The sequence below is a fragment of the Streptococcus oralis subsp. dentisani genome (genome assembly GCF_007475365.1).
Taxonomy (GTDB): domain Bacteria; phylum Bacillota; class Bacilli; order Lactobacillales; family Streptococcaceae; genus Streptococcus; species Streptococcus mitis_AX.
The window spans coordinates 1,552,325-1,602,500 of record NZ_CP034442.1 but is presented as its reverse complement, the minus strand read 5'-3'; the positions used below and the strand labels follow the sequence as shown (position 1 = coordinate 1,602,500).

Below are 50,176 nucleotides of genomic sequence, written 5' to 3'. Positions count from 1 at the left end.
TCGTGCGGGTCGGAACTTACCCGACAAGGAATTTCGCTACCTTAGGACCGTTATAGTTACGGCCGCCGTTTACTGGGGCTTCAATTCATACCTTCGGATTACTCCTAAGCACTCCTCTTAACCTTCCAGCACCGGGCAGGCGTCACCCCCTATACATCATCTTACGATTTAGCAGAGAGCTGTGTTTTTGATAAACAGTTGCTTGGGCCTATTCACTGCGGCTGACTTAAAGTCAGCACCCCTTCTCCCGAAGTTACGGGGTCATTTTGCCGAGTTCCTTAACGAGAGTTCTCTCGCTCACCTGAGGCTACTCGCCTCGACTACCTGTGTCGGTTTGCGGTACGGGTAGAGTATGTTTAAACGCTAGAAGCTTTTCTTGGCAGTGTGACATCACTAACTTCGCTACTAAACTTCGCTCCCCATCACAGCTCAATGTTATAGATATAAGCATTTGACTCATATCACACCTCACTGCTTAGACAGACACTTCCAATCGTCTGCTTTAGTTAGCCTACTGCGTCCCTCCATCACTACATACTCTAGTACAGGAATATCAACCTGTTGTCCATCGGATACACCTTTCGGTCTCTCCTTAGGTCCCGACTAACCCAGGGCGGACGAGCCTTCCCCTGGAAACCTTAGTCTTACGGTGGACAGGATTCTCACCTGTCTTTCGCTACTCATACCGGCATTCTCACTTCTATGCGTTCCAGCACTCCTCACGGTATACCTTCATCACACATAGAACGCTCTCCTACCATACCTATAAAGGTATCCACAGCTTCGGTAAATTGTTTTAGCCCCGGTACATTTTCGGCGCAGGGTCACTCGACTAGTGAGCTATTACGCACTCTTTGAATGAATAGCTGCTTCTAAGCTAACATCCTAGTTGTCTGTGCAACCCCACATCCTTTTCCACTTAACAATTATTTTGGGACCTTAGCTGGTGGTCTGGGCTGTTTCCCTTTCGACTACGGATCTTAGCACTCGCAGTCTGACTGCCGACCATAATTCTTTGGCATTCGGAGTTTATCTGAGATTGGTAATCCGGGATGGACCCCTCACCCAAACAGTGCTCTACCTCCAAGAATCTCTAATGTCGACGCTAGCCCTAAAGCTATTTCGGAGAGAACCAGCTATCTCCAAGTTCGTTTGGAATTTCTCCGCTACCCACAAGTCATCCAAGCACTTTTCAACGTGCCCTGGTTCGGTCCTCCAGTGCGTCTTACCGCACCTTCAACCTGCTCATGGGTAGGTCACATGGTTTCGGGTCTACGACATGATACTAATGCGCCCTATTCAGACTCGGTTTCCCTGCGGCTCCGTCTCTTCAACTTAACCTCGCATCATATCGTAACTCGCCGGTTCATTCTACAAAAGGCACGCTCTCACCCATTAACGGGCTCGAACTTGTTGTAGGCACACGGTTTCAGGTTCTATTTCACTCCCCTCCCGGGGTGCTTTTCACCTTTCCCTCACGGTACTGGTTCACTATCGGTCACTAGGGAGTATTTAGGGTTGGGAGATGGTCCTCCCAGATTCCGACGGGATTTCGCGTGTCCCGCCGTACTCAGGATACTGCTAGGTACAAAGACTATTTTAAATACGAGGCTATTACTCTCTTTGGCTGATCTTCCCAAATCATTCTTCTATAATCTTTGAGTCCACATTGCAGTCCTACAACCCCGAAGAGTAAACTCTTCGGTTTGCCCTCCTGCCGTTTCGCTCGCCGCTACTAAGGCAATCGCTTTTGCTTTCTCTTCCTGCAGCTACTTAGATGTTTCAGTTCACTGCGTCTTCCTCCTCACATCCTTAACAGATGTGGGTAACAGGTAGTACCTGTTGGGTTCCCCCATTCGGAAATCCCTGGATCATCGCTTACTTACAGCTACCCAAGGCATATCGTCGTTTGTCACGTCCTTCTTCGGCTCCTAGTGCCAAGGCATCCACCGTGCGCCCTTATTAACTTAACCTTATTAACCTAATTTTTTCAAAAATTAGAAAACTCATTAAATACTTACAGCGTTTCGGTTTATTTTCTTGTTACTATTTGATATAGATATTCAATTTTCAATGTGCATTACTTGGTGATCTCTCACCAATGGAGCCTAGCGGGATCGAACCGCTGACCTCCTGCGTGCAAAGCAGGCGCTCTCCCAGCTGAGCTAAGGCCCCACAAGACCTCTCAAGACTAAACAAGACCAATGTGCAGTTCCTTATCCTTAGAAAGGAGGTGATCCAGCCGCACCTTCCGATACGGCTACCTTGTTACGACTTCACCCCAATCATCTATCCCACCTTAGGCGGCTGGCTCCTAAAAGGTTACCTCACCGACTTCGGGTGTTACAAACTCTCGTGGTGTGACGGGCGGTGTGTACAAGGCCCGGGAACGTATTCACCGCGGCGTGCTGATCCGCGATTACTAGCGATTCCGACTTCATGTAGGCGAGTTGCAGCCTACAATCCGAACTGAGACTGGCTTTAAGAGATTAGCTTGCCGTCACCGGCTTGCGACTCGTTGTACCAGCCATTGTAGCACGTGTGTAGCCCAGGTCATAAGGGGCATGATGATTTGACGTCATCCCCACCTTCCTCCGGTTTATTACCGGCAGTCTCGCTAGAGTGCCCAACTGAATGATGGCAACTAACAATAGGGGTTGCGCTCGTTGCGGGACTTAACCCAACATCTCACGACACGAGCTGACGACAACCATGCACCACCTGTCACCTCTGTCCCGAAGGAAAGCTCTATCTCTAGAGCGGTCAGAGGGATGTCAAGACCTGGTAAGGTTCTTCGCGTTGCTTCGAATTAAACCACATGCTCCACCGCTTGTGCGGGCCCCCGTCAATTCCTTTGAGTTTCAACCTTGCGGTCGTACTCCCCAGGCGGAGTGCTTAATGCGTTAGCTGCGGCACTAAACCCCGGAAAGGGTCTAACACCTAGCACTCATCGTTTACGGCGTGGACTACCAGGGTATCTAATCCTGTTTGCTCCCCACGCTTTCGAGCCTCAGCGTCAGTTACAAGCCAGAGAGCCGCTTTCGCCACCGGTGTTCCTCCATATATCTACGCATTTCACCGCTACACATGGAATTCCACTCTCCCCTCTTGCACTCAAGTTAAACAGTTTCCAAAGCGTACTATGGTTAAGCCACAGCCTTTAACTTCAGACTTATCTAACCGCCTGCGCTCGCTTTACGCCCAATAAATCCGGACAACGCTCGGGACCTACGTATTACCGCGGCTGCTGGCACGTAGTTAGCCGTCCCTTTCTGGTAAGATACCGTCACAGTGTGAACTTTCCACTCTCACACTCGTTCTTCTCTTACAACAGAGCTTTACGATCCGAAAACCTTCTTCACTCACGCGGCGTTGCTCGGTCAGACTTCCGTCCATTGCCGAAGATTCCCTACTGCTGCCTCCCGTAGGAGTCTGGGCCGTGTCTCAGTCCCAGTGTGGCCGATCACCCTCTCAGGTCGGCTATGTATCGTCGCCTTGGTGAGCCGTTACCCCACCAACTAGCTAATACAACGCAGGTCCATCTGGTAGTGGTGCAATTGCACCTTTCAAACAGTTATCATGCAATAACTGCTATTATGCGGTATTAGCTATCGTTTCCAATAGTTATCCCCCGCTACCAGGCAGGTTACCTACGCGTTACTCACCCGTTCGCAACTCATCCAGAGAAGCAAGCTCCTCCTTCAGCGTTCTACTTGCATGTATTAGGCACGCCGCCAGCGTTCGTCCTGAGCCAGGATCAAACTCTCATTAAAAGTTTGAGTTCTCACTCATTTCTGTCACTGACAGATTTATTGTTTTTTCATTGTTCAGTACTATAACCTTAGTTATAGTGCCCTGCACATTGGTTCGTCTTGTTCAGTTTTCAAAGGTCTTTGTCACTCAATCTCTCTCAAGCGACAACTATATTAGTATATCACAGCTGTTGACCTATGTCAACAGTTTTTTGAAACTTTTTTTACTTTTTTCGTCCCTGCGATACACACATAGTCCGTACGGGATTCGAACCCGTGTTACCGCCGTGAAAAGGCGGTGTCTTAACCCCTTGACCAACGGACCTTGAGTTTTTCAACTCTTTCTATTATACCTACTTTTCAAACTTTGTCAAGATCTTTTTTTCATCCTATACAACAAATGCTTCGCAGATAATAGAAAAGAGCCAGTTTAACTGACTCTCTATTTGACTTGCCAATTAGTCGCACGTTCCTCTCCCCACCAATATGGGATCAACTCGGCAACTTTGATTGTTTTTCTTGTTTCGTAATCCATCATGAACTCCGCATCTTTATTTTCAGCATTCAGTTCTAAGAGGAATTCTCTGCATGCGCCACAGGGCATACCTGATCCTTCGCCATAGGGTGGCTTATCTCGAAAGGCGAGGATTTTCTTAACCTTAGTTTGTCCTGAAAATTGGTACATATTGAAGAGAGCTGTTCGTTCTGCACAGAGATGAAAAACGCCACAAGTGCCCTCTATACAAAATCCTGTGAATATTTGACCATCTTCTGCTTCTACCGCAGCAACGACATGGTTAGCATAGACAAAGTCAGAAACTTCGTGGGGATTGTATAAGGTTCGTGCTTCTTCATACATCTTTTCCCAGATATCCATTGGCAGTCCTTCTTATTTAGAAATCTCTTTGAGCATGTTTTCGATATGCTGAATTGACTTTTCACGTCCGAGCAAGAAAATAGTGTCTGGCAATTCTGGTCCATGCATTTCACCTGATACAGCAATTCGAATAGGCATGAAGAGATTTTTCCCTTTAATACCTGTTTCTTTTTGGACTGCTTTGATTTGTGGGAAGATGTTTTCTGTCACAAACTCCTCATCTGTCATAGCTTCTAGTTTCGCTTTGAAAGCTTCTAGAACAACTGGAACAGTTTCTCCTGTCATGACCTCGCGCTCAGCGTCTGTCAACTCTGGGAAATCTGAGAAGAAAAGATCTGTCAATGGAACGATTTCGTCCACTGACTTCATTTGTGGTTTGTAGAGTTCCACCATTTTTTCAGACTTGTCAGTCAAACGTCCTGCTTCTTCTAGGAATGGTTTGGCCATCTCAAAGATGGTAGCAAGTTCTGCTCTCTTGATGTAGTCGTTGCTCATCCAGTCTAGTTTCTTCTGGTCGAAGGCTGCTGGAGACTTGCTGAGGCGGTTTTCATCAAAGAGTTTAATCAATTCCTCACGAGAGAAAATTTCATCTTCGCCACCTGGGTTCCAACCAAGAAGAGCAATGAAGTTAAAGACTGCTTCTGGTAAATAACCTTTCTTACGGTAATCTTCGATAAATTGAAGGGTGTTGGTGTCACGTTTAGACAATTTTTTACCCGTTTCAGAGTTGATAATCAAAGTCATGTGACCGAACTCTGGGGCTTCCCAACCAAGGGCTTCATAAACCATGAGCTGTTTTGGGGTGTTGGCAATGTGGTCATCTCCACGGATAACATGAGAAATCTGCATATCGTGATCATCGATCACAACAGCAAAGTTGTAAGTTGGGTAACCGTCTTTCTTTTGAATTACCCAGTCGCCACCGATGTTACCACCTTCAAACTCGATATCACCTTTGACCATATCATGCCATTTGTAGATACCTGACTCATTAACCGCCAAGCGAACAGTTGGGATGATCCCTACTGCTTCACGCTCTGCGATGTAAGCTGCTTTTTCTTCTTGGCTCATGCCGAGATATTCATTGATGTAGCGTGGTGTTTCACCAGCTGCTTCCTGACGTTCGCGTTCAGCTGCCAACTCTTCTTCTGTAACATATGATTTGTAAGCTTTTCCTTCAGCTAGCAATTGGTCGATGTATTTTTGATAGAGTTCCAAACGTTCAGACTGGCGGTAGCTTTCATGAGTTTCTGGGCTTTCATCCCAATCCATGCCCAACCAACGAAGGTTTTCAAGCTGTGAACGTTCACCATCCTCAACATGGCGTTTACGGTCAGTATCTTCGATACGAATGATAAAAGTCCCACCATGATGGCGTGCGTAAAGGTAGTTAAACAATGCTGTACGGGCATTTCCGATGTGTAGTAGTCCTGTTGGACTTGGTGCGTAGCGTACGCGGATATCTTTTGACATAGTTTCTCCTATAAAGTCTCTAGGCGTCTGCCTTTTTGCTTTCTATATTATATCACAAGTCTCGCCTGAGTCCAATTTCTACGGATAAAGAGAGTAAAAAGAGTGGGCAAGCCACTCTTTTCTTCTATTATAGACGTGCGTTAAGCTCTTTGCTCAATTCTTCAAATCCTGGTTTTCCAAGAAGGGCAAACATATTACGTTTGTAGGCTTCAACACCTGGTTGGTCAAATGGGTTGATGGCATTCAAGTAACCTGAAAGGGCAATTGCCAATTCGAAGAAGTAGATAGTGTAACCAAGAGTGAAGGCATCTTGCTCAGGAAGAGTTACGTACATATTTGGCACGTCACCATCAGTGTGGGCGAGAAGAACACCGTCAGTAGCTTTTTTGTTTACAAAGTCAACATCTTTTCCTTGAAGGTAACCAAGTCCGTCAAGGTCTTCTTCCAAAGTAGGAATGATCACGTTCTTGCGCGGTTTGTCAACACGGACAACTGTTTCAAACATGATACGAGTTCCTTCTTGGATAAATTGACCAAGTGAGTGCAAGTCAGTTGAGAAGTTTGCTGAAGTTGGGTAAATACCTTTTTGGTCTTTCCCTTCTGATTCACCAGCCAATTGTTTCCACCATTCTGAGAAGTATTGAAGTGATGGCTCGTAGTTTGCCAAGATTTCAGTAGCATAGCCTTTACGGTAGAGGATGTTACGAACTGCTGCGTATTGGTAGGCTTCATTTTCAGCAATCTTGTCTGAAGTATAGTCTTTACGAGCTGCATTCGCACCTTCCATAAGAGCTTTGATGTCTGCACCTGATGCTGCGATTGGAAGCAATCCAACTGCTGTCAAGACTGAGAAGCGTCCACCGATGTCATCTGGAACAACAAATGTTTCCCAACCGTTAGCATCTGCTTCAACCTTAACAGCACCTTTTTGGCGGTCAGTTGTTGCATAGATACGTTTGTTTGCTTCTTCTTGACCGTATTTCTTAACCAAGAGTTCTTTAAAGACACGGAAAGCAATGGCTGGTTCAGTTGTTGTACCTGATTTAGAAATCACGTTTACTGAGAAGTCTTTGTCAGCTACGTACTCTACCAAGTCAGCAAGGTAAGTAGATGAGATTGAGTTTCCAGCGTAAAGGATTTGTGGCGCTTTGCGTTCTTCTTTTGTTTGCAAGTTTGCAAAGTGATGGTTCAAGAAGTCGATGGCTGCTTTGGCACCAAGGTAAGATCCACCGATACCGATTACAACCAAGACATCGCTATCTGACTTGATTTGCTCAGCAGCTTTCAAGATGCGGTCGAATTCTTCACGGTCGTAGTTTTCAGGAAGGTCCAACCAACCCAAAAAGTCGCTGCCAGCACCAGTTCCTTTACGAATCAATTCGTCTGCAGCCGTTACTTGTGCTTGCATGTATTCCACTTCATGTGGGGCAACAAATTTGTCTAAAACTTTTGAATAATCAAATTTAATATGTGACATGATATTCCTCCAAAATTTCTTCTTTTCTATCATAACGCTTACCTTCGATTTTTTCAAGCTTTTTTATTGAATTTGCCCAATTTTTATCAGAATTCAAACGTTTGCGTAAATTTGCTAAAATATAAAAAATCTGAAAGGACGAATAAAAACGGCTAGAGTCTCTAACCGTTACAATTCATTTAATAAATACTCAAATAGTTCTAAATTGCCGTCTTCTTCATTGACCAGAAACTCTGGATGCCACTGCAAACCGATGATACGGTGCTCGTCGATAGACTCAATCGCTTCAATAGTCTGGTCTCGAGGATCCACCGCAGTCACACGGAAATTAGGTGCCAGATCTTTGATACTTTGACGATGGACTGAGTTGACCTGACTTTCTTTGCCAAACAACTTGGCCACCACGCTTCCTTCCACTGTCTCAATAGAATGAGAGGTTCCAAAAGGCAAACCTTGCCAGTGACCTTCAATTTCTTGGTGAAGAGTGCCGCCAAAAGCAACATTGACCAGCTGAACCCCACGGCAGATTGCCAAAATGGGCTTATTCTGATGAAGTGCTTCTCTCAAGAGTGCCAATTCAAATTCATCACGGACTAGATTGTAATCGTCGCTCTCAATGGTCTTTTTCTCTCCATAAAACTGAGGATGAACATTTTGCCCACCTGTCAAGATGAGTTTGTCGATCATTTCCACATAATCGCGCACAATGGACTCATCTCCTACAGGAATCACTAAAGGGAGACCACCGACTTGACGAATGCTCTCTGCAAATTTACAGGATACAGATGAGTGGATGTTTTTCCCTTCTGCATCTACAGGACATAGATTTGCAGCAACTCCTACAACCGTTCTAGCCATGATGTGTCTCCTTTCGATTTTCTTGCGACAGTCTTATCTTATCACTCCAACCCTTTCCTGTCTAATATGTTTTTTTAAAGACCGTGATAAGTATTTTTTATGGACAAGAAAAAGCTGCCCACGAGGACAACTTTTTTATTCGAAGACAAATTGATTGTGATACAGTTCTGAGTAGAAGCCACCGAGTTTGAGCAACTCGTGATGATTTCCACGTTCAATGACCTCTCCATCTTTGAGGACAATAATCTGATCGGCATTGAGGATGGTCTTGAGACGATGGGCAATGACAAAGCTGGTTCGACCTGCTACTACTGCCTCCATGGCATGCTGAATCTTGCTTTCTGTTACAGTATCGACATTGGAAGTCGCTTCATCTAAGATTAGGACTTGAGGATCTGTCATCAAGGTTCGAGCGATGGAAATCAATTGTTTCTGCCCAGTTGAGAAGATATTTTGCTCATCATCAATAAGGGTATCATACTTATCAGGCAAGCTTTCGATGTAGTCATGAATATGAGTTGCCTTGGCAGCTGCTTCGACCATTTCCTGACTGGCATCTGGCACACCGAAGCGGATATTGTCTCGGATTGTTCCACTAAACAAGACCGAATCCTGCAGGACAATCCCGACCTTGCTCCGCAGACTGTCCAAGTCGTAGTCACGGATGTCTTTTCCATCAAAGCAAATGCTGCCTGCATCCACATCGTAGAAACGATTAATGAGGTTCATGATGGTTGTTTTCCCCGAACCAGTCGGACCGACAACTGCTATCATCTGCCCCTTAGGAGCTGAAATGCTAACATCTTTTAAAATCGGCTTATCTGGCACATAAGAGAAATCAATGTGACTGATTTCAACACCTTCTCGTAATTCCGTAAAGGCTGGTGCATTTTGCGGGCGAATCTCTTCTTCTGCATCGAACATTTCTTGGATACGATCCGCTCCAGTAAAGGCCAACTGGAGGCTCCCCCAACTCGCAGCCACCTGGATAATCGGCTGGTAGTACTGCTGAGAAAATTGGGTAAACATGACAATCAAACCTAGGGCTGTCGTTGTTTCGATACTTGGATCGTTCAGCAAGACCGCAGAACCTGCAAAAATAACGATGGCCGTATTGACCAAACTCATCCCATTCATAACTGGAAAGAGGATACCTGAGAACATTCTTCCTTTAAAGGTTGCCTTGCGCACGCGCTCATTTCGCTCCACAAAGCCTGCTACGATGTCGTTTTGAATTCCTTGTACAATAACAGCTTTCTGTCCTGAAATACTTTCGTCCATGTAGGCGTTGAGTTTCCCAACCTCTTTTTGCTGGAGATTGGTGTACTTGCGGGCCATTTTCACAATGAAGACCAACATGAGAAAGGCCACTGGGGTGCTGGCTACTGTTATCAGGGCTAGCGTCACATTTCTTGAAAACATGACAAAAATCAAACCGATGTAAAGAGCAATATTGCTCATAACCTGAACTAGACTTTCATTGAAGGCTTGAAGAATGTTATCCAAGTCACTAGTAAAGCGAGAAAGGATGTCACCATCCTGATGGCGATCAAAGAAAGAAACCGTCAAACGGGAAAGTTTGCCAAAGAGGCCTTTACGCATCTCATTTGTTGACTCAGCAATCACACGGGTCATAAAGGTCATGTAAATCAAACTGGATACTACTAAGGTGAGGACAACCAGAGCTAGATTCAGCATCAGAGCTGACAAACTTTGCCAGGCTAGTTCTGAAGTACCATTTTGATAAGCTAGAACCAGATTAGCGAGCTCCGTCACTGCTTGACCTGAAAAAACTGGAAAGAGGGCTTGGGCAATCGTCGCAATCGCAACCATCAGAACCACAATGACAAAGGAGAGCTTGTAGACTTTAAAATAATTCCAGAAAAATCGAACGGTTTTCATTTTATTCCTCCTTTCCCTTTTGTGTTTCGTAGATTTCACGGTAGACGGCATTGCTAACTACCAAGTCTGCATGCCTTCCTTCTCCAATCAATCGCCCTTGGTCCAAGACCAAAATCTTGTCTGCATGGACGACTGAACTGATTTTTTGAGCAATGATAATGGTTGTTGTCCCTTTCAGGTCTTTATTCAAAGCCTCCTGCACGAGTCTCTCTGACTTGGCATCCAAGGCCGAAGTCGAATCGTCAAAAATCAGGATACGTGGATTGCTGACAATCCCACGGGCAATGGACATCCGTTGTTTTTGTCCACCAGAAAAGTTGGTGCCACGTTCTTCGACCTGACTCTCAAATTTGTTTTCCATGCGCCCGATGAATTCACTGGCTTGGGCAATCCGCGCCGCACGTTCAAGTTCGGACACGCTGGCATTGCCTTTTCCTTGACGGAGATTATCTGCAATGGTCCCACTAAAGAGAATGGCTCTTTGCAGGACGATGGAGACCGTTTTACGCAAGGTTCCCTCGCTGACATCTCGAATGTCCTTGCCACCAATCTTGATAGAACCCTCCTGTGGATCAAAAAGTCGTGGGATTAACTGGGCAAGGGTGGACTTACCTGCCCCAGTCGCTCCAACCACACCGACCATCTGACCTGGTGCAACTTCAAAACTTACATTCTTAAGCATGGGCTCCTCATCGGTAGGATAAGTGAAGGTCACATTTTCAAAAGAGAGACTTCCTTCTAGATCCTCATCTGGAAGATCCTTAAAAGTCATCGCTGGCTCGGTATCTAGAACCTCACGGATACGCATCATCGAAATCATAGCCCGACTGACAGAATTCCCTAAAAATCCAACCATGACGATTGTAAAGATAATCTGACTGAGATAGTTAACAAAGGAAGCAATAGAACCAACGACTGACGGATCCGACTGAGCCATTCCCGCAACCAACCAGATGGAGAGGAAAACCGCTCCGTACCCAATGAGCATCATAAAAGGTTCCACTACTGAAAAGGCATAGCCAATATAAATATTTTGTCCCAGAAGCTCATCTGAGACCTCAGTAAACTTGTCAAATTGCTCTTTTTCCTGCACAAAGGATTTGACCACGCGCACACCACGTAGATTTTCCTTGGCGATGGCATTAATTCGTTCAAGAAGAGTTTGAAACTTGGCGAAGCGCGGCCCCATCATCCCCATCATGATACCTGTAAGCGCAAAAATCAGCACTACCATAAGGACAATTACCCACCAAAGTGAAGGCAGGGTATGAACCGCTAAGATAAAGGAACCAATAAAAAGCAAAGGAAGACGGAAAAGGATTTGGAAAACCATCATCACCATGTTCTGAATTTGGTTGATATCATTGGTCATGCGGACAACCAGATTCCCAGCATTAAACCGCTCAATGTTGGCATAAGAAAAGGTTTGGATCTTACGAAAAGCATCTTCCCGAAGATCCGAAGATACTCCCTGAGCGATATAGGCTGCAAGAATAACATTGACACCACCTGCAACCAGACCCACGAGGGCTACTCCTATCAACCATGCCCCAATACTATAAATAGCCTCATGTTGGCCAGCCAGTAGAGCATCTAAAACCTCCTGCAAATAGCGAGGTTGCAAGAGCGAGCTCGCAACCATCAAGCCTGTCATCACAAAGGATGCCAAGGCTTGCCATTTATAGGCTTTAATTTTTTCAATTAGCATACTTCCTCCTAATCAGATAGACAAAAGGGAGTGACGAAATTCGCCAGCTCCTCTCATTCTTTCATGTTGATGCTATTCTAGCAAAAAAGAGGAATCTTGTCAAAGGCGTTTTCTTATTATAAATTAGTGCGCTTTCACTCGCAAGTAATGCATGAAAAGGCTTTTTATGGTAAAATGAAAAGAAGAACTCTTAAAAGGAGGAAAAGATGAAGAAACAAACCATCGCTGTCTTGGGTCCTGGTTCTTGGGGAACTGCCCTTTCGCAGGTTCTAAACGACAATGGACACGAGGTTCGGATTTGGGGAAATATTCCTGACCAAATCGATGAAATCAATAGTCAACATACAAACAAACGCTACTTTAAAGACATCCTACTCGACGAAAAGATCAAGGCCTACCATGACTTGGAAGAAACACTAAAGGATGTGGATGCTGTTTTATTTGTTGTCCCAACAAAAGTAACGAGACTGGTTGCCCAACAAGTAGCAAAGGTACTTGATCACAAGGTTGTCATCATGCATGCCTCCAAAGGCTTGGAACCAGATAGTCACAAACGTCTGTCAACTATTCTTGAAGAGGAAATCCCAGCTGACCTTCGTAGTGACATTGTCGTTGTTTCAGGTCCTAGCCACGCTGAGGAAACCATTGTACGGGATATTACCTTGATCACCGCAGCCTCTAAAGACCTTGAAACTGCCCAGTACGTACAAAATCTCTTTAGCAATCACTACTTCCGCCTCTATACCAATACGGATGTTATCGGGGTTGAAACCGCTGGTGCTCTTAAAAACATCATCGCAGTTGGTGCTGGAGCATTACATGGTCTAGGATTTGGCGACAATGCCAAGGCAGCCATCATCGCCCGTGGCTTGGCAGAAATCACCCGTCTAGGTGTCGCTCTTGGAGCTAATCCTCTGACTTATAGCGGTCTTTCTGGAGTTGGTGATTTGATCGTAACAGGGACATCTGTCCACTCTCGTAACTGGAGGGCAGGTGACGCTCTCGGTCGTGGAGAATCCCTCGCAGACATCGAAGCCAACATGGGCATGGTCATTGAAGGAATTTCAACAACCCGAGCAGCTTACGAACTGGCTCAGGAATTGGGTGTCTACATGCCAATCACACAAGCCATTTACCGAGTTATCTATGAAGGTGTCAATATCAAAGAAGCAATCACTGACATCATGAACAACGAATTTAAAGCAGAAAACGAATGGTCTTAGACCCTTATAGAAAGGAACATTATGAAACAAAAAGTCAGAAAAGCAGTCATCCCTGCCGCTGGATTGGGAACTCGTTTCCTCCCTGCAACTAAAGCCTTGGCCAAGGAAATGTTGCCAATCGTAGACAAACCTACTATCCAGTTTATCGTTGAAGAAGCCCTCAAATCTGGAATCGAAGATATCTTGGTTGTTACAGGTAAGTCAAAACGTTCCATCGAGGACCACTTTGACTCAAACTTCGAATTGGAATACAACCTCAAAGAAAAAGGGAAAACAGATCTTTTGAAGCTAGTTGATGAAACAACTGGCATGCGTCTGCATTTTATCCGCCAAACTCATCCACGCGGTCTCGGAGATGCTGTTTTGCAAGCCAAAGCTTTCGTCGGAAATGAACCTTTTGTCGTGATGCTTGGGGATGACTTGATGGATATCACTAATGAAAAGGCTGTTCCGCTCACCAAACAACTCATGGATGACTATGAACATACCCACGCGTCTACTATTGCTGTCATGCCAGTCCCTCACGATGAGGTATCTGCCTATGGAGTTATTGATCCACAAGGCGAAGGAAAAGACGGTCTTTACAGCGTTGAAACCTTCGTTGAAAAACCTGCGCCAGAGGACGCTCCTAGCGATCTCGCTATCATCGGACGCTACCTCCTCACACCTGAAATTTTCCAAATCCTCGAAAACCAAGCTCCAGGTGCAGGAAATGAAATTCAACTGACAGATGCAATCGACACCCTCAATAAAACACAACGTGTATTTGCTCGTGAGTTCAAGGGAGCTCGTTATGATGTCGGAGACAAGTTTGGCTTTATGAAAACATCTATCGACTACGCTCTCAAACACCCACAAGTCAAGGATGATTTGAAAGACTACCTCATCCAACTTGGGAAAGAGTTATCTGAGGGGAAATAAAAAATACCTTATATACAAAGAAGAACTAGGATGGTTGACTATCCTAGTTCTTCTTTTATTTGCACTTATCTCATCCCTGTACTTTGCCTATCATTGAAGAAAAGAATCGATAGGTCGAGCAGTTCCCATACTTGTCTCTAATTATTTGCCAAATTTCGTGAAAGCACTATACTTCTGTTTGTTTTTTTATAAAAACAGGAGTATACTAAGTTAGTATATTGAAATCATAACTGACCGCCTAACGGGTGGTTTGCACCAGGGCTATAAGCCCAAATTACCAGCAAGCGCCTAAAGACGCTGGCTTTCACGTTGTTCAAGCCTCATTGCTCTTGACTCGTCACTTGCCTCTTAAAGAGACTTTGTTTGGTACTACTTACCACTATCCCTAAAGGAATCCTCATATTCTTTTACACTTAATTTATCTAGTGCTATATCATGCTTTACTCGTTCTCGAATTTTCATACTCGTGAAGAAATCATCCACTGGATAATTTCTTTAATCTTGAATATATTTCTTAATTGTGGCTTCATTAAGCCCTACTGTGCTCACATAATAACCTTCTGCCCAGAAATGCCGATTTCCAAACTTATACTTGAGGTTGGCGTGTTTATCAAACATCATGAGTGCATTTTTGCCTTTTAAATACCCCATAAAACTTGAAACACTTATCCTTGGTGGAATACTGACTAACATATGTACATGATCAGGCATCAAGTGACCTTCGATAATCTCAACACCTTTATAACTACATAATCGGTGGAATATTTCTCCCAAACTACTTCGATATTGATTATAAATGATTTTTCGTCTATACTTAGGGGTGAACACAATGTGATATTTACACATCCACTTTGTGTGTGATAAACTATGTGCCTTTTGTGCCATATTTTTCTCCTTTCGCTTTACAATTGGCTTGAACACCTTTATTGTATCGCGTTTGGAGTTTTTTTGGTATAACCTTCAACGCGCACCCGCATAGCGGGTGGTTTATTTGTCTCGCACCTTACGGAGCGAGACGGACTAAAAGTCACATAAATAAAAAGCACCGAATCGGTGCTCACTTTTTCAAGTTGTGTACAGACAAAGCCTTATTTTAACTCGCTGTGTTGTTTCGAATGGTTCAAACTTACATAAAAAGCTACTCAAAAAATGAGTAGCTTTTTAACTATCTCCCCTACACATAGCTCATTCCCTTATAGCATAGGAAAACGGCTAGTGCGATAAAAAGTACGGTTGCTCCGATTCGCTGGCTGGTACTGTACATCCTTCTCTCCCATCTGACTGGGAAGATGACTGCTAGAAAAGCACCGCCTACTGCGCCACCAATATGCCCTGCTAGGCTGATTCCTGGAATCAGAACACTTCCAATGATATTTATAACGAAAAGCGTCAGGTAGGATTGCCCTAACTGCTGGATATAGGGGCTGCGAGTCGCATAGCGCAAAACGATAATCGCAGCAAATAATCCATAGAGAGAAGTGGAGGCACCTGCTGCTAGGACTTTCGGTGTGAAAGCAAAAACAAAGAGATTGCCCATCATTCCTGATAAGAGATAAAGAAGGAAAAATTGCTTAGAGCCGAAAATCTCCTCCACCTGTTGTCCAAGAAAGTAGAGTGAAATCATATTGACAATGAAATGCTCCCATCCGATATGCACAAATATAGCCGAAAATAGGCGCCAAATCTGCTCGGGGAACAGGCGAATGATCGGTCCATACATAGCTCCAAACTGAAAAAGAGTTTTGGCTTGATCAAAGTTGATACCCGTAGTAATCAACATCAGTAGAAATACAAAGCCAGTCACTAGGAGAAAGAAACTAGTCACAGGGTAGCGTTTATCAAAGATTTCCTTCATAGATTAGCACCTCCTGAACGGGAATATCATGGTCTTCCGAGTTGAAATCCTGGATTTGACAAGGATAGATTGTACTTAGGCTATGCCCACCAAAATTCTCCAGATAGCGGTCGTAGTAGCCTCCGCCATATCCAATCCGATAGCCCTCTTTCGTAAAAGCTAGCCCTGGAACATGAATCAAATCAATCTGAGACGGATCCACCACTTCCAAGTCTCCTTGCGGTTCCAGTAAACCAAAGGAAGTTTTTGCCAACTGCTGCGGATCATATACCACAAATTCCATGCGCCCCTTGGGATAGGTTTTGGGTATCAGAACCTTTTTGCCGTCCTTCAGCACCTGCTTGATCAGTTCCTGCGTTTGAAACTCATGCGGGAAAGAGAGATAGGTTGCGATGGTCTTGGCTTCTTGGTAAAAGGGGTGTTGTAAGAAACGCTCAGTTAAAACTTGGTCCATAGCCTGTTTTTGCTCCTGAGATAGAGTCTTCATTTCTTGCAAAATTTTCTTGCGTAGTTCTGCTTTCATAGACAATTCCTCTACTCTGCTGCCTTCTTTTTCAGGAAACTAGAGACCGCATCTACCCCAATGGCTAAGGCTTCTTCCTTAGGACTCATCTGAGGGTGATGAAGGGCGTAGGGACTATCGATACCCAGCCAAAACATAACGCCATCTACCTTCGAAAGAAGATAGCCAAAATCTTCACCTGTCATAGCAGGCTCGATATCAATCAACTCGATTCCGTCTTTCTCTTCAAAGAAGTCCATCAGTTCACGCGCCAAGGCTGGATTGTTCTCAACAGGCAGGTAGCCCCCTTGTTTGAGTTCCACTTCTACTTCCATACCAAAGGCTGTCGCAACTCCCTCTGCGACTGTTTTGACTCTTTTTTGTACCAAGAGACTCATGTCCTGGGTCAAGGCCCGAATAGTTCCATGTAAAAAAGCTGTGTCTGTGATGACATTGTTGGTTGTTCCAGCTTGGAAAACGCCAAAAGTCACCACCGCTCCCTCGATTGGGTTGACATTGCGGCTGACAACTGACTGTACTTGGGTCACAAAGTAACTAGCAGCCACCAAGGCATCATTGGCCTCATGCGGGAAGGCTGCGTGCCCACCTTTTCCTTTGAAACGAATCTTCACCTCACAAGTCCCTGCAAAGAGCGTATGGGTGTTGGTCGCAATCTGGCCGACTTTCAGATCTGGACGAACATGAAGGCCATAAAACTTGTCTGGCAACCAGTCCCCAAAAGCACCATCCTCATACATGAGCATGCCACCAGCTTCATTTTCTTCAGCAGGCTGAAATAGGAAGAGCAAATTATTCTTTGGTTGCTCCTCAAGAGCACGCTCGAGACAGCCCAAGGCAATGGTCATGTGGAAATCATGTCCGCAAGCATGCATACGACCTTGATGTTGGGAAGAAAAAGGCAGGTCTGTTTGTTCGACGATAGGCAGGCCATCAATATCTGTCCGCCAACCAATGGTGCGCTCAGGCTGGCTTCCCTGCAAATAGACCAAAATCCCTGTCCGCCACGTACGAACTTGAACAAAGTTCTTGTCCGCAGTCAATTTCTCAATCACAGCCAACAAATAAGCCTGAGTTTTGAACTCTTCTAAGCCAATCTCTGGAATCTGGTGCAAATCTCGTCTAGTCTGAATCAAATCTAACATCTATCTGTCCTCCTTTTGATAGAAGAAAGAGGCTGGAAGAAGTATCCGCCTCTTTTTTACTTTTACAAATTACAAGGTACGAAGCGCATCTTCTAGCGCTGTTTTTTGTTGAGTTTGGGTGTCGATTTCTTTGATAATACGAGCCGGAACACCTGCTACCACAACGTTTTCTGGAACATTTTGAGTCACGATAGCTCCTGCAGCGACAACTGAACCACTACCGATTTGGACTCCTTCGATGACCACTGCATTGGCTCCGATGAGAACATTGTCCCCGACACGGACTGGATCGGCACTGGCCGGCTCAATTACACCTGCCAAAACTGCACCTGCACCAACGTGACTGTTCTTCCCAACGATGGCACGACCACCAAGGATAGCACCCATATCGATCATGGTTCCTGCACCGATTTCTGCTCCGATATTGATAACAGCTCCCATCATGATAACAGCATTGTCACCAATTTCCACTTGGTCACGGATAATAGCACCTGGCTCGATACGAGCGTTGATAGTACGTTTGTCTAGCAAGGGAACTGCCGAATTACGAGCATCTTGCTCAACAACATAGTCTTGATTTTCTACCAAGCCTTCGAGAAGCGGAGCGATATCCTTCCAATCTCCAAAAAGGACATTGCCTAGTTTGACAACAGAGCTAGGAACTTCAGAAGCCAGCTCCCCTTCAAAAGTAACCTTTACACTTGTTTTCTTCTCAGCATTGGCGATAAATTGGATGATTTCTTGGGCATTCATTTTTGTGGCAGTCATAGGCGCCTCCTAGTTCGTTATAATGATACCTATTCTACCAAAAAAGGCTTCAAATTTGAAGCCTTAAGCACTCGAACAGAACATTTTACCTTTCCTTCGTTTCCTCAATTGACAAGAAAACCATTGGAACGATAATCAAAATCATAGCCAAAGCTAGAAAACCATCCAAAACCATACCTAGAAATAGCACACTTAACAATGCGGAAGATAAAGGTTCACTGGCACTCACAACTGACACAACTAACGGTGAGACGAGTAGCACAGCCTTCATCGAAAGGAAAAAAGCAAAAGCCGTTCCAAACACAGCAATAGTAAAACAAATCAAAAGGCTCGTCACATCAAGTTGAAAGGTAATCTGATGAATAGGATAAAGAAAATTGCTAAAAACACCTGCTAGCAACATTCCCCAACCAACGGTTGGCACAAAACCATAGTCACGTGCAAAACGCTGAGGCAGAATAACGTTGAACATGACCCCTACAGCACTGAGTAGCCCTGTCACTAAAGCCAGAGGTGTCATTGATAGCTTGGATAAATCCCCTTTTGTAGCCATCAAAAAAACACCTATCATGGCAATCAAAACATAGAGAATGGCTGTGATAGAAGCCTTCTTCTGGTAGACAATGCGATTGTAAAACAAGATAAAAACTGGACTGATAAATTGCAAAATCGTTGCTGTCGTCGCATTGGAATACTCAACACAGAGATAAAAGAAAAACTGCACAGAAAAAATACCTAGAATAGCATAGGCTAAAAAAGGCAGATAATTTTTCTTGTCCCGCCAGATATCCAATAACTGGGTGCGTAACTGAAAGGCTGATAAAACTAAAACCAAACTCCCTGCCACTAGCAAGCGCATGGAAGTGATCCAGCCAGACGACACCTGATAATGGGCGAAAAAATATTCTCCTAAAATACCACAAATTCCCCAAATCAGACCTGACAACAGTGAATATAGAGTTCCCTTAAAAATCTTCTTTTGATACTTATTCATTCTCCTATTGTAACACGAAATGAAAAAAGAAAAAAGTAGCATGAAAAAATATTATTGAATGAATCATGCTACTTTTTTATTCTATCGATTTGATTGATTTGAGCGAGTTGATGAGCTTGTTCCCGAACTACCACTTGAACTTGGGAGAGTTGGGGTCGGGAGACTCGGTAAACTTCCTAGAATGTTCTTCCAAGCATTTTGATAATCGGCATCGCTCCCTCCGATGGCAAAGCGGTAAGTGGTTACTGGCGCCCCTTCTTTAGTAGCCCAATAACTCGTTACAGTAAAACCTGAAACGTTGACTTCTTTGCCATTGATTGTGACCTTGCCAGGTTTCTCTCCTGTCGATTTGAGGACTTGAGACTTGGTCACACTTGGGTCTAGACTAAAGCGTTCATTCCCCCATATGCCAGGTTCAGCTTGCTGGATAGTATTGACTAAGTAAGCCATGTATTTGGCATTGCGGTAATGACCTGCACCCTTAGCTAGCGGTCGGTTGTCATCGTGACCTAACCAGCCCCCTAGAGTCAAGCGTGGCGTAGAAAGCATGAGCCACATATTTTCATCTTCATTGGTCGTACCAGTCTTTCCAATCCAGTCAGCACGAGCCAGACTTGGATTGATAGAGGCCAAATCAGTCTGAAAGCTTGACGTAACTCGAGATGAGATCACCTCGCGAAGCAAACTCTGCATGATGGTCGCTGTCGCTTTTGAATAGACTTGAACAGATTGACTTTTATGCTCATAAATCACTTGTCCAGTCGTCGATTCAATCTTGGAAATCATATGTTTCTTGTGGTAGACCCCATTATTAGCCAAGGTCTGATAACCATTGGTATGCTGGGCAACTGTAACCTCAATTCCTCCACCCATCGGTAAACTTTCAATGCCATATTCTGGGATTTCATAACCCATTTTTTCCATATAACCCTTGACATCAACACCCTTCTCTCGAAGCGTACGATAAGTCCAGTAGGCCGGGATATTCCATGAATAGTTGAGAGCTTCTCCCAAGGTCATCATCCCTGTACCAGGACTATTGACATACATGATGGGATTACCATTTGAAAAGTTTGTCGGATAGTTAGACAAGATACTTGCACTTCCCATCAAACCTTGGTCAATCGCGATACCATAGGCCAGTATAGGCTTAGTGGTTGAAGCTGGAGAACGTTTGGTGTCAATGGCATGATTGTTCTGATTTTCTTGATAATTACGACCTCCAACAAATCCAAGGATGGCTCCCGTTTGGTTGTCCATGAGGACATTCCCTACTTCGGGCTGGCCTGTCGAATCATCTAGCAGATATCCGTAGGTCGCAACCGCATTTTGCATTGCTGTATGAACTTTTTTATTAATGGTAGTGGTAATTTTATAACCACCGTTTTCGATTTCCTTGGCTGCCAACTCACGGTAAGCCTTCTGGATAGACTCATTCTTTAGTTCTTGGGCAGATACATGATCTCTCTCAACTAGATAATCATACATCCGATCGGTAGCTTCTGCCAAGGTTGCAAAGTAAAGATAGTCGCGTGAGCTTCCGTTGACACTACCCGATGGTAGAAAGTCTTGCTTGAAGTCATAATCCTTGTACTTGTCGTAATCTTCCTGGCTCAGAGCACCTGTCCGGTACATATTGTAGAGGACATCCTTGGCACGCTTGATTCCCAAAGCCATATCCTCATCACTCTTCATACTTCCGTCAGATTCATAAGGAGAATAACTGATCGGACTCTGTGGCAAACCTGCGATAAAGGCAGCTTGAGGTATCGTCAAATCTGAAGCATTAACACCGAAAATTCCTTCTGCAGCTTGCTGAGCACCTGCAATATTTTGACCTTTATGATTGCGACCAAAAGGAGCAATATTCAGATAGGTTGTCAGAATTTCGTCCTTGCTCATGACGCGCTCCAAGGCAAGAGCATCTATGATTTCTGTCGCCTTACGAGCCAAGGTCGGAGCATCTCCAACCACCTGCTGTTTGATGACCTGTTGTGTCAAAGTTGAGCCACCGCTGGACGACCCTAGACCGACAAAGGTTCCCAAGGTCGCACGAATAACGGCCTTAGGCACAACTCCCTTGTGCTCATTGAAATGCTCGTCCTCTGTCGCAATGATAGCCTTTTTAAGATTATCTGATATAGCATCCGAAGCTACTGAAGTTCGCAACAAATCGCCCTCAATCGAAGCGATGGTAGTCCCGTCAGAATAAGTGATTTCTGAGATAGAGGCAATATCCTTCACTTGCTTGACCAGCTCTTCTGCTTGAGGTACCTTGGCCTTGTCAAATAGAGCAACGCCATAGCCCATAGCCACTCCAGCGCCAAACATGCCACCGATAAAGCCTAGGATAAAGAGGGTGTTGAAAACTACTTTAAAGCCACTCAAAACCTTAGCCAAAATAGACCCAACCCTTCTGACTTTGTCAGAAGAAGCCACTTTCTTATTAATCTTTTTACTTGCTTGTTTTTTCTTCCATTTGACAGATAGTTGCTGGAAAAAATGCAGCATTTTTGTTTTTAATTCATCAATTCTTTTTTTCATGAATGTCCTCACTTTCTTTATTATACCATAAAAGGGAAACTTTCAATAAAATAGCCACTTTCTTCCCTATTCCACTAGGCTATTGCCCAAGTTTGTGATACAATAGGTAGAAACAATATTTTAAAAAGGAGAAAAGACATATGCACATTTTTGATGAGCTAAAAGAGCGTGGTTTGATTTTTCAAACGACTGATGAAGAAGCTTTGCGTAAAGCCCTAGAAGAAGGTCAAGTTTCTTATTATACTGGCTACGATCCAACTGCTGACAGCCTTCACCTAGGTCACCTTGTCGCAATCTTGACAAGTCGTCGTTTGCAACTAGCAGGTCACAAACCTTATGCGCTCGTTGGCGGTGCTACAGGTCTCATTGGAGATCCGTCCTTCAAAGATGCTGAGCGTAGTCTCCAAACAAAAGACACAGTAGAGGGCTGGGTCAAGTCTATCCAAGGACAACTTTCTCGTTTTCTTGACTTTGAAAATGGGGAAAATAAAGCTGTCATGGTCAACAACTACGACTGGTTTGGCAGCATCAGCTTCATTGACTTCCTTCGTGATGTCGGAAAATACTTCACTGTCAACTACATGATGAGTAAAGAGTCTGTAAAAAAACGGATCGAAACAGGAATTTCTTACACTGAGTTTGCCTACCAAATCATGCAAGGTTATGACTTCTATGTCCTTAACCAAGACCACAACGTAACCCTTCAAATCGGTGGTTCTGACCAGTGGGGAAATATGACCGCTGGTACCGAATTGCTTCGTCGTAAGGCTGATAAGACAGGCCACGTTATCACAGTTCCCCTCATCACAGATGCGACTGGTAAGAAATTTGGTAAATCAGAAGGAAACGCAGTCTGGCTCAACCCTGAAAAGACTTCTCCATACGAAATGTACCAATTCTGGATGAACGTGATGGACGCTGACGCTGTTCGCTTCTTGAAGATCTTTACTTTCTTGACACTCGATGAGATTGAAGATATCCGCAAGCAGTTTGAAGCAGCTCCACACGAACGCTTGGCTCAAAAAGTCCTCGCTCGTGAAGTGGTGACTCTTGTCCACGGAGAAGATGCCTACAAGGAAGCTCTCAATATCACTGAGCAACTCTTTGCTGGAAACATCAAAAACCTTTCTGTCAAAGAACTCAAACAAGGACTTCGTGGAGTGCCAAACTACCAAGTACAAGCAGATGAAAATCACAATATCGTGGAGCTGCTCGTGTCATCTGGTGTGGTTAACTCAAAACGCCAAGCCCGTGAAGATGTTCAAAACGGAGCTATCTACGTCAACGGTGACCGTATCCAAGACCTTGACTATGTTTTGAGCGACGCAGACAAGCTCGAAAACGAACTCACTGTTATCCGTCGTGGTAAGAAAAAATACTTTGTATTGACTTACTAAATTGTTAAACATTTACCTATAAACAAAGGAGTTCCCCTCGAGAAAGGTAACTCCTTTTTGCTGTGAATAGTCCCCACCTATCCCTTAATAGACAGGCTACGCAGGACTATGCGTAAGGTTGTTAGATTATGTAGGATAGAGAGGTTTGAAGGACTGAGCCAATTAAACAAGCCAAAGCCAATCAAACTACTATTTACGACAACGGTATCTTGAATATTCTTCTTGATAAGTGTTTGCAAAGATGATGATAGCAAATCCAACTCTTGGAAGAAATCCAAGCGATTATCTAACAATAAGATATCACTCATTTGCTTAGAAATGTCTGCACTCTCATTCATCACCACACCGATATCTGATAGGGTTAGAGCAGCTGAGTCATTCAATCCATCCCCAACCATCAAAATAGTGTGACCTGCTCTCTGCAGTTTCTCTACTAACTCAAACTTCCCATCAGGTTTCAAGTCTGTATAGACTTGATCAAAGGGCAAATCTTTTACTAATTCCTCTGTCCTAACCAGGGTATCCCCTGTTGCCAGAATCAATTTTTTCCCTTGTGCCTTAAGTTTCTCCAAAGCTGCTTTTGCTTCTTTTCTCAAAGGAGTATGGATGCAGAACATTCCAATCAATTCATTCTGATATGCCAAGAATAAGAGATTGTAGTGGCTCTTATACTCTTCAATTAAAGCATTTTGTTCCGAACTGATATGAATCTGCTCATCCTGCATCAAGACATAATTCCCAATAACAACTGGTTGGCCATCGATATGGGACTTAATTCCCTTGCTTGCAATATATTGGAGTTTCCCATGCATTTCCTCATGTTCAATTCCTTCTATTTCAGCTTGCTTGACAATTGCATTAGCGATTGGATGATAGATATGCTCCTCAAGACAGGCACTGATTCTGAGAATATCTTCCTCACTATAGTCCCCAAAAGGTAACACCTTTTCAACTATAGGATAGCTAGTTGTGATTGTTCCTGTCTTATCAAACAAGAAAGTATCAACTTCCAGATATTTCTCCAGAACATCCCCATCCTTAATCACCATTTCACGATTCAACCCCTCCTTGATAGCTGTTAAATAAGCTACAGGAGTAGAGATTTTCAAAGCACAGGAGAAATCGACCAATAGAAAAGAAATAGCCTTAGAAAAAGAACCTGTTAATAGGTAAGTCAGCCCAGCCCCCAAGAAATTATATTTGACGACCTTGTCCGCCATCTTGATGAAATAGCGTTGTTTCGTTTTCTTGTTTTCTTCAGATTTCTTCATTAACTCAATCAGTTGTAAAATCCGGCTGTTCATCTGATTATCGGTTACACGAATGCGCAACTCTCCAGTTTCTAATACTGTATTTGCACAAACCAAATCAGACTCTCTTTTTTCAACTGGAAAACTCTCTCCCGTCAAGGAACTTTCGTTGACCATACCTAAACCTGAAACTACTTGTCCATCAAACAGAATTTCATTTCCTTGAGATAGGACCAAGACATCTCCTATTTGAACATCGGAACTCTTGATGCTAACGACCGTATCCCCCTGTACTAGAAATACATCGCTCTCTTTTGCAAGAAGGCTTTGTTCTAAATCTGTTGCAGTTTTTTTCAAGGACCACTGATCTAAATGATTCCCCAAATCAAGCATAAACATGATATTGCTAGCCGTCTTGGATTGGTTCATAAACAAGGACAATAAAATCGCCGAACAGTCCAGGACCTCCATCGTTAGTTCCTTACGCGCTAGTGTTTGATAAGCTTCTCTAATATAGCCAAAAGCCTGATAACAAGTCCATATATAGCGAATAGGATACGGCACAAAACTACGAAAAAGTATACGCTTAATCGCTGCACCTGAAACAATAGAATAAGCACTCTCTTCTCTACGAATGGGAAGAGTCATCAACTCAGAAACTTTCCCCTTATCAATCCTTTTTAAAAAGGCTTCTGCATTATCTAATACAGAAAAGCCTTCTTTTATGCGTAGAGTAAAGTGCTGTTGATCCATGTAAAACTGGATAGACTCAATTCCCTTCTCATCTCTCGCCAAGGAACGAAGATAGTCTTGAATATCCAAGGTGAGTGAAAAAGAAGATGATAGTCGGATATGTTGATATCCTCTATATAGCACTTTAAAAGACATATTATTCTCCTATAAGGCTATCTAATTGCTCTTCTTTTTTCTCTTGCTCATACAAATATTTAGCATCTTGCAAAACATCGTCTCCATGTTGCTTCACAACAGAAACAGATGCATCTAGCTCATCTTTAAACTTGTAAGCCTTAGCCAAAGCTTTAGAATAACCTTTTTTAGCTTCCTTACTTGCTAAGATTTTCAAACCAAGGGTACCAAATGCGACACCACCCAAAAATAATGAAGATTTTTTCGCAACTTTTGCAACGGTTAGTACTTCTTTTAACATACTTATTTCCTCCTTATCATTATTATATAGCAATTTAGATATAAAAGCAATTTCATTTTATAAATTGAAGAATTAGTTTTATTTCTACTGAATCTCCCATCTACTTACTCCTGAAGTTGCTTTCACTTGTCTCTTTTGATACACTTAAACTATGAATACAAACCTCAAACCCAAACTCCAGCGTTTTGCTTCTGCGACTGCCTTTGCCTGTCCTATCTGTCAAGAAAATCTGACCTTGGTAGAGAGCAGTCTCAAGTGTAGCAACCGCCATTCTTTTGACCTGGCAAAATTCGGCTATGTCAACTTGGCTCCTCAGATCAAGCAATCTGCCAACTACGACAAAGAAAACTTCCAAAACCGCCAGCAAATCCTTGAAGCTGGCTTTTATCAGGCTATCTTAGAAACCATCTCAGACCTGCTTGCAACTTCTAAAACTAGCCAAACAGTTTTGGATATCGGCTGTGGCGAAGGATTCTACTCTCGCAAGCTCCAAGAGAAACACTCTGATAAAACCTTCTATGCCTTTGATATTTCCAAAGATTCCGTTCAAATCGCTGCCAAAAGCGAACCCAACTGGGCAGTCAATTGGTTCGTTGGAGACTTGGCCCGACTTCCTATAGAAGATGCCAGTATGGATATCTTGCTTGATATCTTCTCGCCTGCCAACTATGGAGAATTCCGTCGCGTTTTATCCAAAGACGGTACCTTGATTAAGGTCATCCCGACTGAAAATCACCTCAAAGAAATCCGCCAAATGGTGCAAGAGCAGCTGACAAACAAGGATTATTCTAACCAAGATATCAAAAATCATTTCCAGGAACACTTCAGCATCCAATATAGTCAGATTGCTTCCTTAACAAAACCTATCACAGCAGAGCAACGCCAAGCTTTGCTTAGCATGACACCCTTACTCTTTCACGTCGACCAGACCAAGATTGACTGGACTCAGTTGACTGAGATTACCATCGAAGCGGAGATTTTGGTTGGGAAAGCAGAGTAATTAAAACTTTCAGATAAGATAAAACCCGCACCTTCAAGGTACGGGTTTAAATTATGTAATTATTAGTTCAAGTGCCAGATATCTTCGTTGTACTGAGCGATTGTACGGTCAGATGAGAAGAATCCTGCTTTGGCAATGTTAACGATGACTTTATCCAACCATGCGTCGCGGTCTTCGTAGTCAGCAAGCATTTGCTCTTTCACTTTGATGTAGTCTTCCAAGTCAAGAAGAGTCATGAACCAGTCTTTGTTGATCAATTCATTGTAAAGACGTTCCAAGCGTTCTTTCTTACCTACTGCAAGAACAGCATCGCTCACGATGAAGTCAACCAATGGTTTGATAGCTTTACGAGCGTAGAATTCGCTTGATTTGTAAGCTGCTTTTGCGTAAAGGTCGATAACAGTTTCTGAATCTTCACCAAAGATGTAGATGTTTTCGTCGCCAACCAACTCAGCGATTTCCACGTTAGCACCGTCCATAGTACCAAGAGTCAAGGCTCCGTTCAACATGAATTTCATGTTACCAGTACCTGAAGCTTCTTTAGAAGCAAGTGAGATTTGTTCTGAGATGTCACATGCTGGGATAAGGAAGCTTGCTGCAGTAACGTTGTAGTTTTCAACCATGACGACTTGCAAGTGTGGAGCTACTTCTGGATCGTTAGCAATCACTTCTGATAAGCAAAGGATCAAGTGAATGATGTCTTGGGCAATTGTGTAGGCAGGTGCTGCTTTACCACCAAAGAAGACTGTGATTGGACGAGCAGGGATGTTACCAGCCTTGATATCAAGGTATTTGTGGATCACATACAAAGCGTTCATTTGTTGGCGTTTGTACTCGTGAAGACGTTTGATTTGGATATCAAAGATAGAGTTTGTATTGATTTCCACACCTTGGTGTTCTTTCAAGTGACGAGCCAATTTACGTTTGTTGTGAGCCTTGATACTTTCCAATTTTTCTTTAACAGCGGCCTTGTCTTCGTATGACAAGAGTTTTTCAAGCTCATCCGCCTCATGGTGCCAACCATGTCCAATAATCTCATCCAAGTAGTGAGACAAGCTTGGGTTAGCATGCATGAGCCAACGACGGAATGTGATACCGTTTGTTTTGTTGTTGAATTTTTCTGGGTAGATGTCGTAGAAAGCTTTCAACTCTGAGTTTTTCAAAATCTCAGTGTGGAGAGCCGCAACCCCGTTTACGCTGTATCCGTAGTGGATATCCATGTGAGCCATGTGGACACGTCCGCTCTCATCGATGATTTGAACAGCTGGATCTTTGTATTCTGCCTTCACACGACGGTCCAATTCTTCGATGATTGGTACCAAATGAGGAACCACTTCTTCCAAGAATTCAAGAGGCCATTTTTCAAGGGCTTCAGCAAGGATTGTGTGGTTAGTGTAGGCAGTCATGCTACGAACGATAGAGATTGCTTCATCAAGCTCGATACCACGCGCAGTCAAGAGGCGGATCAATTCAGGGATCACCATTGATGGGTGAGTATCGTTGATTTGTACAACTGCGTAGTCCGCAAGGTCATGCAAGTTGCTTCCTTTTTCGATTGCTTCGTCGATGATCAATTGCGCACCGTTTGAAACCATGAAGTATTGTTGGAAGATACGGAGCAATTCACCTTGCTTGTCGCTGTCGTCTGGGTAAAGGAAGAGAGTCAAGTTGCGAGCGATATCTGTCTTGTCAAAGTTGATACCATCTTCGATGATAGAAGAATCAACTGAATCCAAGTCAAACAAACGCAAGCGGTTTTTAGTAGCTGTCTTGTAACCAGGTACATCAATATCGTAAAGGGTAGATGTCAATGTGAAGTGTGCAAATGGCACTTGGTAGCTACGGCTTGAGCGAACCAACCAGTTTTGCTCTGTCAACCAAGCATTAGGAATTGTTTCTTGTTGGTTGTTTTTAAGAACTTGTTGGAAAAGACCGAAGTGGTAGTTCAATCCAACACCATCACCATTCAAACCAAGTGTAGCGATTGAGTCGATAAAGCAGGCTGCCAAACGTCCCAAACCACCGTTACCAAGTGATGGTTCCAATTCTACTTCTTCGATTTCGATCAACTCTTTACCTGCAGCAGCAAGTTCTTTTTTCACATCGTCGTAAAGACCAAGGTTGATCAAATTGTTTGACAAGAGTTTACCGATCAAGAACTCAGCTGAGATGTAGTAAACTTTTTTCTTACCAGTGTTGACTGGTTTTTGGCTGCTAGCAAGCTTGCTGTAGTTGAGAAGAGCAAGGTAAAGCTCTTCATTGCTACATTCTGCAATGGTTTTATTGTAACGCTTTTGTACAAATTCGTTTAATGGTAACATGTTTATGTGTCTCCTGATATTGTCTTATTTCTTTAATTCTACCAAATTTTCATTGATTCGGCGATAAATTGTAGTCAAGTCAAGCAAAGTTTCTTCAACAGCTGGTGTCAATTGATCTGCTGTCATACGCCATGACCAGTTTCCACCAAGGGTAGATGGGAAGTTCATACGAGCTGACTCATCTAGTTCTAGCAAGTCTTGCATGGTTGCAATAGCCATGAAGCTAACGGATGAAAATACTGTGCGAAGCATTGCGTGTGGAACTGTTTCGTACTCTTTACGGTTCGTGTAACGAGCCATGTATTCACGAGTTGGATCGTCGATCTCATTACGGTACCAACCAAGGACCGTATTGTTATCGTGTGTTCCTGTGTACATAACAGAGTTGGCAGGTGCCAAGTGTGGGCTATCGATGCTTTCGTCTTCTGGGTTGAAGGCGAATTGAAGAATCTTCATTCCTGGGAAGCCAGTGCGTTCACGTAACTCGATGACTTCATCTGTCATGAAACCAAGGTCTTCTGCGATGATGTTTAAGTCACCAAGTTCTTCTTTAACAGCTGCGAAGAGTTTGTAGCCTGGACCTTTCACCCATTTACCAGGTGCTGCTGTATCGGAACCAGCAGGAATTTCCCAGTAAGATTCGAAACCACGGAAATGGTCGATACGAACGATGTCATAGATCTTAAAGCTTTCACGCAAGCGTTCAACCCACCATTTGTAACCGTCTTTGTCCATTGCTTCCCAGTCATAGATTGGGTTCCCCCAAAGCTGACCAGTGGCAGAAAACTCATCTGGTGGGCATCCTGCGATGCAAGTTGCTTTACCATTGGCATCTGTCTTGAAGAGGTGTGGATTTGCCCACATGTCGCTTGAATCTTCCGCTACGTAGATAGGCATGTCTCCAACAATTTCGATGTGGTTATCGTTAGCGTAGGCTTTCAATTTCAACCATTGTTGGAAGAAGAAGTATTGAGTCACACGGTGGTAAACCAACTTGTCTGCCAATTTCTCACGGTAGCTTTCAAGCGCAGAAGCTTTACGAGCACGAGCATCTGCATCTGGCCATTCTGTCCAAGCAAGATTGTCAAAATGCTCTTTAATCGCCATATACTCTGCAAAGAGTTCAAGCCATGATTGGTTGTCTTGAGCAAATTTCTCAAAATCTTTGACATCACCCACTTCCAAGAAGCGTTTAACTGCTTTTTCTAAAAGCGGACGACGTGCGTAGTAAATCTTCGCATAGTCAACTTCAGATGCATCACTACCAAAGTCAACACCTTCAAGATCGTTAGCTTCCAACAAACCTTGCTCTACCAAGATGTCAAGGTCAATAAAATGTGTATTTCCAGCAAAGGCTGAGAATGATTGGTATGGAGAATCTCCATAGCTTGTTGTCCCAAGAGGGAGGATTTGCCAGTAACGTTGCTTCGTACGAACCAAGAAATCAACGAAATCATAGGCAGTCTGACCAAATGATCCAATTCCGTATGCTCCTGGTAGAGAAGAGATGTGCATCAACACACCACTTTGACGTTTTTTCATAATAGCACCTCATGTGTTTGTTATAAAACGTTGCGCAATCAAGGCGCAAACGTTTGCGTTAAGTTAAGTATAGCGCATTTTAAACACAAATGCAAGCGTTTTTAAAAAATTTTTTTGAATTATTTTAATCAACCAAAACTTGTTCCCATTGATATTTTATGAAATGAGCGAAAAATTTTTTAAAAATTTTCTGATTTAAGATAATTCATTCCAAACATCTGCTCTATTTTCTGAAAAATCGAGCTAAATTTACGCAATCGTTTCCCTATAATTCTCACAAAATAAGAAAATCAGTGTTTAGGGAACTTTCTTCCTATTAGAAGCAATTTCTCAATCCCGAAACCTTAAAATTTTTTTAAATTTTTTTCTAAAAATACTTGCAACCGTTTTCCGTTTGTGCTATACTAGGCACATAAAAGAAAACGTTTGCGTTTTCTCATTAAATTATTTTTGTTATTCTTTAGGAGGAATACACTATGTCATCTAAATTCATGAAGAGCGCTGCTGTGCTCGGAACTGCTACTCTTGCTAGCTTGCTCTTGGTAGCTTGCGGAAGCAAATCTGCTGATAAAGCGGCTGATACTAGCTCTTCAGAAGCAAAAGAACTCACTTTCTATGTTGAAGACCAATATAAAGCCTTTGCTGAATCAGCTGCAAAAGCTTATGAAAAAGAAGCAGGTGTAAAAGTTACTATCAAAACAGGAGACCAAATGGGTGGTCTTGACAACCTTTCACTTGACAACCAATCTGGTAAAGCTGCTGACGTTATGATGGCTCCATACGACCGTGTAGGTAGCCTTGGTACTGACGGACAACTTTCTGAAGTTACTCTTAGTGACGGAGCGAAAACAGACGATAAAACAAAATCTCTTGTAACTGTCGGTGGTAAAGTGTATGGTGCTCCAGCCGTTATCGAATCACTCGTTTTGTACTACAATAAAGACTTACTAAAAGAAGCTCCTAAAACTTTTGCTGATTTAGAAAACCTTGCTAAAGACAGCAAATACGCTTTCGCTGGTGAAGATGGTAAAACAACTGCCTTCCTTGCTGACTGGACAAACTTCTACTACTCATATGGACTTCTTGCTGGTAACGGTGCTTACGTATTCGGCCAAAACGGTAAAGATCCTAAAGACATCGGACTTGCAAACGAAGGTGCAATTACAGCTATCAACTACGCTAAATCTTGGTACGAAAAATGGCCTAAAGGTATGCAAGATACTGAAGGAGCTCCAAACTTAATTCAAACTCAATTCCAAGAAGGTAAAACTGCTGCTATCATCGATGGACCTTGGAAAGCTCAAGCATTCAAAGATGCTAAAGTAAACTACGGTGTTGCGACTATCCCAACTCTTCCAAACGGTAAAAACTACGAAACATTCGGTGGTGGTAAAGCTTGGATCATTCCATCAAGCACTAAGAACCTTGAAGCTGCTCAAAAATTTGTAGACTTCCTTGTATCAACTGAACAACAAAAAGCCTTCTACGATGCAACCAACGAAATCCCAGCTAACACAGAAGCTCGTACTTATGCTGAAGGTAAAAAAGATGAGTTGACAACAGCTGTTATCGAACAGTTCAAGAACGCTCAACCAATGCCAAACATCTCACAAATGTCAGCTGTTTGGGACCCAGCTAAAACAATGCTCTTTGAAGCTGTAAGTGGTAAAAAAGATGCGAAAACAGCTGCTAACGATGCTGTAACATTGATCAAAGAAACAATCAAACAAAAATTTGGTGAATAATTGATTTGTTCAAGGGGGGTGGAAGTGAAATCCCCCTTTGAATGTATAGATGCGCTTCTCATCAGATGTGCGTATCTTGCGATTGAACCCGAGTTTTATCTCGCATCCTATGAAAGGAGTAATCATGGAAAAACAACAGCCTCGCAAAGCAGCCTTGCTGTCAATCATTCCTGGTTTAGGACAAATTTATAACAAACAAAAAGCTAAAGGATTTATTTTTCTTGGTGTTACTGTTCTATTTGTTCTGTATTTTCTAACACTTGCAAGCCCTGAATTGAGCAATTTGATCACACTTGGTGTGAAACCTGGTCGTGATAATTCACTTTTCATGCTGATTCGTGGTGCCTTCCATTCTATCTTTGTTGTCGTTTACTTGCTCTTTTACATCTTTAATATCAAGGATGCACATACGACTGCTAAACGTATCAATAACGGTATTCCTGTGGCTCGTACCTTCAAGGACATGATTAAAGGAATTTATGAGAATGGATTCCCATACCTTTTAATCATCCCATCGTATGTAGCGATGACCTTTGCGATTATCTTCCCTGTTATCGTAACCTTGATGATTGCCTTTACCAACTACGACTTCCAACACTTGCCACCAAACAAATTGTTGGACTGGGTTGGTTTGACCAATTTTACGAACATCTGGAGTTTGAGTACCTTCCGTTCAGCCTTTGGTTCTGTTCTTTCTTGGACCATTATTTGGGCCTTGGCTGCTTCTACCTTGCAGATTGTCATTGGTATATTTACAGCAATCATTGCCAACCAACCATTTATCAAAGGAAAACGTATCTTCGGTGTTATTTTCCTTCTTCCTTGGGCTGTTCCAGCCTTCATCACTATCTTGACATTCTCAAACATGTTTAATGATAGTGTCGGTGCCATCAACACCCAAGTCTTGCCTCTTTTGTCTAAAGTCCTTCCTTTCCTAGATGGAGCTCTTATCCCTTGGAAAACAAATCCAACTTGGACTAAGGTTGCCTTGATTATGATGCAAGGCTGGCTAGGATTCCCATACATCTACGTTTTGACCTTGGGTATCTTGCAGTCTATTCCTAACGACCTCTACGAAGCGGCTTACATCGATGGTGCTAATGCTTGGCAAAAATTCCGCAACATCACTTTCCCTATGATTTTAGCTGTTGCAGCTCCAACATTGATCAGCCAATACACCTTCAACTTTAACAACTTCTCTATCATGTACCTCTTTAATGGTGGAGGTCCTGGTACTGTTGGAGGCGGAGCCGGTTCAACTGATATCTTGATCTCATGGATTTACCGTTTGACAACAGGTACATCTCCTCAATACTCTATGGCGGCAGCTGTTACCTTGATTATCTCAATCATTGTCATCTCTATCTCTATGGTCGCATTCAAGAAACTACACGCATTTGATATGGAGGACGTCTAAGATGAATAACTCAATCAAACTCAAACGTAGACTGACTCAAACCCTCACTTACCTCTACTTGATTGGCCTATCAATCGTGATCATCTACCCACTTTTGATCACCATCATGTCCGCCTTCAAAGCAGGTAACGTCGCAGCCTTTAAACTAGATACTAACATCGACTTCAATTTTGATAACTTTAAAGGGCTCTTCACCGAAACCTTGTATGGCACTTGGTACCTTAATACTTTGATTATTGCCTTTATCACAATGGCTGTTCAAACAAGTATCATCGTACTTGCAGGTTACGCCTACAGTCGTTACAACTTCTTGGCTCGTAAGCAAAGTTTGGTCTTCTTCTTGATCATCCAAATGGTGCCAACTATGGCCGCTTTGACAGCCTTCTTCGTTATGGCTCTTATGTTGAACGCCCTTAACCATAGCTGGTTCCTTATCTTCCTCTACGTCGGTGGAGGTATTCCGATGAATGCTTGGCTCATGAAAGGCTACTTCGATACTGTGCCAATGTCTCTAGACGAATCTGCAAAACTAGATGGGGCTGGACACTTCCGCCGCTTCTGGCAAATTGTTCTCCCACTCGTTCGCCCAATGGTGGCTGTACAAGCTCTATGGGCCTTCATGGGACCTTTCGGAGACTACATTCTCTCTAGTTTCTTGCTTCGTGAGAAAGAATACTTTACTGTTGCCGTTGGTCTCCAAACCTTCGTTAGCAATGTGAAAAACATGAAGATCGCCTACTTCTCAGCAGGTGCTATCCTCATCGCCCTTCCAATCTGTATTCTCTTCTTCTTCCTACAAAAGAACTTTGTTTCAGGACTTACAAGTGGTGGCGACAAGGGATAATCTATCCCCGCCACCCTTTTTCATTTTGGAGCTTATTGCTAAAGCTACAAGATTAGACATACTTCTACAAATCTTATTGAAATCATCTTTCAATAAGGAATTGATTTGCTAGACTTGAAATAAAGTACATTTCTCTATATAATAAAACTCATATAGAAAACACTTTTAGAAAGATGCCTATGCTTCCATATCCATTCTCGTATTTTACTAGTATCTGGGGATTTCGTAAGCCCCTGTCAAAACGTTTCGGACTCAACTGGTTTCAACTCCTCTTTACTAGCATTTTCCTCATCAGCTTGTCTATGGTTCCAATTGCCATTCAAAACAGCTCACAGGAAACGTATCCATTGGATACGTTTATCGATAATGTCTACACACCCCTGACAGATGAAGCTATCATGGACTTGTCAGAGAATGCGCAGATAGTAGATGGAAAACTGAGCTATGCTGGAACTAAAAATCAGCAAGCTTCTCTTCTGATTGGTCCGAGCCCAAGCAAGGAATTGCCAAAGGATTTGCAACTTCATTTTGATACTGAAGAACTCATCATCAGCAAGGAAAGCAAGGAACTGACTCGTATTCGCTACCACGCCATTCAAACGGAGAGTTTCCAGAGTAAGGAAGCTTTAACCCAAGCTATTTCTAAAGACTGGTACCAACAGAACCGTGTCTATATCAGTCTCTTTCTCGTCCTTGGTGCTAGCTTCCTCTTTGGATTGAATTTCTTCATTGTCTCTCTTGGAGCTAGTCTTCTCCTTTATATTACCAAAAAATCACGCCTCTTTTCATTTAGGAGCTTTAAAGAGTGCTACCATTTTATCTTGAACTGTTTAGGATTGCCAACTTTGATTACGCTTGTTTTGGGACTTTTTGGCCAAAATATAACAACCCTTATCACTGTACAAAACATTCTTTTTGTTCTTTATCTGGTCACCATCTTTTATAAAACACATTACCGCGATCCAGATTATCATAAATAGGAGATTTTTATGCCCGTTACGATTAAAGATGTGGCCAAGGCTGCAGGTGTCTCACCTTCAACCGTAACCCGCGTTATTCAAAACAAATCAACGATTAGTGATGAAACCAAAAAACGAGTTCGCAAGGCAATGAAGGAACTCAACTACCATCCCAATCTCAATGCTCGTAGCCTAGTTAGCAGCTATACTCAAGTTATTGGTTTGGTATTGCCTGACGACTCGGATGCCTTCTACCAAAATCCTTTCTTCCCATCTGTCCTACGAGGAATCGCCCAAGTCGCATCTGAAAACCACTATGCTATTCAGATCGCAACTGGTAAAGATGAGAAGGAGCGTCTCAATGCCATTTCTCAAATGGTCTATGGGAAACGTGTCGATGGTCTAATCTTCCTCTACGCTCAGGAAGAAGATCCACTAGTGAAGCTCGTAGCGGAAGAACAGTTCCCTTTCCTCATCCTTGGAAAATCCCTCTCACCCTTTATCCCACTTGTCGACAATGACAATGTCCAAGCCGGTTTTGATGCAACTGAGTATTTCATCAAAAAGGGCTGTAGCAGAATTGCCTTTATCGGAGGAACCAAGAAACTTTTCGTTACACAAGACCGTCTAAAAGGTTACGAATTGGCACTCAAACAACACCAACTTTCGATTGATACTAACCTGACTTACTTTGCAAATGAATTTCTAGAAGAAAAAGGGTATCAATTCAGCAAACTCCTATTTAAGCACGATCCGCAGATTGATGCCATCATCACAACCGACAGCCTTCTAGCTGAGGGGGTTTGCGACTACATCAGTAAACACCAATTAAATGTTCCCGTCTTGAGTTTCGACTCTGTCAATCCTCGACTCGACCTAGTAGCCTATGTCGACATCAACAGTCTTGAACTTGGACGAACATCATTTGAAACGATTTTACAGATTATCAATGACACGAAAAATAATAGACAGATTTGTTACCGTCAGTTGATTGCCCACAAAATTATCGAAAAATAAAAACCAGCTCGTGCTGGTTTTTTTGGTCATTATACTCAATGAAAATCAAAGAGCAAACTAGGAAGCTAACGGCAGGTTGCTCAAAGCATAGCTTTGAGGTTGCAGATAAAAGCTGACGTGGTTTGAAGAGATTTTCGAAGAGTATTAATTGTCTGTTTCTACAAATCGTCCTAGGATGTGGACATTTTCGGATACAGAGACGAAGGCTGTCGGATCAACTTGTTTCATGATGTGTTTAAAGTCATTAAACTCTGCTCGTGTGATAACAGTAATCAAGACTGCTTTTCTCTCATGATTATAGGTTCCTTCTGCATCGTGGATCATGGTAGCGCCTCGGTGCAATTTTTTATGGATCTTTTCGATTACCTTGTCAGGATTACTGGTCACAATCATGGCCTGCATCCGTTTTTGCTTGGTAAAGACTGCATCTGTCACACGACTGGATACAAAAATGGTAATCATGGAGTAGAGGGCGTATTTCCAACCAAAGGTCAACCCAGCAATCAACATGATGGTCCCATTGACCAAGAAGGAAATACTGCCGACATTTTTCCCCGTTTTCTTGCGAATGGTCAGGCTGACAATATCTGTACCTCCACTGGAAATACTATTGCGCAAAGCAAAGCCGATTCCCAAGCCCATGACAACACCCCCAAAGAGAGCATTGATAATGGGATCCTCTGTCAGCGTCACAACGGGCACAAACTGGATAAAAAGGGAACTCATGGATACCGTGATAAAGGTAAAGACAGTAAATTTATGTCCAATCTGATACCAAGCCAAAATCATCAGTGGGATATTAATGGCATAAAAGGTTGCGGATACGGGTAAATGGAAATCAAACCAGTGAGTACTCAAACTGGAGATAATTTGCGCCAAACCTGTCGCACCACTCGAATAAACATGCCCTGGTTGGAAAAAGAAATTGACGGCAACTGCTGATAGAAAACCGTATACTAGAGAAGCAGAAATCTTCTCATCATATTTTTCCTTAGAGATGCTTTGCAACACACGTAGCATCTTTATCTGATAAGCAAAGCGGCGCAGATAATAGCGCCACCGCTTAGTTCGTTTCGCTTGTTTCATCTTGTTCTACTTGTAGATTGAGTTCTTCTAGTTGCTTGAGCGCTACTGTTGATGGGGCTTGCGACATTGGATCCGTCGCCTTGTTGTTCTTAGGAAAAGCAATGACTTCACGGATGTTTTCTTCTCCTGCCAAGAGCATCACAAAGCGGTCAAGCCCGATAGCCAAACCTCCGTGTGGTGGGAATCCATAGTCCATGGCTTCCAATAGGAAACCAAACTGGTCATTGGCTTCCTCAGCTGAGAAACCAAGAGCCTTGAACATGCGTTCTTGGAGGTCTTTTTGGTTGATACGAAGGCTACCACCACCCAGCTCATAACCATTTAAAACGATGTCATAAGCAATGGCACGAACATTGGCCAATTCACCCTCTAATTCGTGAGCTGTCTCTTCCTGAGGAAGAGTGAATGGATGGTGGGCACTCATGTAGCGGCCTTCTTCTTCAGACCATTCAAACATCGGCCAGTCAACAACCCAAAGGAAGTTAAATTTAGCGTTATCAATCAAGCCAAGTTCTTTGGCAATACGACCACGAAGGGCGCCAAGGGTTGCATTCGTCACTTCAAGCGTATCCGCTACAAAGAGAATCAAGTCCTTGTCTTCAAGACCAAGCGTTGCTGTCAATTCTGCTTGAATGCCAGTCAAAAACTTAGCAACTGGTCCGCTCAATTCTCCATCAACAACCTTGACCCAAGCAAGACCCTTAGCACCGTACTGCTTGGCTACTTCTGTCATCTTATCGATGTCTTTACGTGAGTAGTTGTCTGCAGCGCCTTTGACGACAATGGCTTTAACTGCTGGTGCTTCTGAAAAGACTTTGAAGTCAACACCTTTGACCACTTCTGTCAAGTCCTGAAGCAACATGTCAAAACGGGTATCTGGTTTATCAGAGCCGTAAAGAGCCATAGCATCATCGTACTTCATACGAGGGAATGGAAGCGTCACTTCAATCCCTTTTGTTTCCTTCATGACACGTGCAATCAAGCCTTCTGTGATATCTTGGATTTCTTGCTCCGTAAGGAATGAAGTTTCCAAGTCGACCTGAGTAAACTCGGGCTGACGATCTCCACGCAAATCTTCGTCACGGAAACATTTGACGATTTGGTAGTAACGGTCAAAACCAGCATTCATCAAGAGCTGCTTGGTGATCTGTGGACTTTGAGGAAGCGCGTAGAAATGCCCTTTATTGACACGAGATGGCACCAAATAGTCACGCGCCCCTTCTGGTGTAGACTTAGAAAGGAAGGGTGTTTCCACATCGATAAATTCCAACTCATCCAAGTAGTTGCGGATAGAGTGCGTTACTTTAGCACGAAGTTTGAGGTTTTCCAACATCTCTGGACGACGAAGGTCAAGGTAACGGTAACGCAAACGTGTATCGTCATTGGCCTCAATCCCATCTTTAATCTCAAAAGGTGTTGTTTTGGCTGTATTAAGCACAGTAAGAGCTGTCACGTTCAACTCAACCGCACCAGTCGGCAATTTATCATTGGCTTGCTCACGCGCAGCAACTTGTCCAGTTACCTCAATGACAAATTCGCTACGAAGACTTTCAGCCGTTGCCATGACCTCTGCAGATACTTTTTCAGGGTTGATAACCAACTGCATGATCCCTTCACGGTCACGAAGGTCGATAAAGATCAAACCACCCAAGTCACGACGACGGGCAACCCAGCCTTTCAAGGTCATTTCTTGTCCGATGTGTTCCTCACGAACACGACCAGCATACATACTACGTTTCATGTTTTCTCTCCTCTTGTATTCTGTTACTATTTTACCATAAAAGAGCAGGCACTTCATGAAAATCATCAGAAAAGTTTGATTGTCTACAAAAATCAAAACGAAGAGCTAAAAAATCGTGACAACATCAAAAAATCCGATGAAGACACCATCGGATTTTCTTATTTTGATTCTTGACCTTCTTTACGTTTTTCCGCGATTTCAGCCGCTTTTTTTGGCAGAACAATCTCCGTCGCATAAGCCGAAGCAAAACGCAAGACACCTGCAATAGGCGCAAAGACAACTGCTAGATAGTTGTAAAAGAAATCGCCTTTAAAGGCATAGGCAAGTCCCCCAATGATAAAGAAGAGAACGACTGCCTGTATCACTGCTAATAAAATTACTCGTTTCATGTGACCTCCTGACTCTATTATAGCATGAGTATCATCAAAAAGCCGACTAAATTATTCAAGGCATGTAAAGAAATGCTGTAAAGAAGACCTTTTCGACTTACATAAGCCAGACTCAAACTCAATCCCAGACTAGCATAAACTAAAAACTGTTGCAAAGTCCCTGGAAAGTGAATCAAGGCAAAAAGCACACTTGATACGAGGAGAAACAGAGCTGTCTGTTTGTTGTTATTCTGTTTAGGAAAGAGATAGCGCGCCAACATCCCTCTAAAAATGAGTTCTTCCGTCAGAGGAGCAAAGACCACCACCATAAAGAAACCAAATACAGGCTGAGCAACTGTCAATTGTGATACGATTTGTTGATTGACCGACGGATCATCTGGCAAATAGAACTGGGCTGCAATCGCCACTAGCAAAACCAGGGTTGGCAACCAGATATAACGATTGAAAGCCGTCGTCTGGATGCTAATCTTTTCTGTCTGATACCATCTGTAAACTCCATAAACATAGACCCCTGACAGGACGATATAAAGTGGTAAGACTCCAAAGATTGAAGCTCCTAGTCCAAGAGCTGACAGAGCCATGCTCTGAACCAGACCATAGCCAAAGAAAAAGGATAGAACAGCTAGAAGAAACCAGCCAAGATTTTTAAGTAATTTCATATGGGCCTCCTATTTGAAATAGCGTTTTACCATAGGTAACTGCATCACATTGATGTAAATATGGATAGTTCCTACGAGCAAGAAGGCTAGTAACTGAATCTCTCCTGTCAGTAAAGAAAAAAGATCAATCAGAAAGTAGAGACCTGGCAAAACATACTGATTTAATTGGAATAAAACCCGAAAACTCTGTTCCAAATTAGCCTGACGCTCCCCTTCATCATAAGAATTTATATAGTCCAAAACATCCTTTGGTGTAGAGAAGAATTCCAAATCAAACTGACGAACGATTGCAATTGTTTTATAGAGATATTTTTGAGCACTGAAAACCATCACTAATGCCAAAAAAGAAAGAGATAATGTTAGATGGCTTACATTTAGTACAATTACTTCACTTCCTGAAATGAAGAGAGACAATAAAATCGCTACGCCTGTTATATTAAAAGCGATGGTTCCAAACTCAAGATTACGATACATTTGCACATAATAGGTTTCATTCAGATCATCATCCATTTCCTCTTGATACAAGGAGTGAAACTTTCTACTTTTCTTTAAGAAATTGAAAGTCAAAAGAATGCTAATAAAACCTAACAGTAAACAAATAGCTGATATCCATGGTATCAAGATCTTTACATCTAAAATAGTTCCATGGGATTCGGCACGTGTCTTAAACATCCCTGCAAAACTGCCCAAGAAACCTCCCAAGACAACAGCCGCTAAAAATAACAATCCACGTTTCTTTTTCATATTCATCCTTTCTCTAAACCAATCCAACCAACCACTGACCAAGCACTTTACCTGATTCATAAATAGCTGTCAACCCCTCTGTTCCAAGTGATACTAAAATCAAACAAACAGCAAGTAAGAGAATAGCTTGATTTCTAGCTTTTTTTGCTCCATCTCCCAAGGGTTCATTCCCAAGCCAACCCGCTAGATAGGCATAGAGAGTTACTGTTATAATCCCAATCTCCGTAGAAGAGAGAAACAACAAGACTGTCACCAAACGAACGATATTGGCTTGAATGTTAAAATAATTTCCTAAACCTGCACAAACACCTGCAAGTTCTTTATGTTCAGTATCTACTTGAAAATCTGCTAAAAACTTTTTCATATTCATTCTCCTTTTTCACTTGCTAAATTGTTTGCTTTCTTTTCAATCCATTCAATTACTGGGATGAGAGCAAAGTAGACCCAAATAAATTGGTCACTTTGATACAGATTAAACCAGCCTAGGTCCATCCCAATCAGTAGAAATACGCTGACTAATAGGGCTATGGCAACTACATAATAAATCACTTTATACTTGTTCATCATTTTTCTCCTTCTTCTTTAACCAATTGAGAATGGACAAGAGGACTAAATTAATCCAAAACAAATACTTACTTTCAACAAAATAAAACCAACCGAATAATGTTCCAATCATAGCGAAAGCATTCACAATAAAGGCAAAAACACTCATATAATAAATCACTTTATACTTGTTCATCACTCATCCTCCTCTATACGAAATACCGACTCGACTGGTTCATTGAATATCTGTGAAATCTTCAGGGCGATTACAATGGACGGAGTGTATTCATCCCTCTCTAGCAAACTGATGGTCTGTCGGGAAACCCCTGCTAGCTTGGCTAGTTCGGTTTGATTGAGACCATCGCGAGCCCGAAGCTCTTTTAAACGATTTTTAAGTTGCATGTCACAGACCTACTTTCCGCCAAATTCAACGGTTTGGATATCCTCAATACGTTGTAGTTTAAATTTTTCTTTTCCCTTTTTATCAACACGGCGTAGCTTGACCCATTCCTCATCAACATCCACAACTTCCCAGTTGTCTGTTCCAAATAATTGTCCAACGATTGTTGGTTTGTTCCCAATCAATTCTTTTAAAATTCTTGACATTTCTATATTTCCTTTCTCTTTTTGCTCAATTCTTTTGATTTTATTCTCTAATTTCTTGACCTTTTGGGAATGGTATATATAATACATAATCACAAGAGGTACAAATCCTAATGCCCACATAATCGTTCTTTTTTCCTTTTCTCTTAACTTGCTTATATTGTAACACATCTTTTTCTTTTTGACAAGTATGTTTGTCAAAAAGTTTATGATTTTTGTCATTTTGCAAAAGAAAAAGGTCAGGAGTAAGATCCTGACCAGTTTTAAATACTATTAAAATCCTAGTTTTTCAAAGACTTGAGAGAAGTTTTGGCTGATGGTCTCAAGCGACACTTGCACTTCTTCTCGTGTTTGGTTGTTTTTGACCGTCACTTGTCCGCTTTCGACTTCACTCTCTCCCAAGGTGATGAGGGTCTTAGCCGCAAAGACATCGGCTGACTTGAACTGAGCTTTTAGTTTACGATTGAGGTAATCACGCTCTGCTTTGAATCCTTGTTGGCGAAGGGCTTGTACCAACTCCAAGGCCTTGACATTTGCTCCTTCGCCCAAGACTGCGATATAGACATCTAGGGCGTTTTCGATAGGGAGGGCCACACCTTGCTTTTCAAGGATGAGAAGCAGGCGCTCTACACCAAGTCCAAAACCAAATCCAGCAGTCTCAGGACCACCAAAGTAAGCAACCAAACCATCGTAGCGACCACCTGCACAGACCGTCAGGTCATTGCCCTCAATCTCAGTGATAAACTCGAAAATCGTGTGGTTGTAGTAGTCCAGACCACGCACCATATTGGTATCGATGATATAGTCTACTCCAAGATTTTCCAACATCTGACGCACAGCATCAAAATGAGCCTGGCTTTCTTCATCAAGGAAGTCCAAAATAGACGGCGCATTCTCTACAGCCACCTTGTCTTCTTTTTCCTTAGAGTCTAAAACACGAAGAGGATTTTCCTCCAAACGACGTTGGCTATCCTTAGACAAGGTCTCCTTGAGTGGTGTCAAATAGTCGATCAAGGCCTGACGGTAAGCCGCACGGCTCTCAGGATTTCCAAGAGTGTTGAGGTGCACTTTGACACCTTGGATGCCGATTTCTTTCAGGAAGTGGGCTGCCATCGCGATGGTTTCCACATCGGTAGCTGGATTACTAGAGCCAAAACACTCAACACCAATCTGGTGGAACTGGCGCAAACGACCTGCTTGCGGACGCTCATAACGGAACATTGGGCCCATGTAGTAGAACTTACTTGGCTTTTGCACTTCTGGGGCGAAAAGTTTATTTTCCACATAAGAACGGACAACGGGCGCAGTTCCTTCTGGACGAAGAGTGATATGGCGGTCACCCTTATCATAAAAATCGTACATTTCCTTGGTTACGATATCCGTTGTATCTCCGACAGAGCGACTGATGACCTCGTAATGCTCAAAAATAGGCGTACGCACTTCCGCATAGTTATAGCGCTTGAAAATCTCACGGGCAAAGCCCTCAACGTACTGCCACTTGGCAGACTCAGCAGGTAAAATATCCTGCGTTCCTTTTGGTTTTTGTAATTTCATAGGGAATCCTCTTTAAACTTAATAGTCTTATTTTACCATAAATAAAGGGATTAAAACAGTGAGAAAAAATTTAGGATTTAGATATCATTTTTAAGATTAATAACTGTCAAAAGAATAGCTAGCAAGGAAAGACCAACAAATAGCATCCAAGTCAACTGTATATTCCATACGGCAACAAGTGAAAAACAAGCTGTTCCCACAGGTATGGATAAGGTAAATAATAAACCTAAAAAATTACTGGTACGAGCTAAAACCTCTGGAGCTAGATTTTTCATGAGCATGGCACTAATCTTTGGTTGAACTTTGCCAGACACATACAGAGTTAAAAATAGAAATAGCAAACCAAGCACGACTTGATTGAATACGTTAGCCAGACCAATTAGAGTGAGTCCTACGGTAGCCCACATCATCAATCTAGGCAAGGACTGCTTCCCAAAATAATCATTGCCCGTAAGGCTACTGATGATGATTGCTAACAAAACACAGGCTTGATTGATAAATAGTGTCTCTGTGTAAGAAAAATTCAAGAGAGAATGGCTCAAAAAGAAGATATTATAAATTCCACCCAAAGCGCCACCCAAGGCATTGATAAGCAAGACAGCAAAGAGCATAAAACCAAAGTTTTTCTGTCCACTTTTAAGAAAAACGAGGCGTAAATTTCGATAAATTGTTAGGAACTGCTCTTTGATAGATAGCTTCTCATTTTTTAGTGATTCACCATCAGCAGATGACATTGACAGGCTCAATTTGCTTTTTCCTAAAAAGAGAATAAAGGCTGATACTAGGAAAAAACAGGCATTGATTCCCGCAACGAGGGAAAAATTGTTGACCGATAGCCCTAAAAGCCAGACTCCGAAAGCTTGACCACCAATAGCTGATATATAGGTGATAAACTGGGAAAAAGAATAAGCTTCCATCAGATCTTGTTCAGCTACTTTTTCCTTGATGAGAGGCATGCGCAAACCACCAGCAAAATCACTGATTACATCGCTAATGACATTGATCAAACACAGACTAGAAAAAGCAAAGAGACTAGCTTGCTGAACAACTAAAGCTGCTAGAAAAAATAAAACTGCCTGAAACAAACCGCTATAGACCATCCATTTGACCTTGTCCCTCGTGTAATCTGCCCGAATCCCTACAAAAACTGTAAAGAGAGTCGGAAGAATCATGACAATATTCGCCATAGCAACCGCAAAAGATGCTTGTGGCAAGGTCGACGCATAAACGATAAATACCAGGTTAAAAATTGAAGCACCAAAAGCATTGAAGAATCGTGACAAAGTCAAGAGTCGATAAGCTTGATTTCTGAACAATAGATTCATAGATAATCTCCCTTCTTGTTCTAATCCCTATATGAAGTATGACTATAGTATAGCACTTAGAAATTTAAGAGGGAGAACTTTTGAATATATGCAACAAATAAAAAACGATAGAACTTCTTTAATGGCCTGAGAGAGATCAGGAGTTCTATCGCTTCAAATTTTAAATCATTTTCTTAACTTGCAGATATTCAACAATCGGGCGTGTTTCTATAGTATTCGGCAGATTTGTTACAGCCAAGCATCTCAAAAATACGGACAGCATCTTCCATCTTTTTTTGTCCTTCTTTAACTCTTCCTTGCTTGCTATCAAGGAGACCTTCCGCCCACAAATAGACAATTCGGAAATAGGTCTCGTTTTCCTTGTAGAAATGCTCTTCGATAACACGTTTAAAATAAGAGGCATTGGTAAATTCTTCACACTCAATGCTGGCTAAAAAACCATTCAGTAGCATGGTGTGAAATAGGTGCCGATTTCCCTTCATTTCCATTAGAAAATCAGATTTTCGGACCATTTCTCGTACATATCTAGTGAAAAGAGGAACAGATAAGAGTGGGGAACTAACTGAGAACAAATTGAGTTCATAGTTCCCCCAAATCTCGGTAGAAAACAGGTAATCATGAAGGACTTTCCCTTCCTCTGTTGTTAACTCTACCGTTTCATCCATGCTCTTCATATAAGACTTGATCATAATGGCATTTAGAATATGTTTCTGTTTGTTTTGAGAATTGGCATACTTTTGATACTCCTTACGATACAGGTCTTCGAGAGGTGCTATATTCTTTGGATCCAAGACATCTATGATTTCTTTTCTCAACTCAGAATCGGTATCATAGTGAAAACCTCTCGCTAGGAAGAGGATTTCCTCCACACTCGCAGATATATTTTCCAGTGCAGATAGAAACTTTTCCACTGAAAGCTCACTCTGACCTGTTTCAAATCGGGATAACATAGACGGCGAAAATTGTCCCCCAGTTGCTTGTCTTAATGAGATATTTCTTGACTCTCGTAATTGTCTAAAGACTGTTCCAATCTGCTCCATAGACTTCCCCTTAATTGAATATTTTCTTCATTTTATCATATTTTTCAGAAAACTCATCAAAAACTTGCCAAATTGTCAGAATTATGAGAAAATAGAGGATATTTATCACGTGGAGGGACTGCTATGAGAGACGATATCAAAATCAATGACCGCGCTTTGGCCTTACAAGACCAAATTATCGAAAAACTAGAGAAGGTTTTTGATACGGATGTGGAATTGGATGTTTACAATCTGGGCTTGATTTATGAAATCAATCTGGACGAAACGGGTCTCTGTAAGATTGTCATGACTTTCACTGATACTGCCTGTGATTGCGCCGAAAGCCTGCCTATCGAAATCGTCGCAGGTCTGAAACAGATCGAGGGCATCGAAGATGTCAAGGTTGAAGTTACTTGGTCTCCTGCCTGGAAGATCACACGAATCAGTCGCTACGGCCGTATTGCCCTAGGTCTCCCACCTCGTTAAGCAGGCAAATCACTTTTGAAGATGAAAAGAAGCAAGCCGAAAATGGCTTGCTTTTCTTGTTTATTTTTTACCTGACTTGTCCATATTCCAAAAGTCTGTCACGGCTCCGCGAGAAGCGGATGATACGATGTGGGCATATTTACCGAGGACACCACGGCTGTAAAGTGGTGGCAAGGTTGTTTCTGCCTTGCGTTTTTCAAGTTCTTCTTCGGATACGGCCATGGAAATTTCTTTGGTATCTTGGTCAACCGTAACGATATCACCTGTACGAAGGTAGGCAATTGGTCCACCATCCTGAGCTTCAGGAGCGATATGTCCAACAACCAGACCATAAGTGCCACCAGAGAAACGTCCGTCTGTCAAGAGGGCCACCTTGTCTCCCTGACCTTTACCAACGATCATTGATGAAAGTGACAGCATCTCAGGCATACCAGGACCTCCCTTAGGTCCCACGAAACGAACAACGACAACATCGCCATCAACGATTTCATCTGTCAGAACGGCCTGGATAGCATCTTCTTCTGAGTCAAAGACCTTAGCTGGTCCAACGTGACGACGCACTTTAACACCTGATACTTTAGCAACCGCGCCATCAGGGGCAAGGTTCCCGTTCAAGATGATAAGCGGACCGTCTGCACGTTTTGGATTTTCAAGTGGCATGATAACTTTTTGACCTGGTGTGAGGTCTGCAAAGTCAGCCAAGTTCTCAGCAACTGTCTTACCAGTACATGTGATACGGTCTCCGTGAAGGAAGCCATTCGCTAAGAGATATTTCATAACCGCAGGCACACCACCGACTTCGTAGAGGTCTTGGAAGACATACCGACCAGATGGTTTCAAATCAGCCAAGTGAGGCACACGCTCTTGGATCGTATTGAAGTCTTCAAGTGACAAGTCAACATTTGCAGCATGGGCAATAGCAAGCAAGTGAAGAGTGGCATTAGTAGAACCACCGAGCGCCATGGTTACTGTGATAGCATCTTCAAAGGCTTCACGAGTCAAGATATCTGACGGTTTGAGACCAAGTTCCAACATCTTAACAACAGCACGTCCTGCTGCTTCGATATCTTCTTTCTTGTCAGCTGATTCAGCTGGGTGAGAGGATGATCCTGGCAAACTCATCCCGAGAACTTCGATAGCAGTCGCCATGGTATTAGCAGTATACATACCACCACAGCCACCAGGGCCAGGGCAGGCATTACATTCGAGACGCTTGACGTCCTCAGCTGTCATGTCACCGTGGTTCCACTTACCGATTCCTTCAAATACCGAAACCAAATCGATGTCTTTTCCATCAAGATTTCCCGGTGCAATGGTTCCACCATAGGCGAAAATAGCTGGAATATCCATATTGGCAATGGCAATCATAGAACCAGGCATGTTCTTGTCACAGCCACCGATAGCGACGAAGGCATCCACGTTGTGACCACCCATAGCCGCCTCGATGGAGTCCGCGATGATGTCACGAGATGTTAGAGAGAAACGCATACCAGGAGTTCCCATGGCAATCCCGTCTGCTACGGTAATGGTTCCAAACTGTACCGGCCAAGCGCCCGCAGATTTGACACCTTCTTTAGCCAATTTCCCAAAATCATGCAAGTGAATGTTACATGGTGTATTTTCCGCCCAAGTTGAAATCACTCCCACAATCGGTGTTTCAAAGTCCTTATCTGTCATTCCAGTCGCACGAAGCATGGCACGGTTTGGTGATTTAACCATACTGTCATAAATGCTACTGCGGTGACGTTTATCTAATTCTGTCATCTTATCCCTCCCATTTCAGTTTTTACCATTATAGCACAATTTCCGCATGAAGAACAGAATAAAATTCTTGAATTTTCAGAAAATTTCGATTACTAGCTTCTAATTTTTTCATCTTTTTTTGTCAAGTAACTTTACTTTACAAAAAAAATGTGTTATTCTAATATGGTTGATGAAAATCACTAGATTGAATCGAATTTAAATACCTAAAGGAGAAATCAAAATGGCAGTACCTGCACGTCGCACTTCAAAAGCGAAGAAAAACAAACGTCGTACACACTACAAAGTAACAGCTCCATCTGTAAACTTTGACGAAACTACTGGAGATTACTCACGTTCTCACCGTGTATCACTTAAAGGATACTACAAAGGACGTAAGATCGCTAAAGCTGCTACAGCTGAATAATAGAAGGGAGATACCATGCGCGTAAATATCACACTTGAACACAAAGAATCTGGTGAACGCTTGTACCTTACTTCTAAAAACAAACGTAACACTCCAGACCGTCTTCAATTGAAGAAATACTCACCAAAACTTCGCAAGCACGTCGTGTTTACAGAAGTTAAATAAGCACACCTAACTCAAAACGCCTTACTGGGCGTTTTTTGCTTTATTGGTTAGCAATCTATAGCTTTTCAGGAGAGATTTATGGCATTTTATCTTTGGATGTTCCCGCTACTCTTTATCTTTCACGATATGGAAGAAATTATCGGTCTTGTCCCTTGGATTCATCTCAACGAAACCTTGCTGGCTCAAAAGGCTCCAGCTATTCTCAAGATTCACAAAGGAATTACAACAGAGGGATTTGCCCTTGCTGTTTTTGAGGAGTTTATTCTTGTCTTATCCATCACTTTATTTGCGTATTTTACTCAATCTAGAGCGCTCGAATTAGTTTGGTTAGGTGGATTTGTAGCATTTGCGCTTCATCTCTTGCTCCATATCGGGCAAGCAATCTTTCTTGGTAAGTATATCCCTGCTCTGATTACTTCTGTCCTCTGTTTCCCTATCAGTGCTTATTTGATTACAGACGTTGTACATTTGTGGCGGGTTTCGACCAGCGAATTTTTCCTATTTTCACTAGTCGGTTCAGGCATCGTCGTCATCAATCTCCTCTTTGCTCTTTGGCTTGGGAAAAAGTATTCCGCCTGGCTTGCCCATTACCATTAACAAAAGTTCCTTGCAATTTCAATTTGCAGGGAATTTTTTTATCCCCCTTCACAGTTAAGAAGTGTTTTATAGTTTTTCAAGACAAAGCAAAAAGCCCACTGTTGTAGGCTTTCTGTAAGATATTTCTTAAAATTAAAGCATTTTGTTGTATTGCCGAAAGTTGATAATGCTAGGCTTCTTTAGATAGCTCTAACCATTGATACATAAGGTTTTACAGGGAATTTAGTTTTATTCTGTATTCTTAAGTTTTCTTTCTATCTAAGCAAAAAACTAAGCAAAAAAGAGCTTTTTCAGCTCTACCAATCGATGAGTTCAGCAGGCAAGAAACTAGCACGGTCAAACGTGCTTTTTTGTTTTCTGATGAAATATGTACATACTTTTCCATACTTTAATTTCTGATTGCTGATAGGTAAATTATACC

43 protein-coding genes, 2 tRNA genes, 2 rRNA genes and 1 pseudogene (1 of these 48 only partly in view) are annotated in these 50,176 nt (G+C 42.7%); 13 read left to right on the top strand and 35 right to left on the bottom strand.

The annotated features are described in order from the left end of the window. The 10 genes from EJF26_RS08070 to EJF26_RS08025 all read right to left on the bottom strand — a co-directional run. Window positions 1-1,973, bottom strand: a 23S ribosomal RNA gene (locus EJF26_RS08070); it reaches 931 nt to the left of the window's first position. 129 nt (window positions 1,974-2,102) lie between these two features. Beyond that, window positions 2,103-2,175 (bottom strand) — tRNA-Ala (locus EJF26_RS08065). 51 nt (window positions 2,176-2,226) lie between these two features. Continuing rightward, window positions 2,227-3,773, bottom strand: a 16S ribosomal RNA gene (locus EJF26_RS08060). The 16S and 23S rRNA genes sit together here with 2 tRNA genes alongside, the layout of an rRNA operon. A 232-nt stretch (window positions 3,774-4,005) precedes the next feature. After that, a tRNA-Glu gene (locus tag EJF26_RS08055) sits at window positions 4,006-4,077 on the bottom strand. A 117-nt stretch (window positions 4,078-4,194) separates the two neighbouring features. Beyond that, window positions 4,195-4,629 (bottom strand): cytidine deaminase family protein, encoded by a 435-nt coding sequence (locus tag EJF26_RS08050; protein WP_000355932.1) that lies wholly within the window; start codon window positions 4,627-4,629, stop codon window positions 4,195-4,197. A gap of 12 nt (window positions 4,630-4,641) precedes the next feature. Further along, window positions 4,642-6,102, bottom strand: a complete 1,461-nt coding sequence (gene gltX / locus EJF26_RS08045) for a glutamate--tRNA ligase (protein WP_000031072.1) — start codon at window positions 6,100-6,102, stop codon at window positions 4,642-4,644. Window positions 6,103-6,229: 127 nt separating this feature from the next. Beyond that, window positions 6,230-7,579 carry a glucose-6-phosphate isomerase gene (locus tag EJF26_RS08040; RefSeq protein WP_000018242.1) on the bottom strand — a complete coding sequence of 450 codons (1,350 nt, stop codon included), beginning with the start codon at window positions 7,577-7,579 and terminating at the stop codon, window positions 6,230-6,232. Between the two features lie 168 nt (window positions 7,580-7,747). Further along, on the bottom strand, window positions 7,748-8,437 hold the full coding sequence (locus tag EJF26_RS08035) for a gamma-glutamyl-gamma-aminobutyrate hydrolase family protein (protein ID WP_000124765.1): 690 nt from the start codon (window positions 8,435-8,437) through the stop codon (window positions 7,748-7,750). A gap of 135 nt (window positions 8,438-8,572) precedes the next feature. After that, window positions 8,573-10,339 carry an ABC transporter ATP-binding protein gene (locus EJF26_RS08030; RefSeq protein WP_000860005.1) on the bottom strand — a complete coding sequence of 589 codons (1,767 nt, stop codon included), beginning with the start codon at window positions 10,337-10,339 and terminating at the stop codon, window positions 8,573-8,575. A gap of 1 nt (window position 10,340) precedes the next feature. After that, window positions 10,341-12,047, bottom strand: coding sequence for an ABC transporter ATP-binding protein (locus EJF26_RS08025; RefSeq protein ID WP_000904374.1), 1,707 nt, complete (start codon window positions 12,045-12,047; stop codon window positions 10,341-10,343). A gap of 206 nt (window positions 12,048-12,253) precedes the next feature. Here EJF26_RS08025 and EJF26_RS08020 point away from each other — a divergent pair, with 206 nt between their 5' ends. Both EJF26_RS08020 and galU read left to right on the top strand, forming a co-directional pair. Further along, on the top strand, window positions 12,254-13,270 hold the full coding sequence (locus EJF26_RS08020; RefSeq protein ID WP_000745018.1) for an NAD(P)H-dependent glycerol-3-phosphate dehydrogenase: 1,017 nt from the start codon (window positions 12,254-12,256) through the stop codon (window positions 13,268-13,270). A gap of 21 nt (window positions 13,271-13,291) precedes the next feature. Next, window positions 13,292-14,191 (top strand): UTP--glucose-1-phosphate uridylyltransferase GalU, encoded by a 900-nt coding sequence (galU, locus tag EJF26_RS08015; protein ID WP_000811027.1) that lies wholly within the window; start codon window positions 13,292-13,294, stop codon window positions 14,189-14,191. Window positions 14,192-14,560: 369 nt separating this feature from the next. On the opposite strand, the pseudogene tnpA reads toward galU, so the two are convergent. The 7 genes and pseudogenes from tnpA to pbp1b form a co-directional block, all read right to left on the bottom strand. Then, window positions 14,561-15,076 (bottom strand): annotated as a pseudogene (gene tnpA, locus EJF26_RS08005) (IS200/IS605 family transposase). 289 nt (window positions 15,077-15,365) lie between these two features. Continuing rightward, complete coding sequence (locus tag EJF26_RS08000) at window positions 15,366-16,046, bottom strand: rhomboid family intramembrane serine protease (RefSeq protein ID WP_000658480.1); 681 nt, start codon at window positions 16,044-16,046, stop codon at window positions 15,366-15,368. Next, entirely contained in the window at window positions 16,030-16,569 is a 540-nt protein-coding gene (locus EJF26_RS07995) for a 5-formyltetrahydrofolate cyclo-ligase (protein ID WP_000642761.1), read from the bottom strand. The genes EJF26_RS08000 and EJF26_RS07995 overlap by 17 nt, the downstream gene beginning before the upstream one ends. 11 nt (window positions 16,570-16,580) lie before the next feature. Further along, entirely contained in the window at window positions 16,581-17,711 is a 1,131-nt protein-coding gene (locus EJF26_RS07990) for an N-acetyldiaminopimelate deacetylase (RefSeq protein WP_000885090.1), read from the bottom strand. Window positions 17,712-17,780: 69 nt separating this feature from the next. Further along, on the bottom strand, window positions 17,781-18,479 hold the full coding sequence (gene dapD, locus EJF26_RS07985; protein WP_000127441.1) for a 2,3,4,5-tetrahydropyridine-2,6-dicarboxylate N-acetyltransferase: 699 nt from the start codon (window positions 18,477-18,479) through the stop codon (window positions 17,781-17,783). An 85-nt stretch (window positions 18,480-18,564) separates the two neighbouring features. Further along, window positions 18,565-19,473 (bottom strand): DMT family transporter, encoded by a 909-nt coding sequence (locus EJF26_RS07980; protein WP_001046350.1) that lies wholly within the window; start codon window positions 19,471-19,473, stop codon window positions 18,565-18,567. Between the two features lie 81 nt (window positions 19,474-19,554). Beyond that, on the bottom strand, window positions 19,555-22,017 hold the full coding sequence (gene pbp1b, locus EJF26_RS07975) for a penicillin-binding protein PBP1B (protein WP_000745802.1): 2,463 nt from the start codon (window positions 22,015-22,017) through the stop codon (window positions 19,555-19,557). A 140-nt stretch (window positions 22,018-22,157) separates the two neighbouring features. On the opposite strand from pbp1b, the gene tyrS reads away from it, so the two are divergent. Continuing rightward, window positions 22,158-23,414, top strand: a complete 1,257-nt coding sequence (gene tyrS / locus EJF26_RS07970; RefSeq protein WP_000546904.1) for a tyrosine--tRNA ligase — start codon at window positions 22,158-22,160, stop codon at window positions 23,412-23,414. A gap of 77 nt (window positions 23,415-23,491) precedes the next feature. On the opposite strand, the gene EJF26_RS07965 is transcribed toward tyrS, so the two are convergent. Both EJF26_RS07965 and EJF26_RS07960 read right to left on the bottom strand, forming a co-directional pair. Next, complete coding sequence (locus EJF26_RS07965) at window positions 23,492-25,552, bottom strand: heavy metal translocating P-type ATPase (protein WP_000008811.1); 2,061 nt, start codon at window positions 25,550-25,552, stop codon at window positions 23,492-23,494. A gap of 1 nt (window position 25,553) precedes the next feature. After that, window positions 25,554-25,832, bottom strand: coding sequence for a DUF6110 family protein (locus EJF26_RS07960; protein ID WP_000910908.1), 279 nt, complete (start codon window positions 25,830-25,832; stop codon window positions 25,554-25,556). A 151-nt stretch (window positions 25,833-25,983) separates the two neighbouring features. On the opposite strand from EJF26_RS07960, the gene EJF26_RS07955 reads away from it, so the two are divergent. After that, the gene (locus EJF26_RS07955) at window positions 25,984-26,832 is read left to right on the top strand and encodes a putative RNA methyltransferase (protein ID WP_001095528.1); all 849 of its coding nucleotides are present in this window, start codon (window positions 25,984-25,986) and stop codon (window positions 26,830-26,832) included. 62 nt (window positions 26,833-26,894) lie between these two features. Here the strand turns inward: EJF26_RS07955 and glgP are convergent, their stop codons facing one another. Both glgP and malQ read right to left on the bottom strand, forming a co-directional pair. Continuing rightward, the gene (gene glgP / locus EJF26_RS07950) at window positions 26,895-29,153 is read right to left on the bottom strand and encodes a glycogen/starch/alpha-glucan family phosphorylase (RefSeq protein ID WP_000937160.1); all 2,259 of its coding nucleotides are present in this window, start codon (window positions 29,151-29,153) and stop codon (window positions 26,895-26,897) included. Between the two features lie 24 nt (window positions 29,154-29,177). Beyond that, window positions 29,178-30,695, bottom strand: a complete 1,518-nt coding sequence (gene malQ, locus EJF26_RS07945; RefSeq protein WP_000747310.1) for a 4-alpha-glucanotransferase — start codon at window positions 30,693-30,695, stop codon at window positions 29,178-29,180. A gap of 476 nt (window positions 30,696-31,171) precedes the next feature. Here malQ and EJF26_RS07940 point away from each other — a divergent pair, with 476 nt between their 5' ends. The 5 genes from EJF26_RS07940 (at window position 31,172) to EJF26_RS07920 (ending at window position 36,677) form a co-directional block, all read left to right on the top strand. Further along, window positions 31,172-32,440: an extracellular solute-binding protein gene (locus tag EJF26_RS07940; protein WP_000095451.1), complete on the top strand. Its 1,269-nt coding sequence runs from the start codon at window positions 31,172-31,174 to the stop codon at window positions 32,438-32,440. Window positions 32,441-32,564: 124 nt separating this feature from the next. Beyond that, complete coding sequence (locus EJF26_RS07935) at window positions 32,565-33,857, top strand: sugar ABC transporter permease (RefSeq protein WP_000414943.1); 1,293 nt, start codon at window positions 32,565-32,567, stop codon at window positions 33,855-33,857. A 1-nt stretch (window position 33,858) separates the two neighbouring features. Beyond that, window positions 33,859-34,701: a sugar ABC transporter permease gene (locus EJF26_RS07930; RefSeq protein WP_001065640.1), complete on the top strand. Its 843-nt coding sequence runs from the start codon at window positions 33,859-33,861 to the stop codon at window positions 34,699-34,701. Window positions 34,702-34,880: 179 nt separating this feature from the next. After that, a complete protein-coding gene (locus EJF26_RS07925) occupies window positions 34,881-35,681 on the top strand; it encodes a DUF1189 domain-containing protein (protein WP_000938261.1) in 801 nt (266 codons plus the stop codon). A 9-nt stretch (window positions 35,682-35,690) separates the two neighbouring features. After that, the gene (locus EJF26_RS07920; RefSeq protein ID WP_001145433.1) at window positions 35,691-36,677 is read left to right on the top strand and encodes a LacI family DNA-binding transcriptional regulator; all 987 of its coding nucleotides are present in this window, start codon (window positions 35,691-35,693) and stop codon (window positions 36,675-36,677) included. Between the two features lie 144 nt (window positions 36,678-36,821). On the opposite strand, the gene EJF26_RS07915 is transcribed toward EJF26_RS07920, so the two are convergent. From EJF26_RS07915 to EJF26_RS07855, 13 genes are all read right to left on the bottom strand, one after another. Next, on the bottom strand, window positions 36,822-37,763 hold the full coding sequence (locus EJF26_RS07915; RefSeq protein ID WP_000806305.1) for a YitT family protein: 942 nt from the start codon (window positions 37,761-37,763) through the stop codon (window positions 36,822-36,824). Beyond that, window positions 37,741-39,504: an aspartate--tRNA ligase gene (gene aspS, locus EJF26_RS07910; RefSeq protein ID WP_000830910.1), complete on the bottom strand. Its 1,764-nt coding sequence runs from the start codon at window positions 39,502-39,504 to the stop codon at window positions 37,741-37,743. Before aspS ends, EJF26_RS07915 begins: the two co-directional genes overlap by 23 nt. Before the next feature lie 158 nt (window positions 39,505-39,662). Further along, entirely contained in the window at window positions 39,663-39,893 is a 231-nt protein-coding gene (locus tag EJF26_RS07905) for a hypothetical protein (protein WP_000832191.1), read from the bottom strand. Between the two features lie 17 nt (window positions 39,894-39,910). Continuing rightward, a complete protein-coding gene (locus EJF26_RS07900) occupies window positions 39,911-40,552 on the bottom strand; it encodes a CPBP family intramembrane glutamic endopeptidase (protein ID WP_000771223.1) in 642 nt (213 codons plus the stop codon). Between the two features lie 9 nt (window positions 40,553-40,561). Next, window positions 40,562-41,296, bottom strand: a complete 735-nt coding sequence (locus tag EJF26_RS07895; RefSeq protein WP_025168967.1) for a DUF3169 family protein — start codon at window positions 41,294-41,296, stop codon at window positions 40,562-40,564. Between the two features lie 13 nt (window positions 41,297-41,309). Continuing rightward, entirely contained in the window at window positions 41,310-41,660 is a 351-nt protein-coding gene (locus EJF26_RS07890) for a PspC domain-containing protein (RefSeq protein WP_000713852.1), read from the bottom strand. 2 nt (window positions 41,661-41,662) lie between these two features. Beyond that, window positions 41,663-41,860, bottom strand: coding sequence for a hypothetical protein (locus EJF26_RS07885; RefSeq protein ID WP_001046130.1), 198 nt, complete (start codon window positions 41,858-41,860; stop codon window positions 41,663-41,665). Beyond that, the gene (locus EJF26_RS07880; protein ID WP_001046118.1) at window positions 41,847-42,035 is read right to left on the bottom strand and encodes a hypothetical protein; all 189 of its coding nucleotides are present in this window, start codon (window positions 42,033-42,035) and stop codon (window positions 41,847-41,849) included. The genes EJF26_RS07885 and EJF26_RS07880 overlap by 14 nt, the downstream gene beginning before the upstream one ends. Continuing rightward, window positions 42,035-42,241, bottom strand: coding sequence for a helix-turn-helix transcriptional regulator (locus EJF26_RS07875; protein WP_001176236.1), 207 nt, complete (start codon window positions 42,239-42,241; stop codon window positions 42,035-42,037). Before EJF26_RS07875 ends, EJF26_RS07880 begins: the two co-directional genes overlap by 1 nt. Before the next feature lie 9 nt (window positions 42,242-42,250). Beyond that, window positions 42,251-42,664: a hypothetical protein gene (locus EJF26_RS07870; protein WP_025168968.1), complete on the bottom strand. Its 414-nt coding sequence runs from the start codon at window positions 42,662-42,664 to the stop codon at window positions 42,251-42,253. 51 nt (window positions 42,665-42,715) lie between these two features. Then, window positions 42,716-43,996: a histidine--tRNA ligase gene (gene hisS, locus EJF26_RS07865; protein ID WP_000775879.1), complete on the bottom strand. Its 1,281-nt coding sequence runs from the start codon at window positions 43,994-43,996 to the stop codon at window positions 42,716-42,718. Between the two features lie 77 nt (window positions 43,997-44,073). Further along, complete coding sequence (locus EJF26_RS07860) at window positions 44,074-45,321, bottom strand: MFS transporter (RefSeq protein WP_001050369.1); 1,248 nt, start codon at window positions 45,319-45,321, stop codon at window positions 44,074-44,076. 188 nt (window positions 45,322-45,509) lie between these two features. Then, entirely contained in the window at window positions 45,510-46,361 is an 852-nt protein-coding gene (locus EJF26_RS07855) for a helix-turn-helix domain-containing protein (protein WP_000434994.1), read from the bottom strand. Window positions 46,362-46,484: 123 nt separating this feature from the next. On the opposite strand from EJF26_RS07855, the gene EJF26_RS07845 reads away from it, so the two are divergent. Next, window positions 46,485-46,826, top strand: a complete 342-nt coding sequence (locus EJF26_RS07845; RefSeq protein WP_001204052.1) for a metal-sulfur cluster assembly factor — start codon at window positions 46,485-46,487, stop codon at window positions 46,824-46,826. Between the two features lie 60 nt (window positions 46,827-46,886). Here the strand turns inward: EJF26_RS07845 and ilvD are convergent, their stop codons facing one another. Then, a complete protein-coding gene (gene ilvD / locus EJF26_RS07840) occupies window positions 46,887-48,590 on the bottom strand; it encodes a dihydroxy-acid dehydratase (RefSeq protein ID WP_000137347.1) in 1,704 nt (567 codons plus the stop codon). Window positions 48,591-48,810: 220 nt separating this feature from the next. On the opposite strand from ilvD, the gene rpmF reads away from it, so the two are divergent. The 3 genes from rpmF (at window position 48,811) to EJF26_RS07825 (ending at window position 49,755) form a co-directional block, all read left to right on the top strand. Further along, the gene (rpmF, locus tag EJF26_RS07835; protein ID WP_000290418.1) at window positions 48,811-48,993 is read left to right on the top strand and encodes a 50S ribosomal protein L32; all 183 of its coding nucleotides are present in this window, start codon (window positions 48,811-48,813) and stop codon (window positions 48,991-48,993) included. Between the two features lie 15 nt (window positions 48,994-49,008). Then, window positions 49,009-49,158 carry a 50S ribosomal protein L33 gene (gene rpmG, locus EJF26_RS07830; RefSeq protein ID WP_001265622.1) on the top strand — a complete coding sequence of 50 codons (150 nt, stop codon included), beginning with the start codon at window positions 49,009-49,011 and terminating at the stop codon, window positions 49,156-49,158. A 78-nt stretch (window positions 49,159-49,236) separates the two neighbouring features. After that, the gene (locus tag EJF26_RS07825) at window positions 49,237-49,755 is read left to right on the top strand and encodes an HXXEE domain-containing protein (RefSeq protein ID WP_000896445.1); all 519 of its coding nucleotides are present in this window, start codon (window positions 49,237-49,239) and stop codon (window positions 49,753-49,755) included. The last annotated feature ends 421 nt before the right edge of the window (window positions 49,756-50,176 follow it).

Coding starts and splice junctions, on each gene's coding strand:
- EJF26_RS08050 (WP_000355932.1), bottom strand. CDS start 4,629: ATGGATATCTGGGAAAAGATGTATGAAGAAGCACGAACCTTATACAAT.
- gltX (WP_000031072.1), bottom strand. CDS start 6,102: ATGTCAAAAGATATCCGCGTACGCTACGCACCAAGTCCAACAGGACTA.
- EJF26_RS08040 (WP_000018242.1), bottom strand. CDS start 7,579: ATGTCACATATTAAATTTGATTATTCAAAAGTTTTAGACAAATTTGTT.
- EJF26_RS08035 (WP_000124765.1), bottom strand. CDS start 8,437: ATGGCTAGAACGGTTGTAGGAGTTGCTGCAAATCTATGTCCTGTAGAT.
- EJF26_RS08030 (WP_000860005.1), bottom strand. CDS start 10,339: ATGAAAACCGTTCGATTTTTCTGGAATTATTTTAAAGTCTACAAGCTC.
- EJF26_RS08025 (WP_000904374.1), bottom strand. CDS start 12,047: ATGCTAATTGAAAAAATTAAAGCCTATAAATGGCAAGCCTTGGCATCC.
- EJF26_RS08020 (WP_000745018.1), top strand. CDS start 12,254: ATGAAGAAACAAACCATCGCTGTCTTGGGTCCTGGTTCTTGGGGAACT.
- galU (WP_000811027.1), top strand. CDS start 13,292: ATGAAACAAAAAGTCAGAAAAGCAGTCATCCCTGCCGCTGGATTGGGA.
- EJF26_RS08000 (WP_000658480.1), bottom strand. CDS start 16,046: ATGAAGGAAATCTTTGATAAACGCTACCCTGTGACTAGTTTCTTTCTC.
- EJF26_RS07995 (WP_000642761.1), bottom strand. CDS start 16,569: ATGAAAGCAGAACTACGCAAGAAAATTTTGCAAGAAATGAAGACTCTA.
- EJF26_RS07990 (WP_000885090.1), bottom strand. CDS start 17,711: ATGTTAGATTTGATTCAGACTAGACGAGATTTGCACCAGATTCCAGAG.
- dapD (WP_000127441.1), bottom strand. CDS start 18,479: ATGACTGCCACAAAAATGAATGCCCAAGAAATCATCCAATTTATCGCC.
- EJF26_RS07980 (WP_001046350.1), bottom strand. CDS start 19,473: ATGAATAAGTATCAAAAGAAGATTTTTAAGGGAACTCTATATTCACTG.
- pbp1b (WP_000745802.1), bottom strand. CDS start 22,017: ATGAAAAAAAGAATTGATGAATTAAAAACAAAAATGCTGCATTTTTTC.
- tyrS (WP_000546904.1), top strand. CDS start 22,158: ATGCACATTTTTGATGAGCTAAAAGAGCGTGGTTTGATTTTTCAAACG.
- EJF26_RS07965 (WP_000008811.1), bottom strand. CDS start 25,552: ATGTCTTTTAAAGTGCTATATAGAGGATATCAACATATCCGACTATCA.
- EJF26_RS07960 (WP_000910908.1), bottom strand. CDS start 25,832: ATGTTAAAAGAAGTACTAACCGTTGCAAAAGTTGCGAAAAAATCTTCA.
- EJF26_RS07955 (WP_001095528.1), top strand. CDS start 25,984: ATGAATACAAACCTCAAACCCAAACTCCAGCGTTTTGCTTCTGCGACT.
- glgP (WP_000937160.1), bottom strand. CDS start 29,153: ATGTTACCATTAAACGAATTTGTACAAAAGCGTTACAATAAAACCATT.
- malQ (WP_000747310.1), bottom strand. CDS start 30,695: ATGAAAAAACGTCAAAGTGGTGTGTTGATGCACATCTCTTCTCTACCA.
- EJF26_RS07940 (WP_000095451.1), top strand. CDS start 31,172: ATGTCATCTAAATTCATGAAGAGCGCTGCTGTGCTCGGAACTGCTACT.
- EJF26_RS07935 (WP_000414943.1), top strand. CDS start 32,565: ATGGAAAAACAACAGCCTCGCAAAGCAGCCTTGCTGTCAATCATTCCT.
- EJF26_RS07930 (WP_001065640.1), top strand. CDS start 33,859: ATGAATAACTCAATCAAACTCAAACGTAGACTGACTCAAACCCTCACT.
- EJF26_RS07925 (WP_000938261.1), top strand. CDS start 34,881: ATGCTTCCATATCCATTCTCGTATTTTACTAGTATCTGGGGATTTCGT.
- EJF26_RS07920 (WP_001145433.1), top strand. CDS start 35,691: ATGCCCGTTACGATTAAAGATGTGGCCAAGGCTGCAGGTGTCTCACCT.
- EJF26_RS07915 (WP_000806305.1), bottom strand. CDS start 37,763: ATGAAACAAGCGAAACGAACTAAGCGGTGGCGCTATTATCTGCGCCGC.
- aspS (WP_000830910.1), bottom strand. CDS start 39,504: ATGAAACGTAGTATGTATGCTGGTCGTGTTCGTGAGGAACACATCGGA.
- EJF26_RS07905 (WP_000832191.1), bottom strand. CDS start 39,893: ATGAAACGAGTAATTTTATTAGCAGTGATACAGGCAGTCGTTCTCTTC.
- EJF26_RS07900 (WP_000771223.1), bottom strand. CDS start 40,552: ATGAAATTACTTAAAAATCTTGGCTGGTTTCTTCTAGCTGTTCTATCC.
- EJF26_RS07895 (WP_025168967.1), bottom strand. CDS start 41,296: ATGAAAAAGAAACGTGGATTGTTATTTTTAGCGGCTGTTGTCTTGGGA.
- EJF26_RS07890 (WP_000713852.1), bottom strand. CDS start 41,660: ATGAAAAAGTTTTTAGCAGATTTTCAAGTAGATACTGAACATAAAGAA.
- EJF26_RS07885 (WP_001046130.1), bottom strand. CDS start 41,860: ATGAACAAGTATAAAGTGATTTATTATGTAGTTGCCATAGCCCTATTA.
- EJF26_RS07880 (WP_001046118.1), bottom strand. CDS start 42,035: ATGAACAAGTATAAAGTGATTTATTATATGAGTGTTTTTGCCTTTATT.
- EJF26_RS07875 (WP_001176236.1), bottom strand. CDS start 42,241: ATGCAACTTAAAAATCGTTTAAAAGAGCTTCGGGCTCGCGATGGTCTC.
- EJF26_RS07870 (WP_025168968.1), bottom strand. CDS start 42,664: ATGACAAAAATCATAAACTTTTTGACAAACATACTTGTCAAAAAGAAA.
- hisS (WP_000775879.1), bottom strand. CDS start 43,996: ATGAAATTACAAAAACCAAAAGGAACGCAGGATATTTTACCTGCTGAG.
- EJF26_RS07860 (WP_001050369.1), bottom strand. CDS start 45,321: ATGAATCTATTGTTCAGAAATCAAGCTTATCGACTCTTGACTTTGTCA.
- EJF26_RS07855 (WP_000434994.1), bottom strand. CDS start 46,361: ATGGAGCAGATTGGAACAGTCTTTAGACAATTACGAGAGTCAAGAAAT.
- EJF26_RS07845 (WP_001204052.1), top strand. CDS start 46,485: ATGAGAGACGATATCAAAATCAATGACCGCGCTTTGGCCTTACAAGAC.
- ilvD (WP_000137347.1), bottom strand. CDS start 48,590: ATGACAGAATTAGATAAACGTCACCGCAGTAGCATTTATGACAGTATG.
- rpmF (WP_000290418.1), top strand. CDS start 48,811: ATGGCAGTACCTGCACGTCGCACTTCAAAAGCGAAGAAAAACAAACGT.
- rpmG (WP_001265622.1), top strand. CDS start 49,009: ATGCGCGTAAATATCACACTTGAACACAAAGAATCTGGTGAACGCTTG.
- EJF26_RS07825 (WP_000896445.1), top strand. CDS start 49,237: ATGGCATTTTATCTTTGGATGTTCCCGCTACTCTTTATCTTTCACGAT.